General features: G+C 69.7%; 51 protein-coding genes and 1 pseudogene (2 of these 52 running past the window's edge). 22 read left to right on the top strand and 30 right to left on the bottom strand.

Going from position 1 to position 55,722, the window contains the following annotated elements:
- The 6 genes from C9F13_RS05565 to C9F13_RS05540 form a co-directional block, all read right to left on the bottom strand.
- Positions 1–479, bottom strand: partial view of a peroxiredoxin gene (locus tag C9F13_RS05565; protein WP_108445185.1) — the 5' portion only. Its footprint begins 175 nt before the window's first position; only the first 479 of its 654 coding nucleotides appear in the window; the start codon lies at positions 477–479; the stop codon falls past the left edge of the window.
- Between the two features lie 192 nt (positions 480–671).
- The gene (gene xseA, locus C9F13_RS05560; RefSeq protein WP_108445184.1) at positions 672–2,045 is read right to left on the bottom strand and encodes an exodeoxyribonuclease VII large subunit; all 1,374 of its coding nucleotides are present in this window, start codon (positions 2,043–2,045) and stop codon (positions 672–674) included.
- A gap of 54 nt (positions 2,046–2,099) precedes the next feature.
- Positions 2,100–3,167 carry an AbrB family transcriptional regulator gene (locus C9F13_RS05555; RefSeq protein ID WP_245888706.1) on the bottom strand — a complete coding sequence of 356 codons (1,068 nt, stop codon included), beginning with the start codon at positions 3,165–3,167 and terminating at the stop codon, positions 2,100–2,102.
- 56 nt (positions 3,168–3,223) lie between these two features.
- Positions 3,224–4,732: a tripartite tricarboxylate transporter permease gene (locus tag C9F13_RS05550; protein ID WP_108445182.1), complete on the bottom strand. Its 1,509-nt coding sequence runs from the start codon at positions 4,730–4,732 to the stop codon at positions 3,224–3,226.
- A gap of 12 nt (positions 4,733–4,744) precedes the next feature.
- On the bottom strand, positions 4,745–5,206 hold the full coding sequence (locus C9F13_RS05545; protein WP_108445181.1) for a tripartite tricarboxylate transporter TctB family protein: 462 nt from the start codon (positions 5,204–5,206) through the stop codon (positions 4,745–4,747).
- Positions 5,203–6,183 carry a Bug family tripartite tricarboxylate transporter substrate binding protein gene (locus C9F13_RS05540; RefSeq protein ID WP_108445180.1) on the bottom strand — a complete coding sequence of 327 codons (981 nt, stop codon included), beginning with the start codon at positions 6,181–6,183 and terminating at the stop codon, positions 5,203–5,205. Before C9F13_RS05540 ends, C9F13_RS05545 begins: the two co-directional genes overlap by 4 nt.
- A 135-nt stretch (positions 6,184–6,318) precedes the next feature.
- Here C9F13_RS05540 and C9F13_RS05535 point away from each other — a divergent pair, with 135 nt between their 5' ends.
- The 6 genes from C9F13_RS05535 to C9F13_RS05510 all read left to right on the top strand — a co-directional run bounded on the left by C9F13_RS05535 (position 6,319) and on the right by C9F13_RS05510 (position 13,902).
- Positions 6,319–6,987, top strand: coding sequence for a response regulator (locus tag C9F13_RS05535; protein WP_108445179.1), 669 nt, complete (start codon positions 6,319–6,321; stop codon positions 6,985–6,987).
- Positions 6,984–8,402 (top strand): sensor histidine kinase, encoded by a 1,419-nt coding sequence (locus C9F13_RS05530; protein ID WP_108445178.1) that lies wholly within the window; start codon positions 6,984–6,986, stop codon positions 8,400–8,402. Before C9F13_RS05535 ends, C9F13_RS05530 begins: the two co-directional genes overlap by 4 nt.
- On the top strand, positions 8,399–9,445 hold the full coding sequence (locus tag C9F13_RS05525; RefSeq protein ID WP_108445177.1) for an ABC transporter substrate-binding protein: 1,047 nt from the start codon (positions 8,399–8,401) through the stop codon (positions 9,443–9,445). Before C9F13_RS05530 ends, C9F13_RS05525 begins: the two co-directional genes overlap by 4 nt.
- A 95-nt stretch (positions 9,446–9,540) precedes the next feature.
- A complete protein-coding gene (gene guaB / locus C9F13_RS05520) occupies positions 9,541–11,010 on the top strand; it encodes an IMP dehydrogenase (protein WP_108445176.1) in 1,470 nt (489 codons plus the stop codon).
- Positions 11,011–11,092: 82 nt separating this feature from the next.
- Positions 11,093–12,670, top strand: a complete 1,578-nt coding sequence (gene guaA / locus C9F13_RS05515) for a glutamine-hydrolyzing GMP synthase (protein WP_108445175.1) — start codon at positions 11,093–11,095, stop codon at positions 12,668–12,670.
- A gap of 374 nt (positions 12,671–13,044) precedes the next feature.
- Entirely contained in the window at positions 13,045–13,902 is an 858-nt protein-coding gene (locus C9F13_RS05510; RefSeq protein ID WP_108445174.1) for a LysR family transcriptional regulator, read from the top strand.
- Positions 13,903–14,001: 99 nt separating this feature from the next.
- On the opposite strand, the gene C9F13_RS05505 is transcribed toward C9F13_RS05510, so the two are convergent.
- Positions 14,002–15,408 (bottom strand): amidohydrolase, encoded by a 1,407-nt coding sequence (locus C9F13_RS05505; protein WP_108445173.1) that lies wholly within the window; start codon positions 15,406–15,408, stop codon positions 14,002–14,004.
- 323 nt (positions 15,409–15,731) lie between these two features.
- On the opposite strand from C9F13_RS05505, the pseudogene C9F13_RS05500 reads away from it, so the two are divergent.
- Both C9F13_RS05500 and C9F13_RS05495 read left to right on the top strand, forming a co-directional pair.
- Positions 15,732–16,067 (top strand): annotated as a pseudogene (locus C9F13_RS05500) (GMP synthase (glutamine-hydrolyzing)); the annotation flags it as partial.
- Between the two features lie 236 nt (positions 16,068–16,303).
- Positions 16,304–18,271, top strand: a complete 1,968-nt coding sequence (locus C9F13_RS05495; protein WP_157955171.1) for an acyltransferase family protein — start codon at positions 16,304–16,306, stop codon at positions 18,269–18,271.
- 237 nt (positions 18,272–18,508) lie between these two features.
- Here C9F13_RS05495 and msrQ read toward each other — a convergent pair whose 3' ends face one another.
- The gene (msrQ, locus tag C9F13_RS05490) at positions 18,509–19,129 is read right to left on the bottom strand and encodes a protein-methionine-sulfoxide reductase heme-binding subunit MsrQ (RefSeq protein ID WP_108445171.1); all 621 of its coding nucleotides are present in this window, start codon (positions 19,127–19,129) and stop codon (positions 18,509–18,511) included.
- Positions 19,129–20,145, bottom strand: coding sequence for a protein-methionine-sulfoxide reductase catalytic subunit MsrP (gene msrP, locus C9F13_RS05485; RefSeq protein ID WP_108445170.1), 1,017 nt, complete (start codon positions 20,143–20,145; stop codon positions 19,129–19,131). The genes msrQ and msrP overlap by 1 nt, the downstream gene beginning before the upstream one ends.
- Positions 20,146–20,327: 182 nt before the next feature.
- Between msrP and C9F13_RS05480 the strand changes: the two genes are divergently transcribed.
- Positions 20,328–20,774, top strand: a complete 447-nt coding sequence (locus tag C9F13_RS05480) for a DUF6789 family protein (RefSeq protein WP_157955170.1) — start codon at positions 20,328–20,330, stop codon at positions 20,772–20,774.
- A gap of 49 nt (positions 20,775–20,823) precedes the next feature.
- Here C9F13_RS05480 and C9F13_RS05475 read toward each other — a convergent pair whose 3' ends face one another.
- Positions 20,824–22,482, bottom strand: coding sequence for a sensor domain-containing diguanylate cyclase (locus C9F13_RS05475; protein WP_108445168.1), 1,659 nt, complete (start codon positions 22,480–22,482; stop codon positions 20,824–20,826).
- A 191-nt stretch (positions 22,483–22,673) separates the two neighbouring features.
- Here C9F13_RS05475 and C9F13_RS05470 point away from each other — a divergent pair, with 191 nt between their 5' ends.
- Complete coding sequence (locus C9F13_RS05470; protein ID WP_108445167.1) at positions 22,674–23,429, top strand: TIGR01458 family HAD-type hydrolase; 756 nt, start codon at positions 22,674–22,676, stop codon at positions 23,427–23,429.
- 14 nt (positions 23,430–23,443) lie between these two features.
- Here C9F13_RS05470 and C9F13_RS17680 read toward each other — a convergent pair whose 3' ends face one another.
- Positions 23,444–25,411: a methyl-accepting chemotaxis protein gene (locus C9F13_RS17680; RefSeq protein ID WP_245888705.1), complete on the bottom strand. Its 1,968-nt coding sequence runs from the start codon at positions 25,409–25,411 to the stop codon at positions 23,444–23,446.
- Between the two features lie 267 nt (positions 25,412–25,678).
- On the opposite strand from C9F13_RS17680, the gene yghU reads away from it, so the two are divergent.
- From yghU to C9F13_RS05440, 5 genes are all read left to right on the top strand, one after another.
- Positions 25,679–26,548 carry a glutathione-dependent disulfide-bond oxidoreductase gene (gene yghU / locus C9F13_RS05460; protein WP_108445165.1) on the top strand — a complete coding sequence of 290 codons (870 nt, stop codon included), beginning with the start codon at positions 25,679–25,681 and terminating at the stop codon, positions 26,546–26,548.
- Between the two features lie 72 nt (positions 26,549–26,620).
- Positions 26,621–27,907 carry a dicarboxylate/amino acid:cation symporter gene (locus C9F13_RS05455; protein ID WP_108445164.1) on the top strand — a complete coding sequence of 429 codons (1,287 nt, stop codon included), beginning with the start codon at positions 26,621–26,623 and terminating at the stop codon, positions 27,905–27,907.
- Positions 27,904–28,812: a putative RNA methyltransferase gene (locus C9F13_RS05450; protein ID WP_108445163.1), complete on the top strand. Its 909-nt coding sequence runs from the start codon at positions 27,904–27,906 to the stop codon at positions 28,810–28,812. Before C9F13_RS05455 ends, C9F13_RS05450 begins: the two co-directional genes overlap by 4 nt.
- Complete coding sequence (locus C9F13_RS05445) at positions 28,809–29,147, top strand: thioredoxin family protein (protein ID WP_108445162.1); 339 nt, start codon at positions 28,809–28,811, stop codon at positions 29,145–29,147. Before C9F13_RS05450 ends, C9F13_RS05445 begins: the two co-directional genes overlap by 4 nt.
- A gap of 158 nt (positions 29,148–29,305) precedes the next feature.
- Positions 29,306–30,874 (top strand): glutamate synthase-related protein, encoded by a 1,569-nt coding sequence (locus C9F13_RS05440; protein WP_108445161.1) that lies wholly within the window; start codon positions 29,306–29,308, stop codon positions 30,872–30,874.
- A gap of 30 nt (positions 30,875–30,904) precedes the next feature.
- On the opposite strand, the gene C9F13_RS05435 is transcribed toward C9F13_RS05440, so the two are convergent.
- Both C9F13_RS05435 and C9F13_RS05430 read right to left on the bottom strand, forming a co-directional pair.
- On the bottom strand, positions 30,905–31,120 hold the full coding sequence (locus C9F13_RS05435; RefSeq protein WP_108445160.1) for a TIGR02450 family Trp-rich protein: 216 nt from the start codon (positions 31,118–31,120) through the stop codon (positions 30,905–30,907).
- A gap of 128 nt (positions 31,121–31,248) precedes the next feature.
- Entirely contained in the window at positions 31,249–32,247 is a 999-nt protein-coding gene (locus C9F13_RS05430; RefSeq protein WP_108445159.1) for an NADP-dependent oxidoreductase, read from the bottom strand.
- A gap of 250 nt (positions 32,248–32,497) precedes the next feature.
- Here C9F13_RS05430 and C9F13_RS05425 point away from each other — a divergent pair, with 250 nt between their 5' ends.
- Positions 32,498–33,130 (top strand): LysE/ArgO family amino acid transporter, encoded by a 633-nt coding sequence (locus C9F13_RS05425; RefSeq protein WP_108445158.1) that lies wholly within the window; start codon positions 32,498–32,500, stop codon positions 33,128–33,130.
- Positions 33,131–33,194: 64 nt separating this feature from the next.
- Here the strand turns inward: C9F13_RS05425 and C9F13_RS05420 are convergent, their stop codons facing one another.
- Together C9F13_RS05420 and C9F13_RS05415 are read right to left on the bottom strand one after the other, a co-directional pair.
- The gene (locus tag C9F13_RS05420) at positions 33,195–33,506 is read right to left on the bottom strand and encodes a hypothetical protein (protein WP_108445157.1); all 312 of its coding nucleotides are present in this window, start codon (positions 33,504–33,506) and stop codon (positions 33,195–33,197) included.
- Between the two features lie 161 nt (positions 33,507–33,667).
- Positions 33,668–34,537 (bottom strand): LysR family transcriptional regulator ArgP, encoded by an 870-nt coding sequence (locus C9F13_RS05415; RefSeq protein ID WP_108445156.1) that lies wholly within the window; start codon positions 34,535–34,537, stop codon positions 33,668–33,670.
- 124 nt (positions 34,538–34,661) lie between these two features.
- Between C9F13_RS05415 and C9F13_RS05410 the strand changes: the two genes are divergently transcribed.
- Positions 34,662–35,276, top strand: a complete 615-nt coding sequence (locus C9F13_RS05410; protein ID WP_108445155.1) for a LysE/ArgO family amino acid transporter — start codon at positions 34,662–34,664, stop codon at positions 35,274–35,276.
- 11 nt (positions 35,277–35,287) lie between these two features.
- Here C9F13_RS05410 and mltF read toward each other — a convergent pair whose 3' ends face one another.
- From mltF to C9F13_RS05335, 15 genes are all read right to left on the bottom strand, one after another.
- Positions 35,288–36,694, bottom strand: a complete 1,407-nt coding sequence (gene mltF, locus C9F13_RS05405) for a membrane-bound lytic murein transglycosylase MltF (protein WP_108445154.1) — start codon at positions 36,692–36,694, stop codon at positions 35,288–35,290.
- Between the two features lie 83 nt (positions 36,695–36,777).
- A complete protein-coding gene (locus C9F13_RS05400; protein ID WP_211310902.1) occupies positions 36,778–37,461 on the bottom strand; it encodes a DUF6064 family protein in 684 nt (227 codons plus the stop codon).
- 3 nt (positions 37,462–37,464) lie between these two features.
- On the bottom strand, positions 37,465–38,406 hold the full coding sequence (locus C9F13_RS05395; RefSeq protein ID WP_108445153.1) for an aldo/keto reductase: 942 nt from the start codon (positions 38,404–38,406) through the stop codon (positions 37,465–37,467).
- Between the two features lie 9 nt (positions 38,407–38,415).
- A complete protein-coding gene (locus C9F13_RS05390; protein WP_108445152.1) occupies positions 38,416–39,423 on the bottom strand; it encodes a patatin-like phospholipase family protein in 1,008 nt (335 codons plus the stop codon).
- A gap of 2 nt (positions 39,424–39,425) precedes the next feature.
- Complete coding sequence (locus C9F13_RS05385) at positions 39,426–40,889, bottom strand: dihydrolipoyl dehydrogenase (protein WP_108445151.1); 1,464 nt, start codon at positions 40,887–40,889, stop codon at positions 39,426–39,428.
- A 35-nt stretch (positions 40,890–40,924) separates the two neighbouring features.
- Positions 40,925–41,500 carry a hydrogenase maturation protease gene (locus C9F13_RS05380; RefSeq protein ID WP_157955169.1) on the bottom strand — a complete coding sequence of 192 codons (576 nt, stop codon included), beginning with the start codon at positions 41,498–41,500 and terminating at the stop codon, positions 40,925–40,927.
- Positions 41,501–41,522: 22 nt separating this feature from the next.
- Complete coding sequence (locus C9F13_RS05375; RefSeq protein ID WP_108445149.1) at positions 41,523–42,824, bottom strand: Ni/Fe hydrogenase subunit alpha; 1,302 nt, start codon at positions 42,822–42,824, stop codon at positions 41,523–41,525.
- Positions 42,821–43,642: an NADH-quinone oxidoreductase subunit B family protein gene (locus tag C9F13_RS05370; RefSeq protein WP_108445148.1), complete on the bottom strand. Its 822-nt coding sequence runs from the start codon at positions 43,640–43,642 to the stop codon at positions 42,821–42,823. The genes C9F13_RS05375 and C9F13_RS05370 overlap by 4 nt, the downstream gene beginning before the upstream one ends.
- Positions 43,643–43,644: 2 nt before the next feature.
- Entirely contained in the window at positions 43,645–44,478 is an 834-nt protein-coding gene (locus C9F13_RS05365; protein WP_108445147.1) for an FAD/NAD(P)-binding protein, read from the bottom strand.
- Positions 44,475–45,617: a 4Fe-4S dicluster domain-containing protein gene (locus tag C9F13_RS05360; protein ID WP_108445146.1), complete on the bottom strand. Its 1,143-nt coding sequence runs from the start codon at positions 45,615–45,617 to the stop codon at positions 44,475–44,477. The genes C9F13_RS05365 and C9F13_RS05360 overlap by 4 nt, the downstream gene beginning before the upstream one ends.
- Before the next feature lie 30 nt (positions 45,618–45,647).
- Positions 45,648–46,673: a hydrogenase expression/formation protein HypE gene (gene hypE / locus C9F13_RS05355; protein WP_108445145.1), complete on the bottom strand. Its 1,026-nt coding sequence runs from the start codon at positions 46,671–46,673 to the stop codon at positions 45,648–45,650.
- Positions 46,670–50,185, bottom strand: coding sequence for a carbamoyltransferase HypF (gene hypF / locus C9F13_RS05350; protein WP_108445144.1), 3,516 nt, complete (start codon positions 50,183–50,185; stop codon positions 46,670–46,672). Before hypF ends, hypE begins: the two co-directional genes overlap by 4 nt.
- Complete coding sequence (gene hypB / locus C9F13_RS05345) at positions 50,182–51,021, bottom strand: hydrogenase nickel incorporation protein HypB (RefSeq protein WP_108445143.1); 840 nt, start codon at positions 51,019–51,021, stop codon at positions 50,182–50,184. Before hypB ends, hypF begins: the two co-directional genes overlap by 4 nt.
- A gap of 11 nt (positions 51,022–51,032) precedes the next feature.
- A complete protein-coding gene (locus tag C9F13_RS05340; protein ID WP_211310901.1) occupies positions 51,033–51,428 on the bottom strand; it encodes a hydrogenase maturation nickel metallochaperone HypA/HybF in 396 nt (131 codons plus the stop codon).
- Complete coding sequence (locus tag C9F13_RS05335; protein ID WP_245888704.1) at positions 51,403–51,669, bottom strand: HypC/HybG/HupF family hydrogenase formation chaperone; 267 nt, start codon at positions 51,667–51,669, stop codon at positions 51,403–51,405. Before C9F13_RS05335 ends, C9F13_RS05340 begins: the two co-directional genes overlap by 26 nt.
- Positions 51,670–51,894: 225 nt before the next feature.
- On the opposite strand from C9F13_RS05335, the gene dbpA reads away from it, so the two are divergent.
- From dbpA to C9F13_RS05310, 5 genes are all read left to right on the top strand, one after another.
- A complete protein-coding gene (gene dbpA / locus C9F13_RS05330; protein WP_108445358.1) occupies positions 51,895–53,289 on the top strand; it encodes an ATP-dependent RNA helicase DbpA in 1,395 nt (464 codons plus the stop codon).
- A 65-nt stretch (positions 53,290–53,354) separates the two neighbouring features.
- Positions 53,355–54,257 carry a PA4780 family RIO1-like protein kinase gene (locus C9F13_RS05325; protein ID WP_108445141.1) on the top strand — a complete coding sequence of 301 codons (903 nt, stop codon included), beginning with the start codon at positions 53,355–53,357 and terminating at the stop codon, positions 54,255–54,257.
- A gap of 89 nt (positions 54,258–54,346) precedes the next feature.
- Positions 54,347–54,544 carry a tautomerase family protein gene (locus C9F13_RS05320; RefSeq protein WP_108445140.1) on the top strand — a complete coding sequence of 66 codons (198 nt, stop codon included), beginning with the start codon at positions 54,347–54,349 and terminating at the stop codon, positions 54,542–54,544.
- A 165-nt stretch (positions 54,545–54,709) separates the two neighbouring features.
- Positions 54,710–55,144: a DUF4399 domain-containing protein gene (locus C9F13_RS05315; RefSeq protein ID WP_108445139.1), complete on the top strand. Its 435-nt coding sequence runs from the start codon at positions 54,710–54,712 to the stop codon at positions 55,142–55,144.
- 188 nt (positions 55,145–55,332) lie between these two features.
- Positions 55,333–55,722 carry the 5' portion of a hypothetical protein gene (locus C9F13_RS05310; RefSeq protein WP_211310900.1) on the top strand. 162 nt of this gene lie beyond the right edge of the window, so only the first 390 of its 552 coding nucleotides appear in the window; it begins with the start codon at positions 55,333–55,335; its stop codon lies off the right edge, out of view.

Raw genomic sequence — 55,722 nt, 5'->3', positions numbered from 1 at the left:
CGCAGCACCTCGGCGAAGTTGCGGCCCACGTTCATCGGGTAGGTCATGGAGAGCTTGAGCTGCTTGTCCGGGCCGATGATGAACACGGTGCGCACGGTGGCGCTGTCGGCCGGGGTGCGGCCGTCCGGCAGGTAGGCCTCGGCCGGCAGCATGTCGAACAGCTTGGCGACCTTGAGGTCCTCGTCGGCGATGATCGGGAAGCCGACGTCGCAGCCGGCGAGGCTCGAGATGTCCTGGCTCCACTTCTTGTGGTCTTCCACGCCGTCCACGGAGACGCCGATCACCTTGGTGCCGCGCTTCTGCCACTCGGCGTTGAGCCGGGCCACGGCGCCGAACTCGGTGGTGCAGACCGGGGTGAAGTCCTTCGGATGCGAGAACAGGATCGCCCAGCTGTCGCCGATCCACTCGTGGAAGCGGATCGGGCCCTGGCTGGTCTCGGCCTCGAAATCGGGTACAACGTCGTTGATGCGCAGTGACATGGTGCAACTCCCTTCTCTGGGTGGGTGAAGCTGCCGGCCCGCCGCCTCTCCCTCGGGCGGTGCGGGCCGTTCGGGTCCTCTCCTCATTGTCGGGGCTCGCGGGGTTCCCGACAACGGGCGGGTGGCGTCTCTCTCGTACTGTGATGTTTTAACGTTAGACGATGGAGCCGGCCCCGCGCAGCCTGCGAACGCTCACTCGTCGCGCGCCTCGAGCACCTCGAGCGCGAGGCGTCCCTCGCCCAGGCGCGCCTCGAGGCGCTCCCCGGGGGCGGTATCGGCCGCCCGGCGGACCACCCGGCCCGCGTCGTTCTCGAGGATCGCGTAGCCGCGCCCCAGCACCGCCAGCGGGCTCACCGCCTGCAGCTCGCGGACGACGCCGCCCAGCCGCTCGCGGTGGCGGGCCAGCGCCCGGGGCATCGCCTGATGCAGGCGCTGGGTGGCGCGCGCGAGCCGCTGTCCGGCCTGGTCGGTCAGCCGATCCGGCGAGCGCAGCGCCAGGCGCCGGTGCAGGTCGTGCGTGCGGCGCCGCTGCTGGTCGAGGCGCGAGCGCACGGCCCGGTGCAGCCGCGCCTCCAGCTGATCGAGCTGCTGGCGACGCGCCGCCAGCACCTCGCCAGGGTGGCGCAGCCGGGCGCGCAGGTGATCCAGGCGCTGGGCGTCGGTGTCGAGGCGGGCGCGCTGGGCGCGGGCCAGTCGCTCGGCCAGCCCCTCGAGGCGCTGCAGCCGCTCGCGGCGGTCGGGCACCAGCTGCTCGGCCGCGGCCGAGGGCGTGGGGGCGCGGGCGTCGGCGGCGAAGTCGGCGAGCGTGGTGTCCACCTCGTGGCCCACCGCGGCCATCACCGGCAGCCGGGAGTGGAAGATCGCCCGGGCCAGGTGCTTGTCGTTGAAGGCCCACAGGTCCTCGAGGCTGCCGCCGCCGCGGGTGATCAGGATGGCGTCCCGGGCGGGGTCCAGCGCCTGCTGGCGGTTGAGCAGGCCCAGGGCCGAGATCATCGCCGGCGCCGCCTCGCGGCCCTGCACCGGCACCGGGATCAGCGTGACCTGGGCGAGCGGCCAGCGCGCCGCCAGCACCGCCAGCACGTCGCGGATCGCCGCGCCGGTGGGCGAGGTGAGTACCAGCAGGTGGCGCGGCGGGAAGGGCAGGGGGCGCGCGTTGGCGAACACCCCCTCGGCGGCGAGGCGCGCCTTGAGCCGCTCGTAGGCCGCCAGCAGCTCGCCTTCGCCCGCCGCGCGCACCGCCTCGACGATCAGCTGGTAGTCGCCGCGGGGCTCGAAGAGCGACACCTGGCCGCGCACCTTGACCCGGTCGCCGTCGCGCATGGGCGCGGCGACGAAGCGCGCGCGGGTACGAAACAGCGCGCAGCGCAGCTGGGCGCGCTCGTCCTTCAGGGTGAAGTAGACGTGTCCCGAGCTCGGCCGCGACACCCCGGAGAGCTCGCCCTCCACCCACACCTCGCCGACGTCCTGCTCGAGGGCCCGTCGGGCGCGCTGGTTGAGCTCACTGACGGTCAGCGCCTCGTCATCGCGTCCGGCATCGAGGGGCGTGTCGTTGAGGGGCGGCGGCATGGGGCGGGTCTCCGGCGGAATCGCCGCCCAGCCTAGCACGGATGGCGGCGTGGTCTAGGCACCGAGGCGCCGGCAGGCGGCCAGCAGCACCGGCATCAGCAGGATCAGCAGCGTGATGCGCAGCAGGTGATGGGCGGTCACGAAGGCCGGATCGATGCCGAGTGACAGCGCCACCAGGCTCAGCTCCGGCGCCCCGCCCGGCATGTAGGCGATCAGCGCCGCCGGCAGCGACACTCCCGTCGCTTCGTGGATCGCCCAGGCGGCGAGGATGGCGATCGCCAGCAGGCCCAGCGCCTGCAGCGCGGCCATCGCCAGGGTGTGGCCCAGGGTGGCAAGCGAGGTCCCGCTGAAGCGCACCCCCACCGAGACCCCGATGATCACCTGGGCCAGGGCGATCAGCGTCGGCGGGAGGGCGGCGTGGGTGACGCCGGTGAGGTGCAGCGCCGACGAGACTAGCGCGGGGCCGAACAGCAGGGCGTTGGGCAGGCGCAGTCGCCGTCCCAGCCAGGCACCCAGCACCCCGGCGCCGGCTAGCCAGGCGGCATCCGCCGGGCCGGGCAGCCACAGCCACTGCGCCGGGTCGGGGGTGGCGGCGCTCAGGCTGACGTGGCCGAGACCGTCGAGCACCGGCGGAATGGCGACCAGCAGCACCAGGATGCGCACAGCGTGGGTCATGGCGACCACCCGCAGGTCGGCACCCGAGGAGAGCGCCATGCCGGTGACCGCCGATACCCCGCCGGGCACCCCGGCGTAGAGGGCGGTATCCAGCGAGTGGCCGGCGATGCGCCGCGAGAACCACACCGAGAAGCCCATCATCACCGCCGTGGCCCCGAGCATCGCGCTCAGGCTGACGGCCCACAGGCGCGGGTCGCCGGCCATCTCGGGAGTGAAGGCCGTCCCCAGCATCACCCCGATCACCACCAGGACCCACTGGCGGCCGCGCCCGGGCGAGCGTAGCCGCATGCCGGAGAGGCTCGCCAGGGTGGTGGCGAGCATGGCGCCGAGCAGCCAGGGCAGCGGCAGGTCGACGGCGAAGGCCGCCGCGCCACCGGCGAGGCCCAGCGCCAGGGTGGGCAGGAAGCGCCGCAGGGCGGTCAGGGGGGAGGGCAAGGCAAGAGGCACGTCGGCGATCTCCCGTCGCAACGGTTCGGGCCCGCCGTAGCGGGCCCGAGAGGGTGTCAGCCGGCGTGGCGGCGAGCGCGGGCGGCAAGCAGCTTCGGCACCAGCCAGGGCAGCACCAGCAGCGCGGCGGCGGCGAGCCACAGGCCCAGCGAGATGCCGGACTGCCAGAGGATGTCGACCTCGCCGCCGCTGATCGACAGCGCCCGGCGCAGGTTCTGCTCCATCAGCCCGCCCAGCACGTAGCCCAGGATCACCGGGGCCAGAGAGAAGCCGAGCTTGCGCAGCAGGTAGCCGAACACGCCGATGATCAGCATCAGGTAGATGGCGGTCAGGTCGGAGTGCAGCTGGTAGACGCCGACGAAGGCGAGGATGGCGATGGCCGGCACCAGCACCCAGCGCGGGATGGTCAGCACCCGGGCGAACACCCCGGCCAGCGGCAGGTTGAGCGCCAGCAGCACGATGTTGCCGATGTAGAGCGAGGCGATCAGCCCGCCCGCGACCTCGGGCCGCTCGGTGAACATCATCGGCCCGGGGGTGATGTTGTAGAGCATCAGCGCGCCGAGCAGCACGGCGGTGGTGCCGGAGCCGGGGATGCCGAGCGTCAGCATCGGCACGAAGGAGCCCGCCGCCGCGGCGTTGTTGGCCGACTCCGGGGCCGCCAGGCCGCGCATGTCGCCCTTGCCGAAGGTGCCTTCCTGGTCGGAGAGGCGCTTCTCGGTGGTGTAGGAGACCGCGCCGGCCACCGAGGCGCCGGTGCCGGGCAGCACGCCGATGATGAAGCCGAGCAGCCCCGACCGCCACATGGCGCCCTTGCAGTAGAGCACCTCCTTGAGGCTGACGAAGACCCGGCCCAGCGGCGGCAGCTCGCCGTCGCTGTCCTTGCGGTGGGCGTGTTCGAGCATCAGCAGGATCTCGCTGATCGCGAACAGGCCGATGATCATCACCACGAAGTCGATGCCGTCGTAGAGCTCGGGCATGCCGAAGGTGTAGCGCATCACGCCGGTGCCGGAATCGACGCCCACGGTGGCGATCAGCACGCCGAGTACCGCGCCGATGGCGGTCTTGATCGGGTCCTTGCCCATCATCACCGACATCGACGAGAAGGCGAACACCATCAGCGCGAAGAACTCGGCGGGGCCGAACATCACGGCCACCTCGGCGAGCAGCGGCGCGAACAGCGTCAGGCCGATGATGGCGATGGTGGCGCCGACGAAGGAGCTGACCGCCGAGAGGCCGAGCGCCGGGCCGGCCAGGCCCTTCTTGGCCAGCGGGTGGCCGTCCAGGGTGGTCATCACCGCGCCGGCGTCGCCCGGCACGTTGAGCAGGATGCTCGACATCCGCCCGCCGTACTCGGCGCCGGTGTAGATGCCGGCCAGCAGGATCAGCGCCGACTCGGCCGGCAGCCCCAGGGTGTAGGCCAGCGGCATCAGGATGGCGATGCCGTTGATCGGCCCGATGCCCGGCAGCGCCCCGAACAGGGTGCCGAGCAGCGCGCCGAGGAAGGCCAGCCCCAGGTTGAGCGGCGTCAGGGCGACGCCGAAGCCCTCGATCAGGAAATCGAACATGGTGGCAGTCCTCTAGATGAGCGCGGCAAGCCAGGTGCCGGCGGGCAGGGCGATGCCCAGGCCCTCGGTGAACAGCACATAGCTGCCCGCGGAGAGCAGCACGCCGGTGATCAGTGCCTTGCCGTTGCTGGCGCCGAAGAGCCTTGCCAGGGCGGCCACCACCAGCAGCGAGGTGGGGATGAAGCCCAGGCGGGTGAAGAGCATGGCGTAGGCCAGCAGCAGGCCCAGCACCAGCAGCAGGCGCAGCGCCAGCGCCTTGTGCGGCCAGTGGCCGTCGGCACCGGGCCTGACGACGAGCACCAGCGAGAGGCCGGCGAGCAGGATCGAAAGACCGAGCGGAAAGGCCCGTGGACCCACGGGCTCGTAGCTGAACGGGACCTCGAGGTTGATGGCCTGGACGGCGACGAACGCCGCCAGGCCGATCAGCACGATCCCCAACAGCCGGTCGGCGACCGGCTTGGCGACTTGGCTCATTTCAGCCCCACTTCCTCGGCCAGTGACTTAAAGCCGGCGACCTGCTCCTTCACGTAGGTGTCGAAGTCGTCACCGAAGCGCGACATCGGGAAGAGGCCGCGCGCCTCGCGGATCTCGGCGAAGGCCGGGTCCTCGGCCAGGGCCTGCATGCGCTCGACCCACGCCTGGTAGGCCTCGTCGCTGACCTCCGGGCCCATGTAGTAGCCGCGCCAGATCGGCCACTGCACGTCGTAGCCCTGCTCGGCGGCGGTGGGGATCTCGGCGTAGGGGCCGCCCATGCGCTCCTCGGAGAGGGCGGCCAGCACGCGGACCTTGCCGCTCTCGAGCTGCGACTGGAGCTCGGAGAGATCGCCGGTGAAGACCTGGATGTGGTTGCCGAGCAGCGCGGCCAGCGCCTCGCCGCCGCCCTCGAAGGCCACGTAGCGCAGGTCGCGCGGGTCGATGTCGCCGGCCTTGGCGGTCAGCGCGGCCTTCATCCAGTCCTGGCTGCCCACGGTGCCGCCGGCGCCGAAGGCGATCTCGCCGGGATTGGCCTGAAGATCGGCCATCAGCTCGTCCAGCGACTGCCAGGGCGCGTCGGCGCCGACCACGATGGCGCCGTAGTCGACCCCCAGGGCCCCCAGCCAGCGCACCTCGTCGGCGTCGTACTGGCCGAACTTGCCCAGCGCCAGGTTGACCGCGGCGCCGGTGCTGGCGGCGACGATCAGGTTCTCGTCGTCGGTGCGCACGCCGTTGACGTGGTTGTAGGCCACGGCGCCGATACCGCCGGGCATGTAGGTCACCAGCATCGGCGAGTCGATGCGGCCGGTCTCGAGCAGGCCGTTGGCGGCCAGTCGGCAGGTCAGGTCGTAGCCGCCGCCGGGCTTGGCGGGGGCGATGCACTCGGCATCGCCGGCGGCCTGGGCGGAGCCGGCGAGCAGGGCGCCGCCCAGCAGGGCGAGGCCGGAGGCGTGGCGGATGGCCGTGTTGATCTTCATGGCGAACTCCTGTTCTCTTGTTATGCGAGGTGGGCGAGGCCCGCTTCTGCCTCGCGTGATGGCCAGGGCGATGCTAGGGCCGCCACCTTTCATGAACCTGTCACCTTCCCCCTCACCGTCTGAGACATTGGTCGTATGCGCCTGCTGGTCATCGAGGACGATGCGCTGATCGCGCGCTCCCTGGAGCGGGCGCTCGCGCCCCTGGGCAATACCGTCGAGGTCTTTGCCACCTGCGCCGAGGCCCGGGCCGCCCTGCGCCACGACCGCTTCGATTTGATCCTGCTCGACCTCGGCCTGCCCGACGGCGACGGCCTCGGGCTGCTGGCCGCGCTGCGCGATCGCGGCGACACCACCCCGGTGCTGATCCTCACCGCCCGGGACGGCATCGACGACCGGGTCTCCGGCCTCGACCTCGGTGCCGACGACTACCTCGCCAAGCCCTTCTCGATTGCCGAGCTGGAGGCCCGGGTGCGCGCCCTGCTGCGGCGCAGCCAGCAGCGCAGCGACAATCGCCTGCGCTTCGGGGGCCTGGTCTTCGATCCGGCCACCGGCGTGGCGACCCTCGATGAGGCGCCGCTGGCGCTGCCGCGCCGCGAGCTCTTGCTGCTCGAGGGGCTTTTGCTGCACGCCGGCAGCATCGCCCCTCGGGAGGCGCTGGAGCGGCGGCTGTTCGGCTTCGACGATGTGGGCTCCAACGCCCTGGAGGTCTACGTCAGCCGGCTGCGCAAGCGGCTCGCCGGCTCCGGGCTCAGGATTCGCACCTTCCGTGGGCTCGGTTACCGGCTGGAGGACGAGGCCGGGTGATCGAGGTCACGGGCTCGCTCAAGCGCCGCCTGGCGGTGTGGCTGCTGGTCACCGTCACCGGGCTCGGGGCGCTGCTGATGATCGAGGCCCGGGTGAGCAGCCATCGCGCCGCCGAGCGCGCCTATGACAGCCAGCTCGAGGCCGCCGCCCTGACCATCGCCGAGGCGGTGCAGTGGCAGCAGGGCGAGCCGCTGATCGAGGTGCCGGCGGCGGCCCTGCAGATTCTCGCCACCCGGCACCAGGAGCGGGTCTTCTACGCCGTGCTCGACGCCGACGGCGCGCCCGTCTCTACCAACCTGCCGTTCACCCTCGAGCCCGGCTGGCGCGAGCGGGCGGCCGACGCGCCCCTGGCGCTGACCGCGCGCCTCGACGGCGAGGCCTGGCGACTCTACGGCCGCGAGGTGGACTCCGCGGGCTGGGTCTCCCAGGAGCCGGTGCAGGTCTGGGTCGGCCATACCCGGGCCGGGCGGATGGCGCTGGCCGACGAGCTCTTCGAGCGCACCCTGACCCGCTTCGTGGCCATGGTGCTGCTGGCCGGGGTGCTGATGGCCCTGGCCCTGCGGGTGGCGCTGGGGCCGATGCGCCGGCTGCGCCGGGTGCTGCGCCGCCGCGACGCCGACGACATGCGCCCGCTGGACGCCCGGGTGCCCGAGGAGATGCGCGAGCTGGCCCAGACCCTCGATCACCTCTTCGCCCGCCAGCGCCAGAGCCGCGAGGCGCTGCTGCGCTTCACCGCCGACGCCAGCCACCAGCTCAAGACGCCGCTGGCAGGGCTGCAGAGCGTAAGCGAGCTGGCGCTCACGAGCGAGGACCCGGCCGAGTGGCGGGCGGCACTCGCCGCGGTGCACGAGGGCGCCGGGCGCACCAGCCGGCTCGCCGGGCAGCTGTTGAGCCTGGCCCGGCTGCGCCACCTCGGCGAGGCCGAGGCAGTGGCGCCGCTGGATCTGGCCGCCGTGCTGCGCGAGACGGTGCTCGACTGGGCCGAGCGCGAGGCGGCCCGCGATCACGACCTGGGCCTCGCTCCGCTTCCCGCCGGGCCGGTCTGGGTGCGCGCCGAGGGGTGGGCGATCCGTGAGCTGCTCGGCAACCTGATCGACAACGCCCTGCGCTACACGCCGCCGGGCAGCGTGATCACCCTGGGGCTTGAAGTGCTCGAGGGGCGAGAGGGGCGAGGCGAGGTGGCGCTCTTCGTCGAGGACGACGGCCCGGGCGTGCCGGCCAAGGCCCGCGAGCGGCTGCTGCAGCCCTTCGAGCGGGGCGGGCGCCAGGACACCGAGGGCTCCGGGCTCGGCCTCTCGATCGTCGACTCCATCGCACGGCGGCTCGACGGGCGGCTGAGCCTCGGCGCCCGAGAATCCCATGGCCTCAGGGTGAGGCTCTCTCTTCCGCTGTGCGATCCCGAGGAGGCGCCATGATGGCCCGGCGAACCGCTCTCTCGTTCATTGTGCTGACGCTGCTGCTTGTCGGCGCCGGCCCGCTGCGCGCGGCGCCGACGCCGCTGGTGGTGGAGGCCGCACTCGATCGCGAGGTGGTCGCGCCGCTGCTCGACGCCTTCCGCGCCGCCCATCCCGAGATCGCTCTGGACTTCCGCGACCGCACCACCCTGGAGGTCGACGCCCTCGTCGCCGAGGCCGACCCGGCGCCGGACGTGGTGATCAGCTCGGCGATGCCCTGGCAGATGGCCCGGGTCAACCAAGGCTATGCACGGCGGCTCGACTCGCCGGCGGCGCGGCGCTGGCCGGCCTGGGCCAAGTGGCGCGACGAGGTGTTCGGTTTCACCTTCGAGCCCATCGTCATGGCCTACCGGCTCGACCTCTCACGCCACATGGCCCCACCCCAGACCCACGCCGACCTGCACACCCTGCTGACCACAGAGCGCGACGCCCTCGCGGGCAAGGTGACCACTTACTCGCCGCTGGAGAGCGGGGTGGGCTACACCCTCCACCAGCAGGACGCCCGCTACACCCCGCGCTTCTGGGACCTGGTGGCCGGCATGGGGCGGGTCGACGCCCGCCTCGAGGGCAGCACCCGGGCGATGCTCGAGGGGCTATCCGACGGGCGCTACTGGCTCGGCTACAACCTGCTCGGCTCCTACGCCATGGTCTGGGCCCAGACGCATCCCGAGGTGATCGTGCAGGTGCCGCAGGACTACTCGCTGGTGATGATGCGCATGGCCTTCATCCACCGCGACGCGCCGCACCCGGTGGCCGCCGAGGCCTTCGTCGACTTCCTGCTCGGCCGCGAGGGGCAGCGGGTGCTGGCCGGCCAGACGCCGCTGTTCAGCGTGCGCCCCGACATCGTCGGGCCCTTCACGGCGGCGCGGCTGCGCGACCAGGTGGGCGAGCGGCTGTTCCCGATTCCCCTGAACGCCTCGCTGCTGGCCTTCGTCGACCCCCAGCGTCGTGCCGCCTTCCTGGAGCGCTGGCGCCGCGAGTTTCGCCGCGCCGAGGAGGAGTGAGCAAGCACGCCACGGATTGCCGGACCCCCGGGCCGGCCGCTATAATGGGGGATTAACTTCACTCCCTCCTCCTACCTCCATGGGTGTTGCCGCATATGCTACGTATGGCCCAAGAAGCTCTTACGTTCGATGACGTATTACTCGTCCCCGGGTATTCCGAGGTCCTGCCCAACGACGTCAGCCTTCGGACCCGCCTGACCCGGGATCTCTACCTGAACATCCCGCTGGTCTCCGCGGCCATGGACACCGTCACCGAGGCGCGTCTGGCCATCGCCATGGCCCAGGAAGGGGGCATCGGCATCATCCACAAGAGCATGACCATGGCGCAGCAGGCCGCCGAGGTGCGCAAGGTCAAGAAGCACGAGAGCGTGATCGTGAAGGACCCGGTCACCGTCGGGCCCAAGGCCAAGCTGGCCGACCTGCTGGCGATGGCCGAGGAGCACGGCTTCTCCGGCTTCCCGGTGGTGGAAGGAGAGACCCTGGTGGGCCTGGTGACCCAGCGCGACATGCGCTTCCAGCCCAACCACGGCGACAGCGTCGCCGACATCATGACCCCCGGCGAGAAGCTCGTCACCGTGCCGGTGGGCACCACCCTCGACGTCATCAAGGGCAAGATGCAGGAGCACCGCATCGAGAAGATGCTGGTGGTGGATGACCAGCAGCGCCTGCGCGGCCTGGTCACCTTCCAGGACATCGAGAAGGCCCGCACCTTCCCGCTCGCCGCCAAGGATGCCGACGGCCGCCTGCTGGTCGGCGCCGCGGTCGGCACCGGCCCCGAGACGCCGGATCGCGTGGCCGCCCTGGCCGAGGCCGGGGTCGACGTGGTGGTGGTCGACACCGCCCACGGCCACTCCAAGGGCGTGATCGAGCGCGTGCGCTGGGTGAAGGAGAACTTCCCGCAGATCCAGGTGATCGGCGGCAACATCGCCACCGCCGAGGCCGCCAAGGCGCTGGCCGAGGCCGGCGCCGACGCCGTCAAGGTCGGCATCGGCCCGGGCTCCATTTGCACCACCCGCGTGGTGGCCGGCGTCGGCGTGCCGCAGATCACCGCCGTCTCCAACGTCGCCGCGGCCCTGGTGCCCTACGACATCCCGCTGATCGCCGACGGCGGCGTGCGCTTCTCCGGCGACCTGGCCAAGGCCGTGGCGGCCGGTGCCAGCACCGTGATGGCCGGTGGCCTGCTGGCCGGCACCGAGGAGGCGCCGGGCGAGATCGAGCTCTTCCAGGGCCGTACCTACAAGGCCTACCGCGGCATGGGTTCCATGGGCGCCATGTCCCAGACCCAGGGCAGCGCCGACCGCTACTTCCAGGACAAGAGCGAGGGCGCCGAGAAGCTGGTGCCGGAAGGCATCGAAGGCCGCGTGCCCTACAAGGGCATGATGAGCGCCATCGTCCACCAGCTGATGGGCGGCCTGCGCGCCTCCATGGGCTACACCGGCTGCCGCGACATCCAGGAGATGCGCACCAAGCCGCAGTTCGTGCAGATCACCGGGGCCGGCTTCAACGAGTCCCACGTGCACGACGTGCAGATCACCAAGGAAGCCCCGAACTACCGGGCCGGGTGATCCCGACCTCAGTACGACCGCGGCGGGGGCAACCCCGCCGCTCGCTTTTGGATCCGGCCTGCCGCCACACCGAGACGTTCCCATGACCGATATTCACGCCCACAAGATCCTGATCCTCGACTTCGGCTCCCAGTACACCCAGCTGATCGCCCGCCGCGTGCGCGAGATCGGGGTCTACTCCGAGGTTCGCGCCTTCGACATCACCGAGGCCGAGATTCGCGAGTACGCCCCCAACGGCATCATCCTCGCCGGCGGCCCCGAGTCGGTCACCGAGCTGGATTCGCCCCGTGCCCCGCAGTGCGTGTTCGAGATGGGCCTGCCGGTGCTGGGCATCTGCTACGGCATGCAGACCATGGCCGAGCAGCTCGGCGGCAAGGTGGCCGGGTCGAACGTGCGTGAGTTCGGCTATGCCCAGATCCGCCTCGACGCCGAGACCGCGCTGTTCAAGGACATCTCGGACCACATCGACCACGAGACCGGCCGCAGCCTGCTCGACGTCTGGATGAGCCACGGCGACAAGGTGGCCGAGGTGCCGGACACCTTCACGGTGACCGCCTCCACCCCGAGCTGCCCGATCGCCGCCATGAGCTGGGAGGAGAAGCGCTTCTTCGGCGTGCAGTTCCACCCCGAGGTGACCCACACCCTGCAGGGCCAGCGCATCCTCGAGCACTTCGTGCTGGATATCTGCGGCAGCGAGCGCAACTGGACCCCGGCGCAGATCATCGAGGACCAGATCGCCCGCGTGCGCGACCAGGTGGGCGACCGCCACGTGCTGCTCGGCCTCTCCGGCGGTGTCGACTCCTCCGTGGTCGCCGCCCTCCTGCACAAGGCCATCGGCGATCAGCTGACCTGCGTGTTCGTCGACAACGGCCTGCTGCGCAAGGCCGAGGGCGACCAGGTGATGGAGACCTTCGCCAAGCACATGGGCGTGAAGGTGATCCGCGTCGACGCCGAGGCGCTGTTCCTCGACAAGCTCGAGGGCGTTGACGAGCCCGAGGCCAAGCGCAAGATCATCGGCAACACCTTCATCGACGTGTTCGATGCCGAGGCCGCCAAGATCGAGGGCGTGGACTTCCTGGCCCAGGGCACCATCTACCCGGACGTGATCGAGTCCGCCGCCGCCAAGACCGGCAAGGCGCACGTGATCAAGTCGCACCACAACGTGGGTGGCCTGCCCGAGACCATGAAGCTCAAGCTCGTCGAGCCGCTGCGCGAGCTGTTCAAGGACGAGGTGCGCAAGCTAGGCGTCGAGCTCGGCCTGCCCTACGACATGGTCTACCGTCACCCCTTCCCGGGGCCCGGCCTGGGCGTGCGCATCCTCGGCGAGGTGAAGAAGGAGTACGCCGACATCCTGCGCGAGGCCGATGCCATCTTCATCGAGGAACTGCACAACGCCGGCTGGTACCACAAGACCAGCCAGGCCTTCGCCGTCTTCCTGCCGGTGAAGTCCGTGGGCGTGGTCGGCGACGGCCGCCGCTACGAGTGGGTGATCGCGCTGCGCGCCGTGGAGACCATCGACTTCATGACCGCTCGCTGGGCGCACCTGCCCTACGAGCTGCTGGAGAAGGTCTCCAACCGCATCATCAACGAGATCACCGGCGTCTCCCGCGTCACCTACGACGTGAGCAGCAAGCCGCCGGCCACCATCGAGTGGGAGTGAGCATTCCGTTCACTTAGCGTGCTGCACGACGAGAACCCGCCCTATGGCGGGTTCTTCGTGTCCGAGAAGACCATATGCGAAGGGCTGGAGTACAACCTGCGTCTGCTCTCCCGCTTCATCGCCGAGGACGGCATCAATGACGCCCAACGGCCGAGAGTTTCCCGCCGCCCACCCATGGCGGGCTTTCCGGTGGCTGGGCGCATGCCGGCGCGGTCCAGGGACGCTGCCGCGCACGAGGGACCGACGGCACTGTGGAGGGGGCAACGTGCATGTCGGGATACCGAACGATATTGCACCGTGGTGATTAGGCTGAAAAGATCATCGCTTCCCTCGACGAATGGACGTGTCAGGCGTGGACAGCCGGCAGCGATGCGATGAATAGGCCTCTCAATCACGATCTCCTCTATACCTTTATCACGGTCATCGATACGGGGAGCTTCACTGCGGCGGCAAAACGCCTCAACTCGACACAGTCGACGGTCAGTCAGCAAATCCTGCGGCTCGAGTCGGCGGTGGGGCAACGCCTGCTGGAGAGGGAGCATCACCATGTCCGGCCGACGGAAGCGGGAGAACAGCTACAGGGATACGCGAGGAAAATCCTGTGCCTCAATGCCGAGGCGGTGAGCGCATTATCCGGCCATGCCCTCAGCGAGACGTTGCGTCTAGGCCTGCCCGAGGACTTCGCCTCGTCGGTCGCAACGCCCATGCTGGCGAGTTTCATGAGGGAGAATCCGCGCGTCAGGCTGGAAGTCACCAGCGGGTTGAGTCGTGATCTGAAGCGTGCCTATGACCTGGGCGAGTTCGACCTGGTGCTGGTGAAACAACCACCGGGCGTCGAGGGCACCACGATGCATTGGCCCGAGCCGTTGTGTTGGATCGACAGTGCGTCCTACCCGGTGGTGGACCTGGATCCCCTGCCCCTGGTGGCCTTTCCTGCCGATGGCCTCTATCGCCGAGACATGACGGATGCGCTCGACTCCCAAGGGCGCCAGTGGCAGATCGTCTATACCAGTTCCAGCCTGGCAAGCGTTCAGCGAGCCGTGGCCGCGGGCATGGGCGTCAGCCTGCTTCCGCGACGCACCGTGATTTCTGGCCACCGTATCCTGTCCGACGGGTCCGGTTTGCCCGTGCCGGCGCCCATGGAAGTCGCCATCCACTACCCGAGGGGGGCTTCGTCGTTGACGCTGCGGGTGGCCTCCATGCTGGCGGAGCTGGTGGAGCACGGGCGGTAGGGCGGCTATCGGCCGTCGAGGGAACGACAGGATCAAAGACAGCGGCCTGTTGTCTTCCATCCTGTCTCTGGCATCGGGGGCGTTGTCATCCCCTGCGTCTCAGGCTTGATGCACGTTTCCTGCCACCAGACGACCCTGGTGGAAGGTGGCCACGCGCGGTGAGACACGTGCAACGGTCTCCGCCGAGCAGCTCGCGTCCACCAGCATGAACTCTGCGCTATCGCCTGACCGGGGCCATGCCCGTTGCCCATTGGCATCCAGGGGGAGTATGCCGCCCGTGGCGATCGACATGGCCCGGCTGAGCTGGAATTCATCGATGCCACCGTACAGCCGGGCATAGAGGTTGGCCTTGTCCATGACATCCCCGGTGCCAAACGGCGACCAGTGATCCACCACGCTATCCGTGCCGGTCATGACGGAGACGCCTTCCTCATACAGCGTGGGAAGCGGCATGACCAGGCCCGCGATCGGGACCGTCGAGGCAATCGTTACCTGCTGGGCGGCGAACCGGCTGGCCAATTCCTTCACCTCGGCCGCGTCCAGTGTGCTCAGGGCGAACGCATGGCTGATGGTCAACTTGCCTTTCAGCGAGGGGGTGTTCTCCACCGTGTCCATCATGTAGCGAATGGCCGCGGGGCCAGAGGGGCCGGTCTCGTGCAGGTGGATATCGATCTTGGCATCGTGATCGATAGCGATCTGGAACATCGCATCCAGCGATCCCTCCATATCGCCATCCACGTTCGTCGGGTCCAGGCCGCCGACATACTGCACGCCCATCTGCATGGCCTCGCGCATCAGGCCATCGACATCGGCGCGCAGCAGACCATGCTGGGGAAAAGCGACGATCTCACAGGAGAATTCATCGCGATGGTTGTCGAGCGCCTGTTGGAGGTGCTCGAGGCTTTTCAGGCCGCTGACCAGATCGATGTTGCAATGACTTCTGGCGACCGTACTGCCTTTCGACAGCAGCAGCGCAATCAAGGCTTCCGCCCGCTCCCGTGACGTTGGGAGCAGCTGCGGTATCAGCTTCTCCTCCAGGGCAATCATGTCGCTGATGGTCTTCCCCTGGCGCGACCGAGGGGCTCTCCAGGGGCCACCGTAGAATGTCTTGTCCAGATGGATGTGCATGTCCCGGGTCGCGGGAAGCAGCAGGTGGCCCCAGGCACTGTATCGGGGCAGCTGTCCATTCGGTTCTTGCCCCACGGCGATGACATCGGTGATCCGTCCTTCCTTGATCTCCAGCGTATGCCTGCCGGTACGGGTGCCGACGACGATACTTCCCTCGTACTCGAATCCTTCCTCGAGGGTGACGTCGGTGAGGTAATAGTGACGTTCAGTGATACTGTCCTGGCTGCCAGAGGCCTGTTGGCAGCCTTGAGAGCCCATGCTGGATGCGTAGGAGGCACTGGCCATGCCGCCGAGCATACCTGTCATGGCACATGCGCCCGTCAGTTTTCCCGTGGCCCCGAGAAAGCCTCGACGGCTGACATTGTTGGAAATCCCCATGGTGTTACGGCCCTTATGTGGGTGGTGATATCTGGTTATTGGAGTTCTTCCTAGACGGTAATTTGCGAGCCTGGCGTTTCCCATCAATATTTCTGAATGCCCCATATTCGATAACCAAATATCTCCATGTCTTCGGCCGAGAGAGTCGATCGCTAATGCGAAGGAGGGGGCATGCCGTGCCCCTCCGGATGCGGCGACCGCGGGATGTCCGGTCTCGGGCATCCGGCCGGTAATCCACGGGACTCTCCATGGCCGGCCCTGTCCCGTAAGTGAGTGCCCACCCTGGAAGACACGGTGACCGCCGGGGCGCCGTGATGACTCGTCTGTTACGCGGGGCGGACGCCATCTTCATCGAGGAGCTGAACAACGCCGGCTGGTACCACAAGACCCGCCAGGTCTTCGCCGTCTTCCTGCTGGTGAAGTCCTTAGGCGTGGTCGGCGACGGCCGCCACCAGAGGGTCACCGCGCTTCGCGCCGTGGAGACCCTCGACGTCATGACCGCCCGCTGGGCGCACCCGCCCGACGAGCTTCTGGAGAAGGTCTCCCGCCGCATCATCAACGAGATCATCGGCCTCTCCCGCGTGACCTATGACGTGAGCAGCAAGCCGCCCGCGACGATCGAGTGGGAGTCGTGTGTCCTAAATAATTTATCAATATAGGTAGTATTAAGTTTTAAGAGGGCAAGGCGTAAGGATCTCAGTCGTTGAGGTCCTTGCGATTTTTTACGCCCGTGCACAAGATGTCACAATAAGTTTTGGCGACCAGGTTGATGTTCCACGGCTAGTGATGGCTGCCAAGGTCTTAATTAATGTTTGGAGCGGGTTTCCTGTCAAGCATAAGCTTTGTTTAATTGCTCATCCTCGAATAATAATGCAAATGCATGAGGAGATGTGTCTTGAGATACCGTGCCGAAATTGATGGATTGCGAGCCCTTGCTGTCGTTCCAGTGATTCTATTCCATGCGGGGTTCGATTCCTTTAGTGGCGGCTTTGTTGGCGTAGACGTCTTCTTTGTGATTAGTGGTTATCTGATCACAACTATAATTGTCGAAGATATTGAAGGCAATCGCTTCAGTATCGTTAGGTTTTACGAACGGCGAGCAAGAAGAATATTGCCCGCGCTGTTTTTTGTCATGTTCGCCTGTATTCCGTTTGCCTGGTTTTTGATGTTACCGAGTCAACTAAAAGATTTTTCTCAAAGTTTTGTTGCAGTAAGTTTTTTTGCATCTAACATTTTATTTTGGCATGAAACCGATTACTTTGCTGAATCTGCAGAAGAAAAACCGCTGTTACATACCTGGAGCTTGGCTGTAGAAGAACAGTACTATGTGCTCTTCCCAATATTCCTTTTCTTGGCCTGGCGTCTTGGAAAGGACAGGGTTTTTTGGCTTATCGTTGTTTTTTCAGCAATCAGCCTGGCGTTGAGTGAATGGGGGTGGCGTAACAGCCCTTCGGCTAACTTCTATCTGGCGCCGATGCGTGCCTGGGAGCTGTTGTCGGGTTCGATCGCAGCGTTCATCGTGCAGAAGCGTGGCATTCAAGCTAATAACCTTCTGTCAATGATAGGCCTGGTGGCCATCATGTTTGCCATATTGGCATACGATGAGCATACGCCATTCCCGAGCCTGTATTCACTGGTGCCTGTTGTCGGCGTCGTGCTGTTGGTGCTTTATGCCGATAAGGAAACGTTGGCGGCAAGGTTTTTGAGTAGCAAGGTGCTCGTGGGAATTGGCTTGATAAGCTATTCGGTTTACCTCTGGCATCAACCGTTATTTGCCTTTATTCGGATTGCTCACGTCGAGGCCGTGATGCCTCATGTTTTCATGGTCGCAATAGCGGCAACCTTTGTCTTGGCATATTTTAGCTGGAAATATGTTGAGACTCCTTTCCTCAATAAGTATAACTTTACCAGGCGGCGCATCTTGTCGGGTTCGTTGGCGGGCGTTGTTTTTTTCGTTGGCCTCGGGCTATACGGGCACATGGTTGAGGTGCAAGGCCATCGGATAAACAGCTTGGAGAACCTTGCCTTCAGTGAGGAGAGTACCGAGTTCAAGCGAAGCTGCGCATTTGGTGACCCAATGGTGGATGAAAACTGTTCGGTCATAGGTGACGTGGATACATCGCCAAAGACTTTGATTGTCGGTGATAGTCATGCAAGAGCAATGAAGTCTTCATTGGCCAATGCGTTTCTGGAGAAAGATGAAAGTGCAGTATTTGTCGGTATGCCTGGATGCACACCTATAAGAGGTGTCGCTATTTTGCATCCTTCCGTGTTTGAAGATTGCGTTGATTTGAATGATCGTGTCTACTCCGCCGTTGTCGATAGCTATGGTTTCAAGAATATTGTCGTAATTTCTCGTTGGACGTCTCATTGGGAAGGCACGCCATTCGATAATGGTGAAGGTGGGGTAGAGGTCTTTCGTGTGGCGGGAGGGCCACTGACAGGGGTGATAAACGGTGAAGCCACGACGGACAAGAGTGAAATATCGCAGCTCTATGAAAAGTCTTTACGATATTTGAGTGATATTTCCAACCTGGTTTTGGTTTATCCGGTCCCGGAAGCGGGCTGGAATGTGCCCAAGCGCTTGAGCGCACTCCACCTTTGGGAGATGGATGTGAATGAAGCCACGCTGTCAACCAGCAGTTCGTTATTCGCTGTACGAAATTCCGAGATATTCTCATTATTCGATGGATTTGACTTTGATTTCGCAAAGGTCCTGCCATCAGAAATATTTTGTGAGTCCTACCTGGAAGGTCGATGCGTGACTCATTTGAATGGAAGAAATCTTTACTATGACAGTAATCACCTGTCTGAATTTGGGGCAAGGCTTGTTGTGGAGGAGATATTCGATCACTTGAGGTGATTCAATCGGGTGGTGGCCGTGAAGAGCCAAGAGAAGTTTGCCAAAGTAGTCTGAAAGACCCCAGAGGTGTGAAGGGGCTTTCATGACGAACTTCATAGGGGCGCACCGAAGTTTTAGGAATAGAGCAGTAATGACCGACAGACCCTCGGTGTTGCGGCGCCACGTCACACCCAGACTCGCCTCTTCTGCCATCTGACCATGCCGCCTCTTCGCGAAATCGCCCACTATCGCTTTCGCTTAGACGCCGGTGAGCCGTTGACGAACCCTCGGCAGGCTGCGGGCCACCGGCGGCAGGCGGGTCGCCATGATCAGGGCGGATACGGTGGCGTAGAGGGTCCATTCGCCGAGGTCGGCGCGCACCCCCCAGAAGAAGTGCAGCAGTATCAGCCCCAGGATGGGGTAGGCGAGCTTGTGCAGCGGCTTCCAGCGCTTGCCGAGCTTGCGCATCGACCAGCGGTTCGAGGTCGCACCCAGCGCGACAAGGCCGATCAGGGCGAGCAGGCCGACGAGGATGTAGGGGCGCTCGATCAGCTCGCTGCCGAGCATGGCCCAGTCGAGCCCCAGGATGAACAGGGCGTAGCTGAGCACGTGCAGGCAGGCGTAGGCCAGCGTCCAGAGGCCGAGCTGCCGGCGGATCAGCGCAAAGCCCTTCCAGCGCGTCAGCTTGGTGAGCGGCGTCAGGCTCAGGGTAAGCAGCAGCATCCAGAGCCCGCCCAGGCCGATGTTCAGCAGCAGGTAGCGCCCCGGCTCGGGGCCGGCGGTGTTGCTGGCGACCTGCCAGCTCCACAGCAGCAGGGGCGCCAGCGCCGCCAGAAACACGCCGACGCGCCAGAGCTGCCATTTGCGCTGTGCGGCCATCAGAAGTGCTTCCGAAGGTCCATTCCGGCGTACAGCTCCGCCACCTCGTCGGCATAGCCGTTGAACATCCGGGTATCGAGGGTGTTGGGGTTGAACAGGCTGTTGGGCAGGCGCCGTTCGGTGGCCTGGCTCCAGCGGGGGTGGTCGACCTCGGGATTGACGTTGGCGTAGAAGCCGTACTCCTCCGGCGCGATCCGCTGCCAGGAGTTGACGGGCTGCTCCTCCATCAGCGAGATGCGCACGATCGACTTGATGCTCTTGAAGCCGTACTTCCACGGCACCACCAGCCGCAGGGGCGCGCCGTTCTGGTTGGGCAGCTCGCGGCCATACATGCCGAGCGCCAGCAGCGTCAGCGGATGCATGGCCTCGTCCAGGCGCAGCCCCTCCACGTAGGGCCAGTCGATCAGCGAGAACGAGGAGCGCTGCCCGGGCATCTGCTCGGGGTCGACCAGGGTCTCAAAGCGCACGTACCTGGCCTTGCTGGTCGGCTCGGCGCGCCGGATGACGTCGGCCAGCGAGATGCCGAGCCACGGAATCACCATCGACCACGCCTCGACGCAGCGCAGGCGATAGATGCGCTCCTCGAAGCGGGAAGGGCGGGCGAGGTCCTCCAGGGCGAAGCGGCCGCCGTTGTTCACCTCGCCGTCAATCACCACGCTCCACGGCCGGGTCTCGAGGCCGTCGGCGTGGCGGGCCGGGTCGGACTTGCCGGTGCCGAATTCGTAGAAGTTGTTGTAGCCGCTGGCGTCGCGGAAGGGGGCGATCGCGTCCGTCTCGGGGTCGTCCGGCACGATGGCGCGCCGGCGGGCGGCCCCGAGCTTCTCCTCGAGCCAGTCGGGGGCGTCGCCGTCGGGCACGTCCGAGTAGTCGGCGCTGGCCCTGGCCCGACCGGAGAGGGCGAGCCCCGCCCCCAGGCCCGCCATGCCGCCCATGAAGCGGCGGCGGGAGAGGTAGACGGATTCCGGGGTCACATCGGATTCACGCAGGTCGCTGGGTTTGGCGATCTTGATCAGCATGGCAGGCCTCCACTGGCGCCGGACGTCGACGCGGCAGGTTTCCGGCATCGTGACACGCGGGCCTCGTCAAACCGCTGACGCGAAGATGACAGCTTTGTAATGCGGAGCAGGGGCCTGCCCCCGCGCCGGGCCTTTCGGGGAGGGGCTACACTGAAAAGACACGGTGACAGCGGGAGGACGCCATGATGGCTCGTCTGTTACGCGGGTTGATGGCCGGGTTCACGGCCACCCTGGTCATCTCGTTGATCCTGGTGCTGCGCCTCGCGGCGGGCATCATTCCCTGGTACGACCCCATCGAAGTCATGAACCTGGCCGCCCAGGACCTGCTCGGCACGCCGGACAGCCACCTGCTGGCCTGGGTCATCCACTTCGCGGTGGGTACGCTGATCTGGGGGGGATTGTTCGCGCTGCTGGTGCCCTATCTCCCCGGCCGCACGCCCACGCGCCGGGGGCTGGAGTTCGGCGTGGCGAGCTGGCTGGTGGTGATGCTCACGGTCTTTCCCCTGGCGGGCTCCGGCCTGTTCGGCCTGGGCCTCGGCTTGGTGGCTCCGCTCTCCATGCTGGTCGCCCACCTCATCTTCGGGGCGGTGATGGGCGCCGTCTACGGCTGGGGGAGGGGCGTGGTCTAGCCGCCGGAAATTGGGAAGGCGGCGCCGCGGGGCAGCGCCGCGCCGGCGGCTACCAGTGCACCGCCACGCGGTTCCTGCCCTCGCGCTTGGCCTGGTACATGGCAGCATCGGCCCGCTGGGTCACGGCCTGGACGTTCGCGTCGTTCGGCCGGAAGCGGGTGACGCCGATACTCACCGTGAAGTGGAAGGGGAGGTCGTCCGCGTCGACCGAGGCCTCGGCGATCTGGCGCAGCAGGCGCCAGGCGACGCTCTCGGCCTGATCGGGGACCATGTCGGGCATGATCACCATGAACTCCTCCCCGCCGGTGCGGCAGGGCAGGTCGCCGGGGCGCAGGTGGTCGCGCAGGGTGTTCGCCAGCAGCTTCAGGCCCTTGTCGCCCTCGGCGTGGCCCAGGCTGTCGTTGATGGCCTTGAAGCGATCGATGTCGATCATCAGCAGGGCCGCCTCGATCTCCTCGCGCTCGACCGAGCGCGCGACCTCGCCCGCGGCCTCGTCGAAGGAGCGGCGGTTGGCCAGCCCCGTCAGGGAGTCGGTGCTGGCCTGGCGGGCCCAGTAGGCCTGCTGGCGTTTCTGCCGGGTGACGTCGCGATAGACCCAGAGGTGGCCGTGGTACTCATCGGCGATGAACAGCGGCGTGTAGCAGCGCTCGAGATAGCGGCCGTTCGCCATGGCCAGCAGGTCGCGGGCCTGCTTGCGCCGCTCGTCGACCAGCTCCTCGATGCGCGCCACGAAGGCCTCCGGCTCCGTGAATTGCCCCTTGGTGGCCTGGAGCGCCTCCCGACAGTCCACGCCCGGGAGGCGCTTGGGGGACGTCTCGAGGCCTAAGAGATCGCAGAACGCCTGGTTGGCCATGACAACCCGGCGATGCTCATCCTCGAGCATCAGCCCCAGGTCCAACCCCTCGATGACCACCTCCAGCTGCCGCTGCGAGACGCGCTGCGCGGCCTCCAGCGCCTTGCGCGAGGTGATGTCGAGCTCGCCCATCACGATCATCGGGGCGCCCGTCTGGGGGTCGGCGGCGCGGCACAGGTCGATATGGTGCCAGCGCTCGCCGCCGCGGATCCGCATCATCGCTTCCAGGGAGCAGCGCGGCTCGCCCGCGAGCCGGCGCAGGAGCCCCTCGCCCAGGTCGCGATCGGCGAAGGACTCCGCGAAGGCGGCCGGCCCATGGCGCGCCTCGAGGGCGGCCGGGTTGCGCACCAGCAGCTCCCCCCGGGCGTCGAACACCGAGACCATCATCGGCGAGTGCCGCACGGCCTCGAGGGCGCGCAGGCTGGAGGCGTCCAGGGAGATGCCGCCCTCGCCCCCCTCCACCAGCATGCCGACGCGCCCGTCGTGCATCAGGTGCCGGCTGCAGCGACAGTGCAGCGAGACGGCCTGGCCGCCGGGGTAGAAGCTCCAGTGCTCGTCGATCACCTCGCCGTTCGCCAGGCGCGGGAGGTAGTCCGCCAGGCGCCGCCGCGTCGCCTCGCTCATCGTCGCCGAGAAGTCACGGGTGTAGAGGGCCTGCGGCGTCTCGGCCTCCCAGAACCTCAGCGCCGCGGCGTTGGCGTAGCGCATCCTCTCCTGCTCGATGTCGAAGATCCAGACGGGCGTCTGGAGACGGTCGAGCAGGGCGTCGTCGCCCGAGGTGGCCGCGTAGGGCGCGTCATGGAAGAGGGTCATGGGGCGGAAGGGGCCTTGAAGGTTGCCGTGAGTCTCCGCCATGACAGCCCATCATCGCGGATCCTCCTTGATTAGCTAACAATGACCCTATCATCGAACGATCAACGCGGCAGCCTCTCTCTGTCACCGATATGACGATCCCGATCAACGTTGTGGTCGATCGCGGCGCGCGGCCGTGCCGGCCGCCAGCGGCTAGTCTGGTGGGAGACGAGGCGGCGGCGGAGGACGCGACGATGCTCAAGGCGGTACTTCTCGATATCAGCGGCGTGTTGACCGAGGACGGCAAGGCCCTGCCCGGCGCCGTGGAAGCGGTTTCGCGGCTCGCGGCGAGCGAGCTCAGCTTGCGCTTTCTCACCAACACCTCGCGCAAGACCTCGGCGGCGGTCTGCGAGGAGCTCGAACGCCTCGGCTTCGCGGTGACGCCGGCACAGGTATTCACCGCGCCGGGGGCGATCCGCCGCCACCTCGAGCGCCATCGGCTGACGCCCTACCTGCTGGTCCACGAGCGGCTCGAGCCGGAGTTCGCGGGCCTGCCGGAGGGCGAGCCCGACGCCGTGGTGCTCGGCGACGCCGAGCAGCGCCTCGACTACGCCCACCTCGACGCCGCCTTCCGGCTGCTGCTCGAGGGGGCGCCGCTGCTCGCCGTGGGCACCAATCGCTACTTCCGAGCAAAGGGCTCCCTGCACCTGGACGCCGGCCCCTTCGTGCGCGCCCTGGAGTACGCCGCCGACGTCGAGGCGCGTATCCTCGGCAAGCCCTCGGCCGACTTCTTCCATGCCGTGCTCGATGAGGCCGGGGTGAAACCCGACGAGGCGCTGATGGTGGGCGACGACGTGGAGTGCGACGTGCTCGCCGCCCAGGCGGTCGGTCTTTCGGCCTGCCTGGTGCGCTCCGGCAAGTATCGCCCGGGCGACGAGGAGCGCGCGCCCGAGGCCCGCTGCGAGGCGAGCCTCGAGGCGCTGGTCGAGTCGCTGCTCGACGCGTCCTGAGCGACGGGTCGGGCCTAGAACGCCTCCCAGTCGTCGGCCTGGGCCGCCGCCATCGGCCGGTCAGTCGGGCGCGATGCGTCATCGGGCTGCGGCGACGGGCGAGCCGCGGGGCGTTGCTCGCTGCGCGACGCCGCCCTCGTCTGGGGGTGATACTCGCCGAGCACGAAGGAGTCGACCAGTTGGCTCAGGCGCTGGGCGTGATCCTTCATCTCGCCAGCGGACGACGAGGACTGCTGCACCATCGCCGCGTTCTGCTGGGTCATGGTATCCATCTCCGCCACGGCGGTATTGATCTGGCCGATGCCGCTGCTCTGTTCCCGGGCGCCGGCGCTGATCTCGGCGATGACGTCGGTCACCCGTGACACGCTCTCCACGATCTCCTTCATGGTCTGCCCGGCGGAGCGCACCAGCTCGGCGCCGGAGTGGGTGTGCGCGGTCGAGGCATCGATCAGCTGGCGAATCTCCCGTGAGGCCTCGCTGGAGCGGCTGGCCAGGGTGCGCACCTCCTCGGCGACCACGGCGAAGCCGCGGCCGTGCTCGCCGGCGCGGGCGGCCTCCACCGAGGCGTTCAGGGCCAGGATGTTGGTCTGGAAGGCGATGGCATCGATCATCGTGATGATGTCGCTGATCTTGGCCGAGGAGGCGTTGATGTCGTCCATCGTGCGCTCGACCTGCTCCATCGCGGCCTCGCCCTGGCGGGCGACGTCCGCGGTGGACTGCACCAGCTGGTTGGCCTGGGAGGCCGACTCGGCGCTGTGCGTGACCGTGGAGGTGATCTCCTCCATGGAGGCGGAGGTCTCCTGCAGGTTCGCCGCGGACTGCTCGGTGCGCGTCGCCAGCTCCTCGCTGCTCTGGCTGATCTCGCCGGCCGCCCGATAGACGCTGTAGGTGGTCCCGCGCACCTCGCGCAGCGTCTGCTGCATGCGCGCCACGAAGGCGTTGAACTGCCGGGCCAGCTCGCTCAGCTCGTCGCGGCCGCTGTCGTCCAGCCGGCGGGTCAGGTCGCCCTCGCCGGCGGCGATGTTCTCCATGGCGGTCACGGTGCGCTGGATCGGGCGGGTGATCGTGTGGGAGAGCCAGTAGGCCACGAGCAGGCCGGCGCCCAGGGTCAGCGTCGCGATCAGCAGCGCGGCGTTGCGGGCCAGGTCCATGATGGCGACATAGTTGGAGCGATCCAGGGCGATCTCGACGACGCCGATGGGCGTGCCCGCATAGTCGTTCACGACATGGCCCATGACGGCCAGGGGCACATCGCCGCGAGAGGCGTAGTGAATCTCGCCCTCGCCCTGAAGGGTCGCCTGAAGGGCCGGGGCGGGCAGCAGCGCGCCCTCTTCCAGGGTCGAGGCGTAAGGGGAGAAGCCGTCGGCCGTCTTCAGGTGCAGGCCGGCCTCGACGCCATACTGAGCGGCGAAGCTCTCGAAGAAGCCTTGTCCCAGGCCCATGCCGAACTCGAGCGATCCCACGTGCTCGTCGCGATGGAAGACGGGCACCAGGCCGCGGATGCCGAGGCCCGCCACGCCCTGATCGACCCCCGATACCGGCGCCCGGGTCCGGTTGGTCTCGACGATGGTCGGGCGCAGGGCGCTCAAGTCGTCACCGAACTTCTCGGGCCTGTGCACCCGCAGGAGCGAGGTCGCGGGCGGCAGGTGGAACTGGAACTGGCGAACGCCGCCCTCCTTCAGGGCGGCGAAGCCCGGCGCGAAGAGCGCGGCGAGCCGGTCCCTGTCCTCGCCGGCGAGGGCCGCCTGCACCTCGGGAATGCCGCCGACCAGGTGACTCATCGAGGTGGCGAGCCGCGCCTCGGCCCTCAACTTGGCGTTGAAGCTCTCCTGCAGGGACTCGAGTTCCCGCTGCTCGGCCTGCTCGATGACGCTGGCGATGCGGTTCAACAGGAAGGGCACGATGATGGTAATGGCGAGCAGCAGCACGACGGCGAGACTCGCCATGATGCGCAGCTTGATCGAATGGTTATTCAGTTTCATTTGATTTCCCGAAGTCGTCATCAACAGGGGTACGGCCAGTTCGAGTTCTTGTGGGCCGGGAGAGGGGGAGGGTGTTGAATAGGCGTTATTGGTGGAATAAATTCTTATAACGTTATCGGCAAACGTAATGGCGCCTTTAATGGAAGGTGCTGACGAGGCGCGTTCGCGGTGGGGCGTGGCGCAGGGGGCGGTGCGTCGCAGGTTGATAGCAGGCTAATGCGTCCCCATATTGGTTCTCAGCACACGCTTCGCTATCGAGGAGGGCCCATGAGCCAAGGCAACGACTACACTCCGCCGAAGGTCTGGACCTGGGAGAAGGCCAGTGGCGGCACCTTCGCCAGCATCAATCGCCCCGTCGCCGGGCCCACCCACGAGCAGGAGCTGCCGGTCGGCGAGCATCCATTCCAGCTCTACTCCATGGGCACGCCCAACGGAGTGAAGGTCACGACGATGTTCGAGGAGCTGCTGGCGCTCGGTCACCGGGACGCCGAGTACGATGCCTGGCTGATCCGCATCGGCGAGGGCGACCAGTTCGGCAGCGGTTTCGTCGAGATCAACCCCAACTCCAAGATCCCGGCGCTGGTCGACCGCAGCGGCGACGAGCCGATCCGGGTGTTCGAGTCCGGGGCCATCCTGCTCTACCTGGCCGAGCGCTTCGGCGAGTTCCTGCCGAGTGAGCACGCGGCACGCACCGAGACGCTCAACTGGCTGTTCTGGCAGATGGGCAGCGCGCCCTTCCTGGGCGGCGGCTTCGGCCACTTCTACGCCTACGCGCCCGAGCCGATGGAGTACCCCATCGACCGCTACGCCATGGAGGTCAAGCGCCAGCTCGACGTGCTGAACCGCCGCCTGGCGGAGACGCGCTACCTGGCCGGCGACACCTACACCATCGCCGATATCGCCAACTGGGCCTGGTACGGCCAGCTGGTGCTGGGCCGGATCTACGACGCCGGCGAGTTCCTGCAGGTGCAGGAGTACGAGCACGTGATGCGCTGGGCCAAGGAGATCGACTCCCGCCCGGCGGTGCAGCGCGGGCGCATGGTCAACCGCACCTTCGGTGAGCCCTCCATGCAGCTCCATGAGCGCCACGACGCCAGCGACTTCGAGCACAAGACGCAGGACGTTATAAGCTCTTAATCATCCGGTCGTTGCACACCGAGCGCCGTGGGCCTAAGGTCCGCGGCGCTTATCGTTTCCCAAGAGGTCAAGATGTCTACTCTTCTGTCCCCCCTGTGGCGCGGCTACCGCGATGCCTCGTTGATCCTGCGCGTGAGCCTCGCCCTGGTGCTGGGCGTGGTGGTCGGCCTGCTCGGCGGGCCCGCGGTGGCCGACTGGCTGGCCCCGCTGGGCGAGCTGCTGATGCGGCTGTTGAAGTTCATCATCCTGCCCATCGTGCTCTTCACCCTGATGGCCGGGGTCAACCAGGGGCGGGCCGGCAGCCTCGGGCGCATCGGCCGCAAGGTGTTTCTCTACTACCTGGCGACCTCGGCGCTGGCCATCGCCGTGGGCCTGGCCGTGGCCACCCTGCTCTCCCCGGGGGAGGGCATGTCGCTTCAGGGCGCGGGCTCGGTCTCGGTGCCCGACAACCCCGGCATCCTCTCGGTGGTGCTCGGCATCGTGCCGACCAACATCGTCGCCGCCTTCGCCGAGCAGGACCTGCTCGGCATCATCTTCATCGCGCTGGTGTTCGGCCTGGCCGTGGCGAAGATGCGCCAGTCGGAGTCCCAGTCCGAGCTCGGCGAGAAGCTCTACGGGCTGATCGAGGCGCTCAACGCCGCCACGCTCAAGGTGATGGGCGGCATCCTGCACGTGGTGCCGGTCGGGGTCTTTGCCATCGTGGTCGGCACCGTCGCCGAGCAGGGCCTCGAGACCCTGCTGTCGCTGGGCGACATGGTGGTGGTGCTCTACCTGGCGCTGGGCGTGCAGCTGCTGGTCTATCTCGGCCTGCTGCGCGGCTTCGGCGTGCCGGTGCGGGCCTTCTTTCGCGAGGCGCGCACGCCCATGGCCACCGCCTTCGCCACCCAGAGCAGCTCCGGCACCCTGCCGCTGACCCTGGACGCCGCGAGCCGCCTGGGCCTGCCGCGCAGCCTCTACGGCTTCAGCCTGCCGCTGGGCGCGACGCTCAACATGGACGGGGCGGCGATCCGCATCGCCATCTCGGCGGTGTTCGCCGCCAACGTGATGGGCGCGCCGTTGGACTGGTCGAGCATGCTGCAGATCGTGGTGGTGGGCACGCTGATCTCGGTGGGCACCGCCGGGGTGCCGGGCGCCGGCATCGTGATGATCGCCACGGTGTTCTCCCAGGTCGGCCTGCCCATCGAGGCCGTGGCGCTGCTCACCGCCATCGATGCGCTGGTCGGTATGGGCTGCACGGCGCTCAACGTCACCGGCGATCTCGTCGGCACCGCCGTGATCGGCCGCAGCGAGGGCGAGCGCATCGAGACCCGCGCCGCGTCGCAGGCGGCGGCCGTCGCCGGCCAGGGCGACGCCTCATGAGCAGCACCCCCTTCGAGGCGCTGGCCTGTCCCCTCGACGGCGAGGCGCTGACGCGCCGCGACGGTGCCTGGCGCTGCAGCGCCGGGCACAGCTTCGATATCGCCCGCCAGGGCTACGTGCACCTGCTGCCGGTGCAGCAGAAGCGCTCCCGGGATCCCGGCGACAGCAAGGCGATGGTCGCGGCGCGCCAGCGCTTCCTCGAGGCCGGCCACTACCGGCCGATCGCCGACGCGGTCGGCCGCGCGGTGCTGGCCGGGGCGGGCCCCGAGCCGCTGAGCTGCCTCGATGCCGGCTGTGGCGAGGGCTACTACCTGCGCGAGCTGGCCCGCACCTGTGACGAGAAGCGTGACGAAGTGGGCGCAGAGGAGGGCGAGGCGCCGCCGTCGCTCTCGCTGCTGGGCCTCGACATCTCCAAGTGGGCGGTGCTCGCCGCCGCCCGGCAGGGCAAGCAGGCGGGGGTGCCGGCGAGCTGGGTGGTCGGCAGCAACGCCCACCTGCCGGTGCTGACGGGCACCCTGGACCGGCTGCTCTGCCTGTTCGGCTTCCCGGTGGCCGCGGAGTTCGCCCGGGTGATGAAGCCCGGCGGGGTGCTGCTGACGGCCGAGGCGGGACCGGATCACCTGCGCGAGCTGCGCGAGATCATCTACCCCCGCCTGAAGCCCGAGCGCACCGCAGAGCCCGCCGCGCCGGCGGGCTTCGCGCACCTCGATACCGAGACCCTGCGCTACCCCCTCGCGCTCGAGGGCGCAGAAACCATCGCCGACCTGCTGGCGATGACCCCGCACCTCTATCGCGCCAGCGTCGAGGGCCGGGAGCGGGCGGCGGCGCTCGACGCCCTCACCGTCACCGTGGAGGTGCGCCTGACGCGCTACGTGCGCCAGGGTGCCGAGGAGCCGGCGGCGTGACGCCCGTCGCGGATCGGGCCGCCTTCGAGGCCACCCTGGCCGCGCACCCCGCGGTGCTGGTGCTCTTCGGCGGCCGGGCCTGCGGGGTCTGCCAGGCCATCAAGCCTCGCCTCGAGGCGCTGCTGGCCGCCGAGTTTCCCCGCCTGGAGGCCTGCTACGCCGACTGCCAGGGCGAGGCCGCGGCGCTCTGCGCCCAGCGGCGCATCTTCTCGCTGCCGGTGGTCGAGCTGTGGTTCGACGGGCAGCGCTTCGCGACCTTCGCGCGGGTCTTCTCGCTGGCCGAGGTGCGCCGTGCCCTCGAGCGCCCCTACGCGGCGCTGTTCGCCGACTCCTGATCTGAGCCCGCGGATTTTCCCAGACGTCTCCGGGGCGCAAGGAGCGGGGACGATAGCCAGGGACGATCGAGCGCATCGAGGCCGCGGGGTTTTCGCCGGCCGCGGTCGGTGGCTATCTTGGCAGGAGGACCCACGCGCCGATCGAGGAGCCCGCGCCCATGAAGACGCCCGTGATAGCCGCCAATTCGCCCGCCACCGTGACCCTGACCAAGGACAAGGAGTATGCCTTCTGCCGCTGCGGCCGCTCGGCCGACCAGCCCTTCTGCGACGGCTCTCACGCCGGCACGGGCTTCACGCCGCTGAGCTTCGTGGCCGAGGAGGACGGCGAGGCGACCCTGTGTCGCTGCAAGCACACCGCCGATGCGCCCTACTGTGACGGCACCCACGCGCGCTTCGACGACGACGAGGTGGGGAAGGAAGGCCCCGGGGACGCCGCCGACGAGTCGGAGGACGCGCAGGATGGCGACCAGGCCCCCGAGGCCAAGCCCACCGAGGAGGAGCCCACGGTGGCCTTCATCCACCAGCTGGCCCGGGAGGGGCTCGAGCAGATGGGCCCCCACGGGCCGACCGCCGCCATGGGCGTGCCGCGCCATACCCTGCCGCACTGGGACGACCTGCAGATCATGGCCGCCCAGCTGGCGACCCAGCCGCTGATGGAGGACGCCGAGGTCGCCACCGAGCTCGTGATCGGCCCCGAGGCCAAGAAGCCGCTGACGCTCTCGATGCCGCTGCTGGTCTCGGACATGAGTTTCGGGGCCCTCTCCGAGGAGGCCAAGATCGCCCTGGCCCGCGGCGCCGAGCACGCCGGCACCGGAATCTGCTCCGGCGAGGGGGGCATGCTGCCCGAGGAGCAGCAGGAGAATTCGCGCTACTTCTACGAGCTCGCCAGCGCCCGGTTCGGCTACGACGAGGCGCTGCTCGAGAAGGTCCAGGCCTTCCACTTCAAGGGCGGGCAGGGCGCCAAGACCGGCACCGGCGGCTTCCTGCCGGGCAACAAGAACACCGCCAGGATCGCCAAGGTGCGCGGCATCCCCGAGGGCGAGCCGGCCGTCTCGCCGCCCACCTTCGAGGACCTGCACTCGGTGGAGGACTTCCGCCGCTTCGCCGACCGGGTGCGGGAGCTCAGCGGCGGCATCCCGGTCGGCTTCAAGCTCAGCGCCAACCATATCGAGCGGGACATCCAGTTCGCGCTGGACGCCGGCGCCGACTACCTCATCCTCGACGGCCGCGGCGGCGCCACCGGGGCGGCCCCGACGCTCTTTCGCGACCACATCAGCGTGCCCACCATCCCGGCGCTGGCGCGGGCCCGGCGCCACCTGGACGCCCGGGGCGCCAGCGGCCGGGTCACCCTGATCGTCACCGGCGGGCTCAGGGTGCCGAGCGACTTCGTCAAGGCGCTGGCGCTGGGCGCCGACGGCATCGCCATCGCCAACAGCGCCATCCAGTCGATCGGCTGCGTGGCCGCGCGGATCTGCAACACCAACAACTGCCCGGCGGGGATCGCCACCCAGCGAAAGGACCTGCGCCAGCGCCTCGACGTCGAGAAGTCGGCCCGCCAGCTGACGACCTTCCTCGAGTCCTCCGTCGCGCTGATGCAGGTGCTGGCCCGGGCCTGCGGCCACCACCGCCTGGATCAGTTCAACCCGGAGGATCTCGCCACCTGGCAGCGCGAGATGGCCCTGCTCAGCGGGGTGCGCTACGCCGGGGTGATGGACCCGCGCGGCTAAGTCTTGCGTTACCGGGGACCGGGCCGGCGGCTAGCGCCAGCCCACCCGCCAGGTGGCGTCGTCCTTGAGGGCCTGCCAGGGCAGGAGGGTCTCGCGGCGGGTATAGACCGCCTCGAGGATCACCTCGACCACGGTCTCCTCCTCGTCGCGCAGCAGTTTCGTCACCAGGAAGTGCTTCTCCTTGTGGCGAGGCGCGACGGCGGTCCACTTGCTGTGGTGGAGCTTCTCGGGGTTGATGGCGTTCATGGCCGTCTCCTCGGGGCGGGTGGGGCGTATCGCCAGGATTCCAGCCCGGAGGGGCCAACGCAACGGGGGCGCCGGCTCGGCCGGCGCCCCCTTTCAGCTCACGTCGTGCTCATGTCGGGCGGTGCGGATCAGAGTTTGACCAGCATCTTGCCGCGGTTGGCGCCCTCGAACAGCTTGAGGAAGGCGTCCGGGGTGCGCTCGAGACCCTCCTCGACGGTCTCCTCGTAGTCGATCTGGCCCTTCTCGACCTGCGGGCCGACCTCCTCGAGGAACTGCGGGTAGTGCGCCCAGTGATCGAAGACGATGAAGCCCTGCATGCGGGCGCGGCGAATCAGGATCATCGCCAAGTTGCCCGGGCCGGCGCTAGGCCCGTCGGCGTTGTAGCGGGAGATCATGCCGCACACGGCGATGCGCGCGCCGACCCGCAGGGTGTTCAGCGCCGCCTCGAGGCAGGTGCCGCCGACGTTCTCGTAGTAGACATCGAAGCCCTCGGGGCAGGCCTCGTTGAGGGCCGCGGTGAGCTGGGCGGCGTCCTTGCCCTTGTAGCCGACGGCCTTGACGCCGTGCGCCTCGAGCCAGTCGAGCTTCTCCTGGGAGCCGGCGATGCCGACCACGGTGCCGCCCTTGGCCTTGGCCAGCTGCACGGCGAGCGAGCCCACCGCGCCGGCGGCGCCGCTGACCAGCACGTTGTCGCCTTCCTTCATCTCGGCGATCAGGTTGAGGCCGCTCCAGGCGGTCATGCCCGGCATGCCGAGCACGCCCAGGTAGGCCTGCTCCGGCACCTCGAAGGTGGGCAGAGTCTCGAGCTCGCCGGCGGGCAGCTGGGCAACGTCACGCCAGCCGCCCATGTGGCGCACCTTGGTGCCCACGGGGAAGTCCGCCGCGCGGGACTCGATCACCTCGCCGATGGCTGCCCCCTCAAGGGGCGCACCCAGTTCGAACGGCTCGATGTAGGTGGTCACGCCGTCCATGCGGCCGCGCATGTAGGGGTCCACCGACAGCCAGGTGTTGCGGATGCGCACCTCGCCCTCGGCGAGGTCGGGCAGCGCCTGCTCGTGCAGCTCGAAGAGCTCGCGGGCCGGGGTGCCCTGGGGGTGATCGGAGATGGTGAAGAAGCGGGTCTGCATCGTGCGACTCCTGTCGGTGTGCGGGGTACGTGTCGTACTAGACGACCAGTCTAATTCAGAACGCCGGGCGCGCCAAGCCGTATGCGACTCGCGTCGCGATCGCGCTGGGATAGCATCGCGTGACCCACCGTCGGCGGACGATGCGGCACGGGAAAGTCAGGTAAATCCTGGCGCAAAGGGCCGGCTCAACTAGCCTGAGGAGGCTGCGCCCGCGTCGGGTGTGGTGTACCCCGCTACGGAAAGCGACCCCATGCTCGAGAGCTACCTCACGGGAGTGGCGCTGAACGGTGGCCTCGTCGCCTCCATCGGTGCCCAGAACGCCTACCTGCTCGGCCAGGCGATTCGACGCCAGCACCACTGGTGGTCGGCGGGGCTGTGCATCGGCAGCGACGTGCTGCTGCTCGCGGCCGGGATGTTCGGGATCAGCGCCCTGTTGGTGACCCTGCCGGTGACCATGGAGGTGATGCGCTGGCTGGGGGTGGCGTTTCTCGTCGTGCTCGGCGCCCAGGCCCTGGGGCGAGCGATCAGCGGCAACGACCGGCTGGTCTCGGCCCGGGGCCGGCTGCGCAGCCGCCGCCAGGTGCTGCTGGCGACGGCGGCGGTCACGCTGCTCAATCCCCAGGTCTACCTCGAGACCCTGCTGGTCATTCCCTCGGTGGGCATCCAGCTCAGGAGCGCGGCCATCTTCATGCTGGGGGCGGCGACCGCGTCGGTGGCCTGGTTCGCGATGCTGGCGTGGGGCGGCGCCCGGCTCTCCGGCTGGCTGTCGCGCCCGGCGGCTTGGCGCGCCATCGAGATCGCCACCGGCCTGATGATGCTGGCCATCGTCGTGCACCTGGTTCGCGAGTCGCGGCTGTTCGAGGTGGCGTGGCCGCCGCCCTGACGCAAAACACCCCATCCGGCGGGGCCGAATGGGGTGCGGTGAGCACCGTCTCGTGCTCATGGCCTCAGCGTTGAGGCTGCTGCTCGAAGAGTTCCGCCTTGGCATCGCGCATCACGTTCTCGCAGGCGGCCTGGTGGGCGAGCTGGAGAAGCAGGCCCTGGGTCAGGGCGAAGCCCTTCTCCAGGCAGGTGTCGACCTCCTCGCGGCTCACTTCGGGGGTCACGTTGCAGTCAATCTTCAGCGTTCTACCACCGCCGTCCAGCCGATCGGCGAAGGCCCTCAAGCGCCAGGCCATTCGCTGTTTCCAGCTGGCGGATTCTTCCATGCCTTCGTTGACGCTAAACGTGCACTGCCATTCAGGTTTGTAGACCTTCATGTGAACCTCCCGTGCTGGCTGGAAAGAATGCTCGATCGTGTCTGCTGCTCCCTGCGGGTAAAAGGTGTTGCCCGGCCATCATACAGGCTTTCGCCCGCGGGGCCATCGCGCCCCACGGGGCGATGGGCGCTTCGGCGCCTCGGGCGTACCCGAGCCGGTACTCACTCCAGTCGAACCCTGCTCAGCACATCGGTCAGCTGCTCCAGCACCTCGCCGCTGTGGCGCCAGAAGTGCCAGTAGAGCGGCACGGAGAGCGCCTGCTCCGGCGCCAGGCTGGCCAGCCGGCCCTCGGCCACCAGCGACGTCACCTGCATGCGCGGCATCATGCCGTAGCCCATGCCGGCGAGCGTCAGGCCCACGAACCCCTCCGACGAGGGGCAGAGGTGGTAGGGAAAGCGGCCGTGGTAGCCGCAGCTCGCCAGGAAGCGGTGCTGCAGCTGGTCATGGGGGCCGTAGACGATGGCCGGGGCGCGCTGGAAGGCCTCGGACGTCGGCCCGTCCGGGAAGTGGCGGGCGATGTAGGCCGGGGTGGCGTAGGGGTGGTAGACCATGGTGCCCAGCGGCACGCAGCGCGCCCCGGCGATGGGGCGGTCGCTGGCGCACAGGCAGGCCGCCACCTCGCCGTCGCGCAGCCGCTTGAGCCCCACGTCCTGGTCCTCGATCACCAGGTCCAGCAGCAGGCCCCTGGCCCGGCAGAAGTCGCCCACGGCCTCGGCCCACCAGGTGGCCAGGCTGTCGGCATTGAGGGCGATGCGCAGGCGCGGCGCGGCCTCCTCCAGGGTCGGCAGCGTGGTGCGCAGGTCGCGCTCCAGCAGCTGTACCTGCTGGACATGGTTGAGCAGCCGCTGGCCCGCGGGGGTGGGGGCGAGCCGGGGGTGGCGGATCAGCACCGGCTGGCCCAGGCGGACCTCCAGCGCCTTGATGCGCTGGGAGATGGCCGACTGGGAGAGCCCCAGCTGCTCGCCGGCGCGCTCGAAGCCGCCGCACTCGATCACCGTGGCCAGCGCCTGGAGCAGCTTGTAGTCCAGCATGGGGCCTCCTTCGGCAGGCGTTCGGTATAAGTAAAACTGATGTGATATTAGCAGGATGATTTTTCAGCATATCAGGGCGTCGCTATGCTGGCCTCTCTCGACGAATCAGGAGGGGGGGCAGGCGATGTTGGAGAGCTATCTCACGGGGCTTTTGGTATGCGGCGGCATCATCGTCGCCATCGGCGCGCAGAACGCCTATGTGCTGGGGGTGGCCGTGCGCCGCGAGCACCACTGGTGGTCGGCGGGGCTCTGCATGAGCACCGATACGCTGCTGCTGCTGGCCGGGATGTTCGGCGTCAGTGCGGTGCTGTTGAGCATGCCGAGCGCGCTGGAGGCGCTTCGTTGGCTGGGCGTGGTCTTCCTCGCCTGGCTGGCGGCCCAGGGCTTTTTTCGCGCCGCCAGCGGGCGAGAGGGGCTCTCCGTCGACGGGGCGGGCGAGCGCAGCCCGAGGCGCGTGCTGCTCGCCACCCTCGCGGTCACCCTGCTCAATCCCCAGGTCTACCTGGATACCCTGCTGCTGATCCCCTCCATCGGCGCCCAGCAGCAGAGCGCCGCCACCTTCGTGGCCGGGGCGGTCACCGCCTCAGTGCTGTGGTTCAGCCTGCTGGCCTGGGGCGGCGCGGCGCTCTCGCCCTGGCTCTCCCGGCCGCTGGCCTGGCGGGCGATCGACGGCACCATCGGCGTGATGATGGCGGTCATCGCCGTGCACCTCGCCGTGGGGACCCCCGCAACGGCCTGAGCGGGGAGGGCCTAGCCTTGCCGGGCGACGCGCTCGTCCCCGGCATCCCCGGACTCCAGGGGGAGCCACTCCACCGCGGCGCTGATCACGTCCAGGTAGTTGCGGATCCGCTGCACGTAGTGCACCGGCTCGTAACCCCGGGCATAGCCGTAGCGGGTCTGGGGGTAGTAGCGCTTGTCGGCCTTGAGCGGCAGCACCTCCCGCATGTCGGCCCAGGAGTCCGGGTTCTTGCCGAGCTCGCGGGCCAGCTGCCGGGCGTCCAGCAGGTGGCCGCGGCCGATGTTGTAGCTGGCCAGGGCCAGGTAGGTGCGGTCCGGCTCGGGGATGGTGTCGGGCAGCCGATCGTGCCGGTCGGCCAGGTAGCGGGCGCCGCCGTCGATGGCCTCGGCCGGGTCCAGGCGATTGGCGACGCCGAGCGACTCGGCGGTGTTCCGGGTCAGCATCATGATGCCACGCACGCCGGTGGGGGAGACGGCGCGGGGGTCCCAGTGCGACTCCTGGTAGGCCAGGGCGGCGAGCAGGTCGGCGGGCATGCCGGTCTCCTCGGACGCGGCGAGGAAGTGCGACAGCAGCGGCGGCAGGCGCTCCTCGATGCGCCGGTTCAGGGCCCGCAGGTCGACGAAGTCGAAATCGCCGATGTAGTCGTAGTAGCGGTGCTGCATCGTCTCGAGGCGAGCCTCGCCCTCGGGGCTCGCCATCCACTCCCTGGCCCGCTCGGCGAGGGCGCCGTGCCCGGCGGGCAGGTACCAGCCCAGCCGGTCGCCGCGGGTCAGGTTCAGGGCGACCTCCAGATGCGGGAAGTGGCGGCGCACCACCTGCACGATGTTGGAGTCGGCCAGGGTGCAGTCGACCTCGCGCTTTGCCACTGCGGCGAGCAGCATCTCGGTGGTGCGCGGATCCTCGGCGTAGGCGATGCCGGTGTGAGCGTTGGCCAGGCTCTCGAGGCGTTCCGCGTAACTGGAGTCCGCTGTGACGCGGATTTCGACGTCGGCCATCTCCTCCACCTCGCGGGGCATCGGGCGCCGCTCGCGATGGCAGACCAGCTGCTCGACGACGTCGGTGTGGCTCGGCCCCTGGCGGAAGCGTTCGTCTCGGGAGGGCAGGTGGGTCAGGCCGGCGGCGGCCAGGTCGACATCGCCCTCTTCCAGGGCCGCAAGCACCTCGGCGGTGGAGCCCAGGGTCACCCACTCGACCTCCCAGTCGTTGGCCTCGGCGAAGCCCGCGACCAGGTCGTGTTCGGGGCCGGCGGGGGCCTGGCGGCGGTCGAGGTAGTAGGTGGTGGCGGCGTTGCGGGTGGCCACCCGGAGCGTCTCGCCGGGGACGGGCGGCTCGAGGGTGGCGACCGAGGCCCCGTCCGGGCCGCAGGCCTGGAGCAGGGCCAGCGGCAGCAGGGCGATCAGCAGGCGGAACCTGGACATGGCGATAACTCCTGATCGTCGAAGCGAAACCATAAGATGAGTAACAGCTTAACAGCCCCGCCCCGGCGTCCGGCCGGGGCGAGTCAACGCAGCGCGGCCGGCGTCGGCCACCACCGCGCCGTCAGCGCCATGGCGACGGCCAGCGGGGGCAGCCAGGCGCCGGGCGCGCCGAGCAGGGTCAGGGTGAGCCCGCTCAGCAGGCACCAGAGGGCGGGCAGGGCCAGCAGCGCCCAGGCGCGCCGCGCCGGTTCGGCCATGGCCATCACACCCAGGGTGGCGATGGCGAGCGGGTCGGGGGTAAGGCCGAGGAGCTCGGCGCCCGCGAGGCCGCGCCCCGTCGCCGGGGCGAGCAGCGGATGCAGGACCAGGGCGTAGGCGAAGAGTCCGATGCCGATGCCGCGCCGCACGCTCCACCGTCGCGGCAGGTGGAGCCCCGTGCGGAGAAGGCCCAGGCCCGCCAGCAGCAGCGCCTGGAGGCCGAACAGCGCGGCGACCGGGGCGATGCCTCTCTGGAGGGGGGCGTAGCGCTGCCACAGGAAGGTCCAGGCCACGAAGGCCCAGGCGAGCGCCAGTAGCATGAGGAGCAGGCGGGTGCGTCGCGGGCCGGGGCGCAGCAGCACGATCAGCGCCAGGCCGCCCAGCGCCAGGGCGAGCGGCTGGGCGGGCCACAGCGCCTGGTTGTGCAGTTCGAACAGCCGCGCGTAGACCCGCGGCGAGACCATCAGCAGGTCATCGGGGCGATAGGTCCACCAGGCGCCGGCGCCCACCGCCTAGAGCCCCCGCACGTATTCGGCCATGCGCCGGCGCATGGCCTCGTCGGGCAGCGGCTCGCGGGCGGCGGCGAGGTTCTCGCGCACGTGCTCGACCTGGGTGGTGGCGGGGATGGCGCAGGTGATCGCCGGGTGGGAGATGATGAACTTGAGGATGAACTGCGCCCAGGTCGCGGCGCCGATCTCGGCGGCCCAGGGCGGCAGCGGCTGGCCCGCCAGGCGCCGGATCAGGCGCTTGCGCTGGAAGGGACGGTTGGCGATCACGCCGATGCCGCGCTCCCGGGCCAGCGGCAGCAGGCGTTGCTCGGCCTCGCGGTCGACGATGTTGTAGGTGAGCTGGACGCTGTCTAACTCGGCGCGGCGCATGATGTGCTCCATCTCGTCATGGCGCCGCCCGTGGGAGGTGGTGATGCCGAGGTGGCGCACCTCGCCGGCCGCCTTCATCGCCTGCAGGGTCTCGAGGTGGCCCTCCCAGCCCCGCAGGTTGTGGACCTGCAGCAGGTCGAAGCGCGGCACGCCCCAGGCCCGTCGGGAGGCCTCGATCTGCGTCGGCCCCTCGTCGCGCCGCGAGGTCCAGACCTTGTCGGCGGCATAGACGCGATCGAGGGCCTCGAGCCGCCCCAGGGCGTGGCCGATCGTCGCCTGGGAGGTGCCGTACATCGGCGAGGAGTCGATCAGGCGCCCGCCCGCGGCGAAGAAGGCCGCCATCACCGCCGTGCACGCCTCGAGCAGCCGCGGGTCGTCGCCGACATTGAAGGTGATCCAGCTGCCGAGGCCGACCCGGGGCAGGGCCACGTCGGTGCCGGGCAGCGTGCGGGTCAGCGGCGTGGTCGATCGGGCGAGGGTGGCGGCGGGCAGGGTCGAGGCCGCCGCCGCGGCGAGCAGGCCGCCCAGCAGGCGCCGGCGGGACAGCAGGCGTGGCGGGGGAAGCGGCGAGGCCATGGGGCGCTCCTAGGGGGGCGGGGCCGCCCCGGTCGGCATCGCCTGACGGCTCTCGAGCCACGCGCGCAGACGCTCGGCGTCGGGGGCGGTCTGGCGCAGGATCTCGTCGAGGCGATGGAAGTGCAGCAGGCGCACGCCCCGGGTCTCCGGGCGCAGGTAGAGGTCGGGGGGGTGGTAGCGCAGGGACTGCCGGATGATCGCCTTCTGGGTGATCTTGAAGCTGTTGAACAGCATGTCGGTCAGGCCGATCTCCTCGCCCTCGTCCGACGGCTGGTCGCCGGAGACGTCCACCGCGATGATCAGGTCGACCTCGCCCTCGAGCAGGTCGAAGGGCAGGGGGTTCGTGGTGCCACCATCGATCAGCAGCCGCTCGCCGTGGCGAACGGGCACGAAGAGCCCCGGCACCGCCATGCTGGCGCCGATGGCCGGGAACAGCGGACCCGCGTCGAGGACCACGCTGTCCGCCGTCCAGTAGTCGGTGGCCACTATCTCGAGCGGGATACGCAGCCCCTTGAAGGCGCGCACCTCGGTGTGGCTGGCGAGAAAGCGCAGGAAGCCCCTCGAATCGAGCAGCCCGGCCTCCTCGCGCCGGAACGGCAGCAGCTGCCTCAGCTTCAGGTCCGATTCGGCCAGGCCGGAGACGGCATCCAGCGGTGAGCCGGCCACGTCGTCGAAGATGTCGTGGATCTCCTCGGCGGAGAGGCCCGCCGCATAGAGCCCGCCGATCACCGCGCCGATGCTGGTGCCGGCGATGCGGTCGGGCACGATCCCCAGGTCGTCGAAGACCTGGAGGATGGCGATGTGCGCCAGGCCGTTGGCCCCGCCCGAGCCCAGCGCCAGGCCGATGGTCGGGCGCCTCGGCGCATCGGGCGTCGTTGTGACGAGCGCCGCCACGTCGGACGCGGCCGTGTCCGCCTCCTCGGCGGCGAGGGCCACAGGGGCACCGAGGAGCGCGATCGCGAGCAGGGCGCTCGTGATTGCGGTCGTGACGGCGGTGGCGAGGCGTCGTGGTCTCATCGTCAGTCTCCCGGGCCGCACTCCATGCAGCGTTCGGTGATCGCCGGCCCCTGGCGCAGGCTGGCGTTGAGGTCGCGCAGGGCGCTGCGCAGCCCCTCCTCCAGCACCGGATGGTAGAAGGGCATCTCGAGCAGGCGGCTCACGCTCGCCCGCTGCTCCAGCATCCAGGCCAGCAGGTGGGTCAGGTGCTCGACCCGCGGGCCGAACAGCTCGGCGCCCAGGAACTGGCCCGAGCCGTGCTCGGCATAGAGGCGCATCAGGCCGCGGTTCTGGCGCATCACCACGGCGCGCCCCTGGTCCTCGAAGGAGGCCTCGCCGATGGCGATGCCGTCGTCGCTGCACTGGCGTTCGAGCTCGTCTCGACCGGCGCCGACGGTGGCCATCTGCGGGTCGGTGAAGACCACCGCCAGGGGCACGTGGCGATGGCCGGCGCGCAGCTCCGGGTAGCGCCCGGCGTTGTCGCCGGCGATGCGCCCCTCGGCGTTGGCCTCGTGCAGCAGCGGCAGCGTCTGGTTGGCGTCGCCGGCGATGAAGATGTGGCCGGGACTCTCGTCGGCGTTGCGGCACTGCAGGGTGAAGCGGTTGTAGCGGGGTACGCCCCGGTCGTCCAGCGCCAGGCCGGCCCGCTCGAGAGCGAGCCGGTCGACGTTGGGCTGCCGGCCGGTAGCGGCGAGCAGGTAGTCGAAGCGCTCGGTGAGGCGCTCGCCGGTGTCGCGCTCGAGGAAGGTGATCGCCACGGCGTCGCCGTCGCGCTCGATGTGCTTCACCTCGGCATCGGGGTCGACGTAGAACTCCTCGCGGAAGGCGCGCTCGGCGTAGGCCCGGACGGTCTCGTCCCGGAAGGGCCCCAGGGCGCCGCCGACCCCGAACACCCGCAGGCGCACGCCCAGCCGGTGCAGCGCCTGGCCGAGCTCCAGGCCGATCACCCCGGGGCCGAACACGGCCACCGACTCGGGCAGGTCGTCCCACTCGAAGACATCGTCGTTGACGATCAGCCGGTCGCCGGCCGCCTCGAAGAAGCCCGGCCAGGTGCCCCGCGAGCCGGTGGCGATGACGATGGTGCGGGCCGTCACCCGGGTATGCTCGCCGACCACCAGGGTGTGCGGATCCACGAAGCGGGCGTGGCCCTCCAGGCGGTTCGCCTCGCCGAGGCGCTCCACCGTCCCGAGCACGCCCTCCACGAAGCGGTCGCGCTCGCGCCGGACGCGCGCCATCACGGCCCTCCCGTCCACCTCGACCGGGCCGACCGCGACGCCGAAGCCGCCGGCCTCGCGGGCCTGGTGGGCGGCGTCGGCGGCGGCGATCAGCAGCTTGGAGGGCATGCAGCCGACCCGGGCGCAGGTGGTGCCGTAGGCGCCCCCCTCGATCAGCAGCACGCTGTCGCTGTGCTTTCGGGCGGCGTGCCAGGCGCTGAGCCCGGCGCTGCCGGCCCCGATGATGGCGATCTCGACCTGTCGCTCCTGCATCTGCTCCTCCTCCGCTCGCAAGGTGTCGCTGTTCACTATGGCACGCCCGGGCCGGCTGGCCACCGAGGCCCGATGTCGCGGTGAGCATCGCCGTCGAGCCAGCCGAGGACCGCCGCGTGGAGGCGCCGTCGCGTGGCCTCATTGAGGCACGGCTCAGGCATTTCGGGGTCCGCTTCTTTCGGTATTTCTGCCGGCATCTCGATGCCCAGGATCCGGATGCCGCCCGGGAAGAGGCCGAGGGTCTCGGCCAGGGCCAGGGTGCCCGCCAGGTCGAGGCCATGAGACGAGAGCGACGAGAGGCAGGCGAGGGCGGCGGTCTCGGGGAGCTCCCCCGGCGCGAATGCCTCGAGGGTGCCAGGCGGGCCCCGGCCGCGCATGGCATCGATCAGCAGCACCCGCTCGCTCGACGCCACCCGGGGGAGGAAGAGATCGACGGGCTGGGCGAGGCAGTCGATGTTGATGTCGTCACGGCCGGCCAGCGCCTCACGCAGGGCCTCGACGGCGAGCCAGCCGAGCCGGTCGCCGCCGTGGGGCGAGCCGAGCCCGACTAGATGAGCCCGGCCCGCCGGCCGCTCGCCGGACTCCTCCCTGGTCACACCCGGCTCCGTCATGGGCGGCTCAGTCCCCGGCGGCTTATTTTCGCAAGACATGGAAGTCCAGGAAGTGGGTGGCGCAGGAGATGCAGGGGTCGTAGTTGCGGATCACCATCTCGCCGTGAAGGCGCAGGGCGTCGTCGTCGCGGTCGAGGCCGACGCGGGTAAGGCTTGCCACCAAATCCTCCTCCATCCGCGCCTGGTTCTGGCTGGTCGGCGGGACAATCCGCGCCTCCAGGACCCGGGCCTCGTCGTCCAGCGCGTAGCGGTGCCAGAGGATGCCGCGGGGGGCCTCGGTGCAGCCGAAGCCGACGCCGCCCCGGGCCGGTGCCTCGACCCGGGGCTCGGCGGCGGGGGCGTACCCCTCGGTGAGGCGCAGCGCCTCGCTGATGGCCACGTGGATCTCCACCGCCCGGGCGACAATGCTGTGGAACATGTTGCAGCTGGGGAAGTGGATGCCGAGCTCTTTGAGAAGCTCCCTCAGCTCGGCGGGCAGCCGGTCGAGGTTGTTGTTGAGCCGGGCCAGTGGGCCGACCAGGTAGGGGTGGCCGTCGAGCCGGGCGTGCAGGGCGGTGGAGTGGGGCACCTGGAACTCCCGGAAGCGCTGCGCGAAGTCGGCGGGGTCGAGGTCGAGGCCCCGGTCGGAGACGATCCGGCCCGCGGTGATCGGGTAGTCCCGGGGATGGCGCAGCGAGACCGAGACGAAGTCCTGGTCGTCCTCGGGAAGCGGCAAGCCGGCCGTCCAGGCGATCAGCGCCCGGGCCTCCTCGAGGCCCTCGGCCAGGTGCTCGCGAAGCGCCTCGATGGTGGCCGCCTCGGGGGCGTGGAAGAAACCGCCGGGACAGACACCGACCGGGTGCACCGAGCGGCCGCCGAAGGTGCGCAGGATCTCGTTGCCGAGCCCCTGGAGGCGCAGGCCGCGTCGCACCTCGTCGGGATATGTCCTGGCCATCGCCGGGGCGCTCTCGTAGCCGAGGAAGTCGGGGGCGGCCAGCAGGTGGATGTGCAGGCTGTGGCTCTGCAGCCACTCGCCGCAGTACATCACCCGGCGCATCGCCTCCACCCAGGGAGTGGGCGTGACGCCGAGGATCGACTCGATCGCCGCCACCGCGCTGAGCTGGTAGGCCACCGGGCAGATGCCGCAGATGCGGGCCACGCTGTCGATCACGTCCTGGGGGCCGCGCCCCTCGAGCAGCTTCTCGAAGAGCCGCGGCGGCTCGAAGATGCGCAGCTTCAACTCCTCGATGCGACCGGCCGCGATGCGAAGCTCCAGGGCGCCCTCGCCCTCGACCCGCGCCAGGATCGGTACGTGGATCTCGCCGGTACGCGTGGTGTGACTCATCCCGGTTCCTCCTCGCGGCCCGAGCGCGTGATGACCCGGGCCTGCCAGTCCCGCCCCTCGCTGCGAAACGGCTCGGCATGACCGTTGATGAACAGCAGGCGCCGGGCGATGTCGCCTGCCGGCATGCCGGTAGCGGCCAGGTGGGTGGCCAGTGCCGAGACGTTGGCCTGGACGGCGGGCCCGTAGCAGGCGTAGCAGTCGCGCTGGAAGCGCGGGCAGATCGCCCCGCAGCCGGTACTGGTGACCGGGCCCATGCAGGGCCGGCCCTGGGCGACCATGACGCACACCGCCTGCTGGCGCTTGCACTCCAGGCAGACCGCGCTGTGGTCGACCCGGGGCAGGTGGCCGGCGAGCATCGCGGTGGTGGCGCCGAGCACCTGCTCACCGCTGACCGGGCAGCCCCAGAGCTCCAGGTCGACCCTGACGGTCTCGGCGATGGGGGTCGAGTCGGCGAGCAGGTCGATCTGCTCGGGGCTGGCGTAGATGCCGGACACCCACTCATCGGCGTCGTGCAGGTTGCGCAGCGCCTGGATGCCGCCGGCGGTGGCGCAGGCGCCGATGGTGACCAGGTAGCGGCTGCGCTCGCGGATACCGCGCAGCCGCGCGGCGTCCTGGGAGGTGGCCACGCTGCCCTCCACGAAGGCGATGTCGACCTCGGCCTCCTCGTCGACGGGGCCGGCCTCGGCGAAGTGCAGGATGTCGACCGTCTCGGCCAGCGCGAGCAGCGGCTCGCCCAGGTTGAGGAAGGCGAGCTGGCAGCCGTCGCAGGAGCTGAACTTGTGCACGGCGATGCGTGGTCGGCGGGAGGCGGTGGTCATGGTCAGACTCCCCGATGCCAGAGGTAGGGCGCCAGTTCCCGGCAGGTGAAGACCGGGCCGTCGCGGCACACGAACTTGGGCCCCAGCTGGCAGCGCCCGCAGGAGCCGATGGCGCAGTGCATGTTGCGCTCCATGCTGAGCCAGATCCGCTCCTCCGGTACCTCTCGCTCGCGCATCGCCTTGATCACCGCGCGCATCATGCCCTCGGGGCCGCAGATGAAGACCGAGCAGCGCGCCGGGTCGAAGGCGATGCGCTCGAAGAACTGGGTCACCGGGCCCACGTGCCAGGGCCAGAGGGTGTCGCCGGTATCGGCGGTGAGGTAGACCTCGACGTCCGGGTGCTGTCGCCAGGCGTCGTAGCGCTCGCGCCAGATCAGGTCGTTGGAGTGCTTGACCCCCTGGATGATGTGCAGGCGGCCGTAGCGCCCGCGGCGGTGCAGGACGTACTCGATCAGCGAGACCGAGGGCGCGCAGCCGAGCCCGCCGGTGACGATCACGAGATCGGTGCCCTCGGCCGCCTCCGTGGGCCAGCCGCGGCCGTAGGGGCCGCGCAGGCCGAGGCGGTCGCCGACCTCGAGCCGGCCGAGGTTCTTGGTGATCGAGCCGAGCTTGCGGATGGTGTGGTCGATCCACTCCCGCTCGTCGGGGTCGGAGACGATGGAGATCGGCACCTCGCCCATCCCCGGCAGGCAGAGCATGTTGAACTGGCCCATCGTGAAGCGGTAGGCGGCCTGCACCTCGGGGTCGGTGAAGCGCAGCTGCAGGCTGAACATGTCCGGGGTCTCGTCCTTGCGGCCGACCACCTCGGCCTCGAAGGGCACCAGTGCGCCGGTCATGGCGTCTCCTCCCCGTCGGGAGCTTTAGCCAGCGCATCGTCGGGCGCTTTAGAAAGCGCGTCCAGTTCTTCCGTCACGTCGATGCCCACCGGGCACCAGGCGATGCAGCGGCCGCAGCCCACGCAGCCGCTGCGGCCGTACTGCTCCACCCAGGTGCCGAACTTGTGGGTCAGCCACTGGCGATAGCGCTGGGGCCGCTCGGCGCGGATCACGCTGCCGTGGATGTAGCTGTGGTCGGGATCGAAGCAGCTCGCCCACTGCCGGTCGTGGCTGGCCGTCTGGCCGTCCAGCGAGAGCGCGTCGACGTGGGTCTGGCAGAAGCAGGTGGGGCAGACCGCGGTGCAGTTGCCGCAGGTCAGGCAGCGGTCGTTGAGGCTCTGCCAGTGCGGGTGCTCGACGGCCGCCTGCAGCAGCTCCGGCAGCGCGCCCTCGGGCAGGCGGCGCGTCTGCTGGGCGCTGGCCCGCTCGAGGCCGGCCTCCACCTGCTCGAGCTGGTCATGGCGGGCCGGGGTCGTCTCCAGGGCGTCGAGGATCGCCTGGCCCTCCCGGGTGTGGGCCTCCACCACGAAGCCGTCGTCGAGCTCGGAGAGGGCCAGGTCGTAGCCGTGCTGGACCCGCGGGCCGTCGCCGGTGGCGGTGCAGAAGCAGGTGGCCGCCGAGCGCTGGCAGTTGACGGCGACCAGCAGGAGGTTCCGGCGTCGCTCGCGATAATGCGGGTCGGGATGGGCGTCGTGCAGGAAGTGGCGATCGTGGATCGACAGCGCCGCGAGGTCGCAGGCGCGCACGCCGATCACCGCCGTCGGCTGGGCCTCGGGGGGCCGCTCGCGAAACACCAGCCGGCCGTTGGGCTGGCGCTCGCTCGTCCACAGGGTCTCCCGGGGCGCGAAGGTCAGCGGCTTGATCGCCTGGGGGCCCGTGGTCCAGTCGAAGAGGCGCCCGCTGTCGGTGAGCTCGAGCCGATAGCGGCCGGGGGCCTGCTCGTCGAGGATCCCCTCGGGGAGCTCACCGACCCGGGACAGCGGCGCGAAGACGATGGCGTGATCGCGCACCTGGGGGCCGATGACCTCGTAGCCTGCCGCCCCCAGCGCATCGAGCAGGGTCTGGAAGCGGTCTCTGGCCAGGAAGTGGTGCACCTTCATGGTTCTCTCCCGTGCGGGCCTCGTGGGGGCTCAGCAGATGCGCGGCAGGGGATCGTCCTCGAGCTCCTGCAGCAGGCGCTCGCCGCCCCAGTCGTTGACCAGCAGCAGCCGGTCGTGGTGCGGGTCGAGGGTGCCGACCCGCTGCGCCTCGTGCCCCTGGGGCAGCGCCCGCCAGCGCCGCAGGGCCTCGTCGGCCTCGTCCTCGGCGACGATGGCGACCACCCGACCCTCGCAGGCGATATACAGAGGGTCATAGCCCAGCATGTCGCAGGCGCTGCGCACAGCGCCGCGGATCGGCAGCCTCGCCTCCTCGAGGGTCACCCCCAGGCCCGTGGCGTGGATCACCTCGTGGAGCACCGTCGCCAGGCCGCCGCGGGTCGGGTCGCGCAGGAAGCGCAGGCCGGCCAGGTCCAGCAGCGCCCGGGTCAGGGGCAAGACGCTTGCGCTGTCGGAGGCCAGGGTGCCGCCGAGGCCGAAGGCCTCGCGGGCGAGCATCACGGCGATGCCGTGATCGCCCAGCGGCCCGCTGACCAGCACCGCGTCGCCGGCGCGGATGCCCTCGGCGCCGAGCGCGAGGCCGCGGGGGCGCAGGCCGATCCCCGAGACCCCGAAGTAGGCGCCGCCGCACAGGCCGCGGGGCAGCACCTTGGTGTCGCCGGTCACCACCTGGACCTCGCAGGCCCGGGCCGCCGCGGCGAGGCTCTCGACGATGCGCTCGAGCTCAGCGAGGGACAGCCCCTCCTCCAGGAAGGCGTTGAGGCTCAGGTAGCGGGGGGTGGCGCCGGCGACGGCGAGGTCGTTGACGGTGCCGTGCACGGCGAGGCTGCCGATGTCGCCCCCGGTGAAGAAGAGCGGCTGCACGGTGACCCCGTCGCTGGTGAAGACCAGCTCCTGATCGTCCTCCATGAAGGGGGGAAGCACGGCGGCATCGGCGAGGGGGGCGAGCCAGGGGTTGCCCAGGTGGCGGACGAAGACCGACTCGATCAGCCGGCGCATCAGGCGCCCGCCGTTGCCGTGGGCCAGGGTGACGGTGTCCGTGTCGGGCTCGGGCGTCATCGCGCTTCTCCTTGTCCCGCATCTTGTCCCACACCAGGCGTGGCGGGCCCTCCGTGGCCGGGCGTCTCCCGGGCCAGGGCCTCTACGACCTGGCCGACGCTGATGGCGGCGTCGTTGCAGGGCAGCCGCTCGTGGAGCAGCACCGTGAAGCCGTCGCCGGTCAGGGCCGCCACCGCCGCCTCGGTCAGCCGGCGGTTCTGGAACACGCCTCCGCTCAGCCCGAGGGTGGTCACCCCGGTCGCGCTGCGGGCCGCGTCGGCCTGGCGGCGCAGCGCCCGGACCAGGGTGGCGTGGACGTCCGCGGCGCGCCGGCTCGGCGCGAGGCGCTCCTCCATGAGGTGGCGGATCAGCGGGCGCCAGTCACAGCGTAGCACCCCGTCCGCATCGCGACGGAGGGGCAGCTCGAGGGCCGCGGCGTCGCCTTCGGCCCTTTCCTTAGCCAAGGCCTCGAGGCGCATGGCGGCCTCGGCCTCGTGGCTCACCCGGCGCAGCGGCAGCAGCAGCGCCGCGGCGGCATCGAAGAGCCGGCCCGCGGCGGAGCAGGTCGGCGAATTGAGGCGTCGCTCCCAGATCCCGCGCAGCAGGGCGAGCTCGTCGGCGCTTGCCGGGACGTCCGGCGTCGGAAGGCCGCTCTGCCAGGCGAGCGTCACGGCCAGGCGCCAGGGCTCGCGGATGGCCGCTTCGCCGCCGGGCAGGGCGAAGGGTGCGAAGGAGGCGAACCGTCGCCAATGGCCGGGGCGGCCGTAGAGCGCCTCGCCGCCCCACAGGGTGCCGTCCGGGCCGAGGCCGGTGCCGTCCCAGGCGAAGACCAGGGTCGGCTCCCGGAGGCGGCCGTGCTCCAGGCACAGCGCGGCGGCGTGGGCATGGTGGTGGGCCACCTCGTGGCAGGGCAGGCCGCTCTCCCGGGCCCAGCGGCTGGTGTGGTAGCCGGGGTGGGCGTCGTGGAAGACCCGCTCGGCGCGTACGCCGTAGAGTCGTGAGAGGCTCTCGACCTGGCGCTCGAAGGCGTGCTGGGCGGCGAGGCTCGAGAGCTCGCCGAGATGCGGCGACAGCACCAGCCGACTCTCCCAGGCGAGGCAGACCGTGGCCTTCTGATGGGCGCCCACGGCGAGCACGGGCTGCGAGAGCCGATCGGGCAGTGCGAGCTCTAGGGGGGTGGCGCCGCGCCCCAGGCGCAGGGGGCGCGCCCGGCCGGCGATGGGGCGCCTCACGCCGTCGTCGACGGGCTGCAGGATGGGGCGGTCGTGGTGCAGGAAGGCGTCGGCGACCCGGCCGAGGCGGGCCTCCGCTTCCTTCGGGTCGGTGACCAGGGGCTCGCCTGAAAGGTTGGCCGAGGTGGCGACCAGCGGGCGCCCTAGCGCCTCCAGCAGCAGGTGGTGCAGGGGGGCGTAGGGCAGCAGGGCGCCGACCTCGTCGAGCCCGGGGGCGATCTCGTCGGCGAGGCCGCCGGTGTGGACGACCTCGGCCCGCTTCGCCAGCAGAACGATGGGGCGCTCGTCACTGAGCAGGGCCTCGGCGGCCGCCGGATCGACCAGGACTTGCTCGCGCACGGCGCCCAGGCCGTCCTCGCCCCGCCAGGGGAACATCACGGCGAGCGGCTTGTGGGGGCGCTGCTTGCGCACGCGCAGGGTAGCTACCGCCTCGGCCCGGCCCGCATCCACCATCAGGTGGTAGCCGCCGACGCCCTTCACGGCGACGATCCGCCCGGCGTCGAGGGCCGCGACGGCGGCCGCCAGCGCCTCGTGGTTGCCCGTCGTCTCCGTGTCGTCCTCCACCAGGCGTAGCCGCGGTCCACAGTCGGGACAGCCGATCGACTGGGCGTGGCAGCGTCGATTGTCGGGGTCGTCGTACTCCGCCTGGCAGGCCGGGCAGAGCGGGAAGGCCCCGAGGGCGGTGCGTGCGCGATCATAGGGCAGCCGCTCGATCACGCTGTAGCGCGGGCCGCACTGGTCGCAGTGGGTGAAGGGGTAGCGGTAGTGGCGGTCCTGCGGGTCGTACATCTCCGCCAGGCAGGCCGGGCAGACCGGGGAGTCCAGCGGCAGGTGGACCGGGCCCGCGGGTGCGTCCTCGCCGTCGCTTGGCCGGATCAGAAACGACGCCGCCCGCGCCGCCTCGATCGTCTCGCGGCGGGCGATACGCGGGCTCGAAAGCCGCGGGGCCTCCTCGAGCAGGGCGCGCTCGAAGGCGGCCAGCCGCTCGGCGCTGCCCTGGGCCTCGATCACCACCTCGCCGCCGCGGTTTTTCACCTCGCCGGCAAGCTTCAGTCGGCTCGCCAGGCGCTTCACGAAGGGGCGAAAGCCCACGCCCTGGACGACGCCGGTCAGCACCCAGCGGCGCGTCTCGAGGGCGGGGGGCGCCTCGGGCGCGGCCTCGGCCGAGGTAGCCCGGATGCGCCGGGCGCTCGCCTCCTCGCCTGTGCGGACACCCCCCGCCCACCAGATCCGGCAGGCGCCCTCGTCGGAGACCATGCAGGGGCCCACCGGCCGGTCCGGAGTGCAGGCGCGGCCGTAGAGCCGGCACTCGGGAGGGCGGATCCGGCCCAGCACCACCGCGGCACAGTCGCAGCCGGGGGGCATCTCGCCGCGGCGGGCGTAGGCGGCCTCGAACACGGCGGGAAACCGCCGCCGGGCGTCGCGGTGGGCCAGCGCCGCCGGGCAGGCATAGCCCGAGTCGGCCAGCGCGCCGATGCCGCGCCAATCGGCGGCTTCGATGGCGAAGGTTGCATCGATCAGTGCCCGCGCCCGGGGGTTGCCCTCGGCGGTGACGCACTGGGGGTAGGCATTCTCCAGCCGGGGCGCGCGGTCGAGCGCCTGCTTCAGCACCCGGTAGAGGCCCTCGAGGATCAGCCCCGGGGTGAAGCCGGCCACGGCGGTGGGCAGGGCGTGGGCCTCGGCCACGAAGCGCCACTGCTCGGCGCCCATGATGGTGGCCACGTGCCCCGGGGCGATCAGCGCATCGAAGCCGGCCCGGCCATCCTCCAGCAGGTGGGCCACGGCCGGCCAGGTTTGACGGGCGCTGAGCAGCAGCAGCAGGTTCTCCGGCAGGTCGTCGCGGGAGAAGAGTGCGGCGAGAGGGGCGGTGGTCGTCTCGAAGCCGGCGGCGAAGAAGACCACCCGCATGTCCGGATGGTGTCGGGCCAGGGCCAGCGCCTCGCCCGGGGAGGCGATGGGCACCACCCGCCCGCCCTGGGCGCGGGCTTCCTGGAGGGAGCGGGGCTCGCGCTTCGGGGCGTTGCAGGGCACGCGCACCATGTCGCCGAAGGTGGCGACGATGACCCCCTCGGTGAGGCTCAAGGCCGCCGCGGCCTGGATATCCTCCTCGGGGCAGACGCAGACGGGGCAGCCCGGTCCGGGGATCAGCTCGAGATGGTCGGGCAGCACCGTGCGCAGGCCGGCCTGGGTGATGGTGCGCTCGTGGCCGCCGCAGACGTTGAGGATCCGCAGGCGGCCTGACGCCGGCCGGGGCAGGGCGCGGATGCGCGACAGCCAGTCGCCGGGAGACAGCGTCGTCATGGCGCGGGCGATCTCGAAGAGTCGAGCGGGTGGTCCTGCGCATGGTCGGGCGCATGGTAGGGAGCGCCGGGGCGCGTCAGCAGGCGTTCGCCATCCGGCGCCGGGCGAAAGACGTGCCGGCGCCGCTCGGCGAGGCCGGTCTCGAGCCAGGCGAGCCAGGCATCGAGCGGCCCCGTCCTGCTGCTCAGCGCGAGCACCGGGGCGGGGGAGGCGAGCCGGCGCATGTGGGCTTCCACCGCCGCGACCTCGAAGTCGTCGAGCACCGGCAGCAGGTCCGCCTTGGTGATCAGCACCAGGTCGCTTTGGCGGAACATGACCGGGTACTTGAGCGGCTTGTCGTCGCCTTCCGGGGTCGAGAGCAGGGTGACGCTGGCGTGCTGGCCCAGGTCGAAGCTCGCCGGGCAGACCAGGTTGCCGACGTTCTCGATGAACAGGATATCGAGGTCCTCCAGCGGCAAGGCGTGGAGGGCGCGGTGCACCATCGTCGCGTCCAGGTGGCAGGCGCTGCCGGTGGTGATCTGCACCGCCGGCACGCCCTTGGCGCGGATGCGCCGGGCGTCGTTCTCGGTCTCCAGGTCGCCCTCGATCACCGCCAGCCGGTGGCGGCCGCCGAGCGCCTCGATGGTGGCCTCCAGCAGGCGCGTCTTGCCGGCGCCGGGGGAGGACATCAGGTTGACGACCAGCAGCCCGGCGCGGTCGAAGTGCGCGCGGTTGTGCCCCGCGGCCGCGTCGTTGTGGGCCTTCAGCCCCTCGAGCACCGCCACGGTGTGGACGTCGTGCTCGCTCGAGGCGTGCTGCAGGTGGTCGGGCAGGGCGCAGCCGCAGGTCTGGCACACGATTGGACCTCCTAGGGGTTCGAGGGAGTGGGAGATTCGATGGCGGATGCGGCGAGGTCGACGCTGACCAGCAGCAGCTCGTCGCCGCCGGTCAGCCGGGTTTGCCAGTCGCCGCAGCGGGGGCAGGTCAGGTCGTTTACCCGGGCCTCGGTTTCCTGCGCGCAGCGGGGGCAGTGCACCCGCACCGGCGCGGTCGCGATCTCCAGTCGCGCGCCCTCGGCGGGGGTGTCGCGGCTCGCCAGCGGGAAGGCCTCGCGCATCAGCGCGACCTCGACGCCGGAAAGCGGCCCGATGCGCACGCAGAGGCGGCGGATGCGCGGCGCGCCGTGCTCGGCGGCGACCCGGGCGGCCTGGCGGATCAGCGACCGGCAGAGGCTCAGCTCATGCACGTCCCGGGGCTCCCTCATCGTCCGCCTCGTCGGCGCCCTCCATCTCGTCGAGCAATCGCCAGGTCGCCAGGGCATCGTCGGGCTCGAGGCGCTGCAGGGCGTAGCCGACGTGCACGATGACGAAGTCGCCCACGGCGAGGGGCTGGTCCCGGACCAGCATCAGGTCGATGTCGCGCTCGATGCCGCGCGAGGTCGCGCGCGCCGTGTCGCCGTCGAGGCGGGTGATCTGCATGGGGATGGCCAGGCACATGGTCGGCATCGGCTCCCTGTTCGGCGGGCGTGGGCGAGGCGTCCCGCCCGGTACTCCTCTACGTCACTGTAGAAGAGCGGGCGCGCTTCTTCCGGCCTGGCCACTTACGGGCGATATACCGCACTTTCTGCTATGATGGGCGGCTTTCATCCTCGCTTCCGTGGTCCCGGCCCGTCGGCGCCCGCCGTCATCGCGTTCCGCCACGCCGCCCGCTTCTTCCCGCAGGTCTATTACGTGTCTGATTCCTCTGCCGATTTCGCCGCGCTGCCGCTGGCGCCGGAACTGCTGTCCAACCTCGCCACGCTGGGCTATCGCACCATGACGCCGATCCAGGCCGAGAGCCTGCCGCCTATGCTGGCGGGGCGCGACGTGATCGCCCGGGCGAAGACCGGCTCGGGCAAGACCGCGGCCTTCGGCCTGGGGCTGCTCTCGCGGCTGACGCTCTCGTCCTCCCGGGTGCAGGGGCTGGTGCTCTGTCCGACCCGGGAGCTCGCCGACCAGGTGGCCGGCGAGCTGCGTCGCCTGGCGCGCAGCCTGCCCAACGTCAAGGTGCTGACCCTGTGCGGCGGCGCGCCCCTGGGGCCCCAGCGCGCCTCCCTGGAGCACGGCGCCCACCTCGTCGTCGGCACTCCCGGGCGGGTGGAGGAGCACCTGCGCAAGGGCGCGCTCGACCTCGCCGGGCTCGAGACCCTGGTGCTGGACGAGGCCGATCGCATGCTCGACATGGGCTTTCAGGCCGCCATGGAGGCGATCATCGCCGAGACCCCGGCGCACCGGCAGCTGCTGCTGTTCAGTGCCACCTATGCCGAGGCCATCCGGCCCATCGCCGAGCGGCTGATGCGCGAGCCGGTCACGGTGGAGGTCGACGAGCCCCATGACGACACCACCATCCGCCAGCACTTCTACCGGGTGGCCGACGAGTCGGCGCGCTTCGAGGCGCTGCGCCGCCTGCTGCTGCACGTCCGGCCCGCCGCCAGCGCGGTCTTCTGCAACACCAAGCGCGAGACCGACGAGGTCGCCGAGGCCCTGAACGACGCGGGTTTCAGCGCCCTGGCACTGCACGGCGACCTGGAGCAGCGTGACCGCGACCGCCTGCTGGCGCTGTTCGCCAACGGCAGCGCCTCGATCCTGGTAGCCACCGACGTGGCCGCCCGCGGGCTCGACATCGCGTCGCTGGACGCGGTGTTCAACTACCGCATCGCCCGCGAGCTCGAGGTGCACGTCCACCGCATCGGGCGCACCGGCCGCGCCGGCGGCTCCGGGGTGGCCTGCACCCTGGTGGCCGAGCAGGAGGAGTACCGCCTGGCGCGCCTCGCCGACTTCCTCGGCGAGACCCTCGCCCCGGAGCCGCTGCCCTCCCGCGCGGTGCTGGAGCGCGCGCCCTTCACGCCGGCCATGGCGACGCTGGAGCTCGGCGCCGGCAAGAAGCAGAAGGTGCGCCCCGGCGACATCCTCGGCGCCCTCACCGGCGAGGGCGGGATCGCCGGCGATCAGGTGGGCAAGATCAAGGTGCTGGCCAACAGCGCCTATGTGGCCGTGCGTCGCGACGTCGTCGCTGCGGCCCTGGACCAGCTGGCCAACGGCAGGATCAAGGGACGCAGCTTCCGGGCCCGTCGCCTCCGTCGCTGAGCGAGCCGGCAACGCGATTCGCCCGGGGCGTACCCCGCCGCCGGGTTCTATGCCAACGTGGTGACATGAAGATACCCAAGAGATTACAGCCGCTGGTAGAGGATGGCCTGATCGACGAGGTCGAGGGCCAGCTGATGAGCGGCAAGGAAGCCCAGGTGTTCGTGGTGCGCTCCCACGGCGAGCGGCGCTGCGCCAAGGTCTTCAAGGAGGCCAAGCAGCGCAGCTTCAAGCAGGCCGTGCAGTACCAGGAGGGGCGCCGCGAGCGCAACAGCCGCCGCTCCCGGGCCATGGCCAAGAAGACCCGCTACGGCCAGAAGGAGCAGGAGCAGGCCTGGCTCAACGCCGAGGTCGATGCCCTCTACCGGCTGGCGGCCGCCGAGGTACGGGTGCCCAGGCCCTATGGCTTCATCGACGGCGTGCTGCTGATGGAGATGATCACCGACGCCGAGGGGCTGACCGCCCCGCGGCTGGACGACGTGACCCTGACGGCCGACGAGGCCCGGGCCCACTACGCCAAGGTGATCGGTGACGTGGTGCGCATGCTCTGCGCCGGCCTGGTGCACGGTGACCTCTCCGAGTTCAACGTGCTGCTCGCCGCCGACGGGCCGGTGATCATCGACCTGCCCCAGGCGGTGGATGCCGCCGGCAACAACAGCGCCGCCTGGATGTTCGAGCGCGACGTCGACAACATGCGCCGCTACTTCGGCCGCTTCGCCCCGGAGCTGCTGGCCACCGACTACGGCAAGGAGATCTGGTCGCTCTATGAGGCCGGCGAGCTGCACCCGGAGAGCGAGCTGACCGGCTGCTTCGAGCACGACACCAGCGAGGTCGACGTGGACGAGCTGATGACCGTGATCGACGACGTGCGCGAGGAGGAGGAAGAGCGGCGAGCCCTGCTCAGCGGCGACCGCGACGCCGCCGTGGCCGAGGCCGCGGCCGACTGGCGGGCCGACCACGACGAGTCCTGAGCGCCGCCAATCAGAATCCCAGCCAACCCGCCGCGAGGCGGGTTTCTGCTATCTTGGGCGCCCATCATTGCGACCCCGAGGAGCCGAGCATGCCCATCGTCACCATCCAGCAGTTTCCCGGCAGCGTCGAGCACAAGCGCGAGCTGGCCCGGCGCATCACCGAGGCGTTCGAGGAGGTCTACGGCAACTCGCCGGAGTCCGTGCAGGTCTTCTTCCAGGAGGTGGACGGCGAGCACTGGGCCCGCGGCGGCGCGCTGGGCTGCGACCGCGAGGACGGCCCGCGCTGAGCCGCGCCCGGCGCTTCTGGTCGTGTCGGCATCCGGGATGTTCGACTAGGCTTTTGGGGCGGTCGGGGCGCCGTTCGACGCGGCGCTCCCGTCCCCTTCGCCCATCGGGTCTCGATGGACGATCTCAACGGACCCTATCAGCGTATAGCGACAAGGAGAGGCGTCATGAAACACTGGATCGCAGGCCTGGGACTGGCCGGCAGCCTGTTGCTGGCCTCCACGGCCATGGCTCAGACGGAGCGCAGCGCGGCCCCCGAGGGCAGCGAGGTCTACTTCATCTCGCCCCAGGCGGGGGCGACGGTCGAGAGCCCTGTCACCGTGCGCATGGGCCTCTCGGGCATGGGCGTGGCGCCCGCCGGGACCGAGCGTGAGGGCACCGGCCACCACCACCTGCTGGTCGACACGCCGCTGGACGAGGTGGACCTCGACCAGCCGCTGCCGTCAAGCGAGACCCTGCGCCACTTCGGCGGCGGCCAGACCGAGGTCGAGCTCGAGCTTGCGCCCGGGGAACACACCCTGCAGCTGCTGTTCATGGACGCCGGCCACCTGAGCTTCGACCCGCCGGTGACCTCCGAGGCCATCACCATCACGGTGGAGTGATCCACCGCCCGTCGGGCCCCGACCGAGACCTCGGGCGCCTGACGGGCAACCCTCCCGGGCGCCAGACCTTCGCGAGGCGCCCGCCCGATGCTCCCGATGATTTTTCGCCCTCCCGCTGGCCGCCGAGGCCATTCGCCGCTGTACTGAAGCCGAGTGCTCGCGTGGGCACGTCACGGTGAGGTGCGACGATGAAACACCTGGATGGCGGAAGGAAGGGCGGGGTTGCAGCGGGCCTGGCCGCGCTGCTGGCGAGCCTGGCCGGGAGCGGGCCGGCCCTGGCCGATCAGGCGCTGATCGACGACGCCCTGGCGGCGGCGGCGCCGGGCCTGGCGGAGGGCGCCAAGGTGGTCGACTGGGAGGGCACGGTGCTGAAGGAGGGCGCGAACGGCTATACCTGCCTGCCGACGCCGCCGACCCTCGAAGGCACCGCCCCGATGTGCCTCGACGAGGCCTGGATGCACTGGGCCATGGCCTGGCAGCACAAGCAGCCGATCACGGTCGATGCGCTGGGCATCGCCTACATGCTGGCCGGCGACGAGGGGGCGAGCCTCGTCGATCCCTACGCCCAGGCGCCGACC

Origin of the sequence: Halomonas denitrificans, from assembly GCF_003056305.1 — a bacterium.
Classification (GTDB): Bacteria; Pseudomonadota; Gammaproteobacteria; order Pseudomonadales; family Halomonadaceae; genus Halomonas; species Halomonas denitrificans.
Note: the sequence above shows the minus strand (reverse complement) of the source record. Positions and strands in the feature narration are given on the sequence as shown.

What these genes read in the sequence shown, in the direction of transcription:
- C9F13_RS05370 (WP_108445148.1), bottom strand. Translation starts at nt 43,642, where the DNA reads ATGACCACCGCCTCCCGCCGACCACGCATCGCCGTGCACAAGTTCAGC.
- C9F13_RS05335 (WP_245888704.1), bottom strand. Translation starts at nt 51,669, where the DNA reads ATGCCGACCATGTGCCTGGCCATCCCCATGCAGATCACCCGCCTCGAC.
- C9F13_RS05410 (WP_108445155.1), top strand. Translation starts at nt 34,662, where the DNA reads ATGTTGGAGAGCTATCTCACGGGGCTTTTGGTATGCGGCGGCATCATC.
- C9F13_RS05325 (WP_108445141.1), top strand. Translation starts at nt 53,355, where the DNA reads ATGAAGATACCCAAGAGATTACAGCCGCTGGTAGAGGATGGCCTGATC.
- mltF (WP_108445154.1), bottom strand. Translation starts at nt 36,694, where the DNA reads ATGTCCAGGTTCCGCCTGCTGATCGCCCTGCTGCCGCTGGCCCTGCTC.
- C9F13_RS05510 (WP_108445174.1), top strand. Translation starts at nt 13,045, where the DNA reads ATGAATAGGCCTCTCAATCACGATCTCCTCTATACCTTTATCACGGTC.
- C9F13_RS05395 (WP_108445153.1), bottom strand. Translation starts at nt 38,406, where the DNA reads ATGGCCTCGCCGCTTCCCCCGCCACGCCTGCTGTCCCGCCGGCGCCTG.
- C9F13_RS05525 (WP_108445177.1), top strand. Translation starts at nt 8,399, where the DNA reads ATGATGGCCCGGCGAACCGCTCTCTCGTTCATTGTGCTGACGCTGCTG.
- C9F13_RS05455 (WP_108445164.1), top strand. Translation starts at nt 26,621, where the DNA reads ATGTCTACTCTTCTGTCCCCCCTGTGGCGCGGCTACCGCGATGCCTCG.
- guaA (WP_108445175.1), top strand. Translation starts at nt 11,093, where the DNA reads ATGACCGATATTCACGCCCACAAGATCCTGATCCTCGACTTCGGCTCC.
- C9F13_RS05440 (WP_108445161.1), top strand. Translation starts at nt 29,306, where the DNA reads ATGAAGACGCCCGTGATAGCCGCCAATTCGCCCGCCACCGTGACCCTG.
- C9F13_RS17680 (WP_245888705.1), bottom strand. Translation starts at nt 25,411, where the DNA reads ATGAAACTGAATAACCATTCGATCAAGCTGCGCATCATGGCGAGTCTC.
- C9F13_RS05550 (WP_108445182.1), bottom strand. Translation starts at nt 4,732, where the DNA reads ATGTTCGATTTCCTGATCGAGGGCTTCGGCGTCGCCCTGACGCCGCTC.
- hypE (WP_108445145.1), bottom strand. Translation starts at nt 46,673, where the DNA reads ATGACGCCCGAGCCCGACACGGACACCGTCACCCTGGCCCACGGCAAC.
- C9F13_RS05315 (WP_108445139.1), top strand. Translation starts at nt 54,710, where the DNA reads ATGAAACACTGGATCGCAGGCCTGGGACTGGCCGGCAGCCTGTTGCTG.
- C9F13_RS05430 (WP_108445159.1), bottom strand. Translation starts at nt 32,247, where the DNA reads ATGCAGACCCGCTTCTTCACCATCTCCGATCACCCCCAGGGCACCCCG.
- C9F13_RS05415 (WP_108445156.1), bottom strand. Translation starts at nt 34,537, where the DNA reads ATGCTGGACTACAAGCTGCTCCAGGCGCTGGCCACGGTGATCGAGTGC.
- C9F13_RS05340 (WP_211310901.1), bottom strand. Translation starts at nt 51,428, where the DNA reads ATGAGGGAGCCCCGGGACGTGCATGAGCTGAGCCTCTGCCGGTCGCTG.
- msrP (WP_108445170.1), bottom strand. Translation starts at nt 20,145, where the DNA reads ATGCTGATCAAGATCGCCAAACCCAGCGACCTGCGTGAATCCGATGTG.
- C9F13_RS05380 (WP_157955169.1), bottom strand. Translation starts at nt 41,500, where the DNA reads ATGACGGAGCCGGGTGTGACCAGGGAGGAGTCCGGCGAGCGGCCGGCG.
- C9F13_RS05385 (WP_108445151.1), bottom strand. Translation starts at nt 40,889, where the DNA reads ATGCAGGAGCGACAGGTCGAGATCGCCATCATCGGGGCCGGCAGCGCC.
- C9F13_RS05320 (WP_108445140.1), top strand. Translation starts at nt 54,347, where the DNA reads ATGCCCATCGTCACCATCCAGCAGTTTCCCGGCAGCGTCGAGCACAAG.
- C9F13_RS05475 (WP_108445168.1), bottom strand. Translation starts at nt 22,482, where the DNA reads ATGGCGGAGACTCACGGCAACCTTCAAGGCCCCTTCCGCCCCATGACC.
- C9F13_RS05540 (WP_108445180.1), bottom strand. Translation starts at nt 6,183, where the DNA reads ATGAAGATCAACACGGCCATCCGCCACGCCTCCGGCCTCGCCCTGCTG.
- C9F13_RS05390 (WP_108445152.1), bottom strand. Translation starts at nt 39,423, where the DNA reads ATGAGACCACGACGCCTCGCCACCGCCGTCACGACCGCAATCACGAGC.
- C9F13_RS05425 (WP_108445158.1), top strand. Translation starts at nt 32,498, where the DNA reads ATGCTCGAGAGCTACCTCACGGGAGTGGCGCTGAACGGTGGCCTCGTC.
- yghU (WP_108445165.1), top strand. Translation starts at nt 25,679, where the DNA reads ATGAGCCAAGGCAACGACTACACTCCGCCGAAGGTCTGGACCTGGGAG.
- msrQ (WP_108445171.1), bottom strand. Translation starts at nt 19,129, where the DNA reads ATGGCCGCACAGCGCAAATGGCAGCTCTGGCGCGTCGGCGTGTTTCTG.
- C9F13_RS05535 (WP_108445179.1), top strand. Translation starts at nt 6,319, where the DNA reads ATGCGCCTGCTGGTCATCGAGGACGATGCGCTGATCGCGCGCTCCCTG.
- C9F13_RS05470 (WP_108445167.1), top strand. Translation starts at nt 22,674, where the DNA reads ATGCTCAAGGCGGTACTTCTCGATATCAGCGGCGTGTTGACCGAGGAC.
- C9F13_RS05505 (WP_108445173.1), bottom strand. Translation starts at nt 15,408, where the DNA reads ATGGGGATTTCCAACAATGTCAGCCGTCGAGGCTTTCTCGGGGCCACG.
- C9F13_RS05435 (WP_108445160.1), bottom strand. Translation starts at nt 31,120, where the DNA reads ATGAACGCCATCAACCCCGAGAAGCTCCACCACAGCAAGTGGACCGCC.
- C9F13_RS05480 (WP_157955170.1), top strand. Translation starts at nt 20,328, where the DNA reads ATGATGGCTCGTCTGTTACGCGGGTTGATGGCCGGGTTCACGGCCACC.
- C9F13_RS05450 (WP_108445163.1), top strand. Translation starts at nt 27,904, where the DNA reads ATGAGCAGCACCCCCTTCGAGGCGCTGGCCTGTCCCCTCGACGGCGAG.
- C9F13_RS05360 (WP_108445146.1), bottom strand. Translation starts at nt 45,617, where the DNA reads ATGAAGGTGCACCACTTCCTGGCCAGAGACCGCTTCCAGACCCTGCTC.
- C9F13_RS05375 (WP_108445149.1), bottom strand. Translation starts at nt 42,824, where the DNA reads ATGAGTCACACCACGCGTACCGGCGAGATCCACGTACCGATCCTGGCG.
- C9F13_RS05365 (WP_108445147.1), bottom strand. Translation starts at nt 44,478, where the DNA reads ATGACCGGCGCACTGGTGCCCTTCGAGGCCGAGGTGGTCGGCCGCAAG.
- C9F13_RS05420 (WP_108445157.1), bottom strand. Translation starts at nt 33,506, where the DNA reads ATGAAGGTCTACAAACCTGAATGGCAGTGCACGTTTAGCGTCAACGAA.
- hypF (WP_108445144.1), bottom strand. Translation starts at nt 50,185, where the DNA reads ATGACGACGCTGTCTCCCGGCGACTGGCTGTCGCGCATCCGCGCCCTG.
- guaB (WP_108445176.1), top strand. Translation starts at nt 9,541, where the DNA reads ATGCTACGTATGGCCCAAGAAGCTCTTACGTTCGATGACGTATTACTC.
- C9F13_RS05545 (WP_108445181.1), bottom strand. Translation starts at nt 5,206, where the DNA reads ATGAGCCAAGTCGCCAAGCCGGTCGCCGACCGGCTGTTGGGGATCGTG.
- xseA (WP_108445184.1), bottom strand. Translation starts at nt 2,045, where the DNA reads ATGCCGCCGCCCCTCAACGACACGCCCCTCGATGCCGGACGCGATGAC.